Raw genomic sequence first — 56122 nt, forward strand, 5'->3', positions numbered from 1 at the left:
GCCGGCTTCAGGGAGGGAGAGCACGTGAGCGCGAGCGCCGGCCGTCCGAGCGAAGCCGACGACACATTCCCCAAGCTCCTCGCCCGCAACGCCCGCATCCGGCCCGAGCGTCCCGCCTTCCGGCAGAAGGATTTCGGCATCTGGCAGGCCTGGACCTGGCGCGAGGTGCACGAGATCGTGCGCGCTTACGCGGCGGGCCTTGCGACGCTCGGCATCGGCGAGGGGTCGAAGGTCGCGATCGTCGGCCAGAACCGGCCGCGCCTCTACTGGACGATGGCAGCCGCGCAATGGCTGCGCGCCATCCCGATCCCGGTCTATGCCGACAGCGTCGCCGACGAGATGGCCTATGTCCTCGACCATGCCGAGGTCACGCATGCCGTCGCGCAGGACCAGGAGCAGGTCGACAAGCTCCTCTCCATCCAGGACAAGGTGCCGAAGCTGACGACGATCCTCTACGACGAGGAGCGCGGGCTTCGCACCTACGACCACACCCATCTCGCCTCGATCGACAGCATCGTCGAGAAGGGCCGCGAGGCCCTGATGCGCGATCCCGCGGAAGCGGCGCGCCTCGATGCGCTCCGCGATGCCGGACGCGGCTCCGACCTCTCCATCATCCTCTACACCTCCGGCACGACGGGACGGCCGAAGGGGGTGATGCTGACCTACGACAACGTCCGCCGCGCGGGCGAGATCGGCTCGGCCTTCGACAGGCTGGAGGAGACGGACGAGATCATCGCCTATCTGCCGATCGCCTGGGTCGGCGACCACATCTTCTCCTATGCGCAGGCGATCATCGTCGGGCTCTGCGTCAATTGTCCGGAGAGCCCCGACACGATCGTCGCGGACCGGCGCGAGATCGGCACCACCTACGCCTTCGCTCCGCCCCGCGTCTTCGAGAACATGCTGACGCTGACCATGGTGCGGATGGAGGACGCCTCCGCGCTCAAGCGGCGCCTGTTCAAGTACTTCCTGAAACAGGCCGACAAGGTCGGCGAGCGCATCCTGAACGGAGAGCGCGTCGGGCTCGGGGACCGCCTGATCTATCGGCTCGGCGACGTGCTGGTCTACGGGCCGCTCCGCAACCAATACGGCCTCTCGCGCGTGAAGGTCGGCTATACGGCCGGCGAGGCGATCGGGCCGGAGATCTTCCGCTACTACCGCTCGATCGGCGTCAACCTGAAGCAGCTCTACGGGCAGACGGAGGCGGCGGTCTACGTGACCATGCAGCCGGACGGCGAGATCCGGGCCGATACGGTGGGGCGCCCGGCGCCGGAGGTCGATATCCGCATCGACGACAATGGCGAGGTGCTCTACCGCTCGCCCGGTGTCTTCGTCGGCTACTACAAGGACGAGGCGAAGACGGCCGAGACCAAGACGCCGGACGGTTTCGTCCGCTCGGGCGATGCCGGCTTCTTCGACGGCGACGGCCATCTCAAGATCATCGATCGGGCGAAGGACGTCGGCCGCATGCGCGACGGTGCGCTGTTTCCGCCGAAATACGTCGAGAACAAGCTGAAGTTCTATCCGAACATCAAGGAGGCGGTCGCCTTCGGCGATGGCCGGGACATGGTAACGGTCTTCATCAACATCGACCTCGTCGCGGTCGGCTCCTGGGCCGAGCGCAACAACGTCACCTACGCCTCCTACCAGGAGCTCGCCGCCCATCCGCGCGTCTACGCGATGGTGGCCGAGCACGTGGACGAGGTGAACCGCTCCCTCGCCGCCGAGCCCCGCATGGGCGGTGCGCAGATCGCGCGCTTCCTGATCCTCCACAAGGAGCTCGACGCCGATGACGGCGAGCTCACGCGCACGCAGAAGGTCCGCCGCGGCTTCATCGCCGAGCGCTACGCGCCGCTCATCACGGCGCTCTACGACGGCTCGCAGACGGCCGACATCCGCACCGAAGTCACCTTCGAGGACGGCCGCAAGGGCGTGATCGCCGCGACGCTCGCGGTCCAGGACATGACACGGCACCCGATCACGGCCCCGGCCGACCTGGCGAGGGCGGCGTGATGGCGAACCATGCGACGGGCGAAGGTTCGCACCTCCCAAGTTGGAGGGCTGTCGCACATGGTTTTGCGCAAAGCTCTCCATGTTCCTTCCCCCTTGCGGGGAAGGTGTTCCCGAGCGAAGCGGAGGGCCGGATGGGGGTGGTGCCGCCTACCCGACGTTGTCGCAGGGGGCACGACCCCCACCCCGGTTCGCCCCCGGAACAAGTCCGGGGACGACTCGGCCCTCCCCACAAGGGGGAGGGTAGGCGCGCGGTCGCCGACGCGGCCATATGCGATAGCCCTGCCCCAAGGGGGAGGGAAGGCGCGTGGTCTTCTCGGACGGGTGAGGCGTTGACGATGTCGTGGCGGCAAGATGGAGCGGCCACGCCCAGCAGCCGCGAGAGACGGCGCGCTGGCGCATTGCGCCGCCGCATGACCGATCCGGAGCGCAAGCTCTGGTGGCATCTGAGGCACCGCATGCCGCTGGAAGACACGCATTGGCGAAGGCAGGTCCCGATTGCCGGCTACGTCGTCGATTTCTGTTGCCTCGCGCATCGCCTCGTCCTGGAAGTGGATGGGAACCAGCATGGCTTCGACGCACAGCGCGAAGCGGACGCGATCCGGACCCGCAAGCTTGAATCCCAGGGGTTCCGCGTCCTGCGCTTCTCCAATCGGGAGGTCGTGACGACGATCGATGTCGTGCTGGACACGATCCTGGCGGCTGCGGAGCCTTTGCCATGAGAGCCCCCGACGGTCCCATCATCGTGCCGGGGGACACCATCCTCGCGGTGGAGGGCGTCTCGCTCGCCTTTGGCGGGGTGAAGGCGCTCACGGACGTGTCCTTCGACATCCGCAAGGGCGAGATCCGCGCCATCATCGGGCCGAACGGCGCGGGCAAGACCTCGATGCTGAACTGCATCAACGGCTTCTACCACCCGACGCAGGGGGCGATCACCTTCAAGGGCCTGCGCCGCGGCAAGATGCGGCCGAGCGAGGCGGCGCGTGGCGGCATCGGGCGCACTTTCCAGAACGTGGCGCTGTTCAAGGGCATGTCGACCCTCGACAACATCATGACCGGCCGCTCGCTGAAGATGACGCGGAACTTCTTCTGGCAGGCGCTGCGGTTCGGCCCGGCCATGGCGGAGGAGGTCGAGCACCGGCGCGTGGTGGAGGACATCATCGACTTCCTGGAGATCCAGGCCATCCGCAAGACTCCCGTCGGCAAGCTGCCCTACGGCCTGCAGAAGCGCGTCGAACTCGGCCGGGCCCTCGCGATGGAGCCCGAGGTTCTGCTTCTCGACGAGCCGATGGCCGGCATGAACCTCGAGGAGAAGGAGGACATGTGCCGCTTCATCCTCGACGTGAACCAGCAATTCGGCACGACGATCGCCCTCATCGAACACGACATGGGCGTCGTCATGGACCTCTCCGACCGCGTCGTCGTCCTCGAATACGGCATGAAGATCGCCGACGGCGTGCCGGCCGAGGTCAAGCGCGACGAGAAGGTCATCGCCGCCTATCTGGGGCAGCCGCATTGATGACGATCCGCGCCATGCCTCTCCCGGAGGGAGAGGTCGAGTCGGCGGCAGCCGACCGGGTGAGGGGTCGGCCCTCTCCGGATAGGCCCAACCCCTCACCCGGTCGCTGCCTCCGGCAGCGCTCGACCTCTCCCTCCGGGAGAGGCGGAGCCCCGTAGATGGACCTCCTCTACAAGATCTTCATCGACCCCTTCGTGCAGATGGGGGCGGCCCCCGATCTCCTCGTCCAGACGATCTGGGAGGGGCTCGTCGCGGGCGTGCTCTACAGCCTGATCGCGCTCGGCTTCGTGCTGATCTTCAAGGCCTCGGGCGTGTTCAACTTCGCGCAGGGGATCATGGTCGTCTTCGCGGCCCTGACCCTCGTCGGGCTGACGGAGAAGGGCGTGCCGGCCTATCTCGCACTCGTCCTCACCATCGGCGTGATGTTCCTCCTCGCGGTCGGGATCGAGCGCATCGTGCTGCGACCGCTCGTGAACCAGCCCGACATCATCCTCTTCATGGCGACCTTCGGCCTGACCTATTTCCTGATCGGGCTCGGCGAGATGATCTTCGGCGGCAGTCCGAAGCAGATGGTGACCGCCGAACTCGGCCTGCCGCGCGGAGCGGTCGACGTGAACATGCTCGGCGGCATGGTCTCCTTCCAGAAGATCGACATCGCCGCGGCCCTGCTCGCCTCGGTCGCCGTCGCCGCGCTTGCCGTGTTCTTCCAGAAGACGCGGATCGGCCGCGCCCTGCGCGCCGTCGCCGACAGCCACAAGGCGGCGCTCTCGGTCGGCATCTCGCTGAACCAGATCTGGGTCATCGTCTGGTTCACGGCCGGCATCGTCGCGCTCGCGACCGGCATCATGTGGGGCGCGCGCTCGGAGGTCTCCTTCGCGCTCGAGATCATCGCGCTGAAGGCCTTGCCCGTCCTGATCCTCGGCGGCCTCACCTCGATCCCCGGCGCCATCGTCGGCGGCCTCATCATCGGCATCGGCGAGAAGCTCGGCGAGTTCTACTGGGGTCCGCTCGTCGGTGGCGGGATCGAATCCTGGCTCGCCTATTTCATCGCGCTCGGCGTGCTGATGATCCGTCCCGAGGGGCTGTTCGGGGACAAGATCATCGAGCGGATCTGACGGACGCGGATCGGGTCCGGATGCACTCACGCCCGGCCCCGGAGCAATCGGCCGGGTCCGGGCGTGACGCGATTCTGCGGCGGCGCGACTACCAGACGCCGGTATTGGCCATCGACTTCCAGGGCTCGGCCGGCTCCTTGGCCTCGCCCTTCTGGAGAAGCTCGATCGAGATGTCGTCGGGCGAGCGGACGAAGGCCATGTAGCCGTCGCGCGGCGGGCGGTTGATGGTGACGCCCGCATCCATCAGCTTCTGGCAGGTCGCGTAGATGTCGTCGACGCGATAGGCGAGGTGGCCGAAATTGCGCCCGCCCGTATAGGTCTCCGGGTCCCAGTTATAGGTGAGCTCGAGCAGCGGGGCGCTCGTGGTCTTCGCCGTCGCGGCATCGCCCGGCGCGGCCAGGAACACGAGCGTGAAGCGCCCCTTCTCGTTCTCGGTGCGCCGCACCTCCACGAGGCCGAACTTGTTGCAGTACCAGTCGAGCGAGGCGTCGAGATCGGTCACGCGGACCATCGTGTGCAGAAATTCCATCACGCTGCCGTCCTGTTGTCAGAGCCTGTTTCACGATCCGTCCCGCGCATGGCGGGCGGCACCCGGAGCCGGGGAGTCTCCGGCGGGATCGTCGGACCGGTAGTATACCGCGGGCGGCGGCAAGGCGAGACTGGGACGGCGTTGCCGCTCCGGGCTCGGTGCGCGGAGCTTGCTGCCGGCACCGGATGGAGGGGCGGACGAAGGGCAAGATCGCCTCGTCGGTGCGCGGCCGAACGCCGGCGCCTCGGACGGAACAACCGCTCACGAGGCGCATTTTGTGGGCGTGTTTCCGATGGAGGTTCCGGTGGCCGAGAAGACCCTCGACAATCTGTTTCTCGATACGTTGAAGGACATCTACTACGCGGAGCGCAAGATCCTGAAGGCGCTGCCGAAGATGGCCCGCGGCGCGCAGTCCGAAGCCGTCAAGGCCGCTTTCGACAAGCACCGTCTCGAAACGGAGACGCATGTCGAGCGCCTGCAGCAGGTGTTTGAGATTTTGGGCAAGCGCGCTCAGGGAAAGACCTGCCCGGCGATCGACGGCATCGTCGAGGAGGGCGAGGAGATCCTCGACGAATACAAGGGCTCGGCTGCGCTGGATGCCGGGCTGATCTCCTCCGCCCAGGCGGTCGAGCATTATGAGATCACGCGCTACGGCACCTTGCGCCGGTGGGCCCAGGAACTCGGGCTGAAGGACGCCGTCAAGCTCTTCGACCAGACCCTGGCCGAAGAGCGGAAAACGGACGAGGCGTTGACCGGCCTCGCCGATGCATCCGTCAACCGGAAGGCGAAGAAGGCGGCCTGAGACGGTTTCATCGTCCCGGGGGTGCCGGAAGCGGTGCCGCCGGGCGGTCCGGACAGCCGACCCGACGAGTGCAGGTCCGCCGGCGACCGGCGCTCAGGGGCTCCAGATCCGTCGTTCTGCAGATGCGAAGCTCTTGGGGTTTTGGCATGGCGCACCAGGGCGCGCGCCGTATAAGCGGCGCGACGGGCCGACCGGTATCGGCCAGAACGGGGCGCCTGAATGACATTGCCGACCAGTTTCACCCTCACGCTGACCTGTGAGGACCGCCCGGGCATCGTCGCGGCGGTGACGACGGAACTCGCCGCGATCGGTGCCAATATCGCCGAGAGCAACCAGTTTTGGGACCGAAGCCCCAATCGGTTCTTCATGCGGATCGCCTTCACCGCGCCCGTCGACACGACGACGGATTCGGTCGCCCGGAATCTGAAATCGGTGGTCGATCGCTTCGGGATGCAGTTCGAGATCTCGGACAATGCGCGGATGCCGAGGATCGTGATCATGGTCTCGCGGTTCGACCACGCGATGCTGCATCTGCTGTACCAGATCCGCGTCGGCTGGCTGAAGGCCGAGGTCGTGGCGATCGTCTCCAATCACGACGACAGTGCGGCCGTCGCGCAGCGGGAGGGGATCGCCTACCACCACTGGCCTGTCACGAAGGACACCAAGGCCGAGCAGGAGGAGCGTCTGCTGCAGCTCGTGCGGGACAAGCAGGCCGATCTCGTGGTCCTCGCCCGCTACATGCAGGTCCTGTCCGACAACCTGTCCACGCGCCTCTATGGCAAGGTCATCAACATCCACCATTCCTTCCTGCCCTCCTTCAAGGGCGCGAAGCCCTATCATCAGGCCTTCGAGCGCGGCGTGAAGCTCATCGGCGCGACCTCGCATTACGTCACGCCCGATCTCGACGAGGGGCCGATCATCGAGCAGGAGACCGAGCGCGTCACGCATGCGATGACCGCCGAGGACTTCCTCGCGACCGGCCGGGATATCGAGAGCCGGGTCCTCGCCCGCGCGGTGAAGATGCATCTCGAGCGTCGCGTCATGCTCAACGGCCGCAAGACGATCGTGTTCTCATGAGGCGCGCGGCGGTCCGGGGGCTCTCCCGAACCGCCGTCCGTGCCCGCGCGCCGATGGCGGCGGGCGTCAGAAGCTGGGCGGCGTGCAGGCGCTGACCACTTCGCAGGGAACGGGGCCGACGCAGCGGAAGCGATGCGGGCGACGGCTCGAGAACCGGTAGGCATCGCCGGGCCCCAGGATCTTGCGCTCGTCGTCCACCGTGACCTCGAGCCGCCCGCTCAGCACGATGCCGCCCTCTTCCCCGTCATGTGAGAGCGGGACGCGGCCGGTATCCGAGCCGGGCTCGTAGCGCTCCTTGAGGATCTGCAGCGCCCGGCCGAACAGGTTGTCGCCCACCTGCCGGTAGGAGATGCGGCCCTTTCCGATCTCGACCAGTTCCTCGCTCGCGTAGAAGACCTTCTCGCCCCGCTCAGGCTGAAGCGAGAAGAAATCGCCGAGACCGATCGGGATCGCATCGAGGATCCTTTTCAGGGCGCCGACCGACGGATTGGTCTGGCCGGATTCGATCAGCGAGATCGTCGAATTCACCACGCCCGCGCGGCGCGCCAGAGCCCGCTGGGACAACCCGTGCAGCATCCGCACGTAGCGCAGACGCGCACCCACATCCTCGTTCATGCCCACGGCCCCGTTGAGGGTGTTCTGTCAGCGCAAACACTATGCGCCTCATTGAGCATTTTCAACGGCTTGAGAGAATCAAGAAAAGGACTTGTTGGCCTGTTCGAAACGGGCTTCCTGCCGGCATCAGGAGAGTCTCATGAACGCCCCGTCGCGCACCAACCGTCCCAGCCTCGAATCCTTCTGGATGCCCTTCACCGCCAACCGCCAGTTCAAGGCGGCGCCGCGGATGTTCGTGGCGGCCGAAGGCATGCACTACACGAGCGACGACGGTCGCCAGGTGATCGACGGCACGGCCGGGCTCTGGTGCGTGAATGCCGGGCACGGCCGGCGCCAGATCGTCGAGGCGGTCGAGCGCCAGCTCTCGACGCTCGACTTCGCTCCCACCTTCCAGCTGGGCCATCCGATCGCGTTCGACTTCGCCGAAAGGCTCGCGGCGATCGCCCCGGCCGGGATCGACCGCGTTTTCTTCACGGGGTCCGGCTCGGAATCGGTGGACACCGCGCTCAAGATCGCCATCGCCTATCAGCGGGCGATCGGCCAGGGCACCCGCACCCGCGTGATCGGACGCGAGCGCGGCTATCACGGCGTCGGCTTCGGCGGCATCTCGGTCGGCGGTCTCGTCAACAACCGGCGCGTCTTCCCGCTCCTGCCGGGAGCCGATCACATCCGGCACACGCATGATCTGGCGAAGAACGCCTTCGTGAAGGGCCAGCCGGAGCACGGCGCGGATCTCGCGGACGATCTCGAAAGGCTCGTCCAGCTGCACGGCGCGGAGACCATCGCGGCCGTGATCGTCGAGCCGGTCGCGGGCTCGACCGGCGTGCTCGTGCCGCCAAAGGGCTATCTCGAGCGGCTGCGCGACATCGCCACCCGGCACGGCATCCTCCTGATCTTCGACGAGGTCATCACCGGGTTCGGACGCCTCGGCGCGCCCTTCGCCACCGACTTCTTCGGCGTCAAGCCCGACCTCTTCACCACCGCCAAGGGGCTGACCAACGGCACCATCCCGATGGGGGCCGTCTTCGCCAGCCGCAAGGTGCATGACGGGCTCATGACCGGCCCCGAGAGCGCCATCGAGCTGTTCCACGGTTACACCTATTCCGGCCATCCGGTGGCCTGCGCCGCGGGGATCGCGACGCTCGACGTCTATGCGGATGAAGGGCTTCTGACGCGCGCCGCGTCGATCCAGGCCTATTGGGACGAGGCCATCCATGGCCTGAAGGGCACGAAGAACGTGATCGACATCCGCACGATCGGCCTCATCGCCGGGATCGAGCTTGAGTCCCGTCCCGGGGCGGTGGGCGCGCGCGCCTACGACGTCTTCGTGGATTGCTTCGAGCGGGGCCTGCTGATCCGCGTCACGGGCGACATCATCGCCCTGTCGCCGCCGCTGATCGCCGAGACGAGCCACATCGACGCGATGGTGTCGATCCTGTCCGACGCGCTCGCACGCGCGAACTGAGCGGAGCCTCCTCCATGCCGACCGAAATCCACCATTTCGTCTCGGGCGCGCGCGTCTCCGGCCGTTCCGACCGCACCGCTCCCTGCTTCAATCCGGCGACCGGCGAGCAATCCGGCATCGTGCCGCTTGCCTCGGCCGTCGAGGTCGGGAGCGCCGTCGCCGCCGCGAAGCAGGCCTTCCCGGCCTGGGCCGAGACGCCCCCTCTGCGCCGCGCGCGAATCCTCAACCGCTTCCTGCGCCTGTGCGAGGAGCGGACGGACCAGCTCGCCGCGGTGATCACCGCCGAACACGGCAAGGTGCTCTCGGATGCCGCCGGCGAGATCCAGCGCGGCCTCGAAGTCGTCGAATTCGCGACCGGGATCCCGCAGCTTCTCAAGGGCGAGATCACCGAGAACGTCGGCACGCGCGTCGATTCCCACTCCCTGCGCCAGCCGCTGGGCGTGGTCGCGGGCATCACGCCGTTCAACTTCCCGGCGATGGTGCCGATGTGGATGTTCCCGGTGGCGATCGCCTGCGGGAACTGCTTCATCCTGAAGCCGTCCGAGCGCGATCCCTCCGCCTCGCTCCTGATGGCCGAGTGGCTGATCGAGGCCGGGTTGCCGGCCGGCGTGTTCAACGTCGTCCACGGCGACAAGGAGGCCGTCGACGCGCTGCTGCATCATCCCGACGTGCAGGCCGTGTCCTTCGTCGGCTCGACGCCGATCGCGCGCTACATCTACGGCACGGCCGCGCTGCAGGGGAAGCGCGCCCAGGCGCTGGGCGGTGCCAAGAACCACATGATCGTCATGCCGGATGCCGATCTCGATCAGGCGGCCGACGCGCTGATGGGCGCGGCCTACGGATCGGCGGGCGAGCGCTGCATGGCGATCTCGGTCGCCGTTCCGGTCGGCGAGCAGACCGCCGAGCGCCTTCTGGAGAAGCTGGTTCCGCGGGTCAGCGCGCTCAAGGTCGGCCCGGGCACGGATCCGGAATCGGAGATGGGCCCGCTCGTCACGCGCCAGCACCGCGACAAGGTCTCCGCCTATATCGACCAGGGCGTCGCGGAGGGGGCCGAACTCGTCGTCGATGGCCGCGGCCTCTCGCTCCAGGGCTACGAGAACGGCTACTTCCTCGGCGGAACCCTGTTCGACCGCGTCACGCCCGACATGACCATCTACAAGGAGGAGATCTTCGGGCCGGTTCTCGCGATCGCCCGCGCGCCGGATTACGCGACCGCCGCACGGATGATCAACGAGCACGAATTCGGCAACGGAACCGCGATCTTCACGCGGGACGGCGACGCGGCGCGGGATTTCGCCCATGCGATTCAGGTCGGCATGGTCGGGATCAACGTTCCGATCCCGGTGCCGATGGCGTTCCACTCCTTCGGCGGCTGGAAGGCATCTTTGTTCGGCGACCATCACATGCACGGCCCGGAGGGCGTCCGGTTCTACACGCGCCTGAAGACGATCACCTCGCGCTGGCCGACGGGCATCCGCGCCGGGGCCGACTTCGTCATGCCGACGCTGGGCTGACCCTCGGGCTGACCTGGGCGAGCGCTGAGGATCCGAGCGATCCTCAGCGCGTGCTGGCCGGGAGCCGGGGCGTTCCGAGTTCCGGGTCCATCGCGAAGGCGGCGCGCACGAGCGGATCGACGGGAAGGTCCGGGTCGTCGAGCCGGGCCGCGAGGTCGAGCCGCATCCGCGGCGACCAGAACGACTTGATGTGGCCGTGCACGCCCTTCACGGCCTCCTCCTCGGGATACGATCTGAAGAAGGCCGCGATCTGGTTGGCCATCCGGGCGAGCTTCGGCGCCGCGTCGGTCATGCGACGAGGTCCCGCCGGGCGGAGGGCGGCCCTTCGACGAAGGTGGTGACGCCGTCCCGTCGGGCGATCGCGATCAGGCGCATGCCGAGGCGCTCGGCCTGATCGAGCGCGAGAGAGGTCGGCGCCGAGACAGCCACCAGCATCCCCGCGCCGAACGCTGCGCTCTTCTCGACCATTTCGAAGGAGCATCGGCTCGTGATCACGATGAAGCCGGAGGCCGGATCGATCCGGTCCCGGAGCAGGGCGCCGATCAGTTTGTCGAGCGCGTTGTGGCGCCCGACATCCTCCCGCAGCACCAGGACCTCGCCCTGCACGTCGGCCCAGGCGGCCGCGTGGACGGCACGGGTGCGGGCATTGAGGCTCTGACCGGCTTCGAGGCTCGACAAGGCCCGCCGCAGCGCGGGCAGCGCGACGCGGGGTGGCGCCCGCACGGCGAGTTCCGGGCGCCGGATCGCCGCGAGGTCCTCGATCCCGCAGAGGCCGCATCCCGAGCGGCCCGACATCGCCCGGCGTCGGGCGAGATGCTGCGAGAGACGATCCGGCGCGAGATCGATTCGGAGCCTGATCCCGCCCTCGACCTCCTCTGTCTCGATGCCGCGGACATCCGCCGCATTCTGCACGACGCCCTCGGTGAGGCAGAAGCCGAGCCCGAACTCGTCGAGATGCGTCGGCGTCGCCATCATCACGGCGAAGGGGATGTCGGCGAAGACGATCTCGACGGGCATCTCGACGGGCACGTCGATCATGCGCTCATCCGGTTCGGAGGTTCCGAAGCGGAGGGTCCTGGCGGCCACGCGCCGGGCAGGCGACCGGCTGCTATTCCGCGGCATCGAGTCGATCGGCGATGCGGGTCAGGCTGAAATCCTCCTCGTAGAACCTGGCCTGCCAGTCGGAGGGGCGGTTGGTCCGCCGGACCTGGACGGCCGTGACCTTGTATTCGGGGCAGTTCGTCGCCCAGTCCGAATAATCCGTGGTGATGACGTTGGCTCCGGTCTTGGCGTGATGGAAGGTCGTGTAGACCACGCCCGGCTGCATCCGGTCGCTGATCGCGGCCTTGAGCGAGATCGCCCCCGAGCGGCTCTCCAGCGCCACGAGATCGCCGTCGACGACGCCGCGGCTCTCGGCATCGAAGGGATGGATCTCGAGCACGTCCTCGGCGTGCCAGCGCGAGTTCTCGGTGCGCCGCGTCTGCGCGCCGACATTGTACTGGCTGAGAATGCGACCGGTCGTCAGGAGCAGGGGGAAGCGCGCGCCGGTCCTCTCGTCGGTGGGGATGAACTCGGTGATCATGAAGCGGCCGAGGCCGCGGACGAAGCGGTCCACATGCATGATCGGCGTCCCCGCCGGCGCCGCGTCGTTGCAGGGCCACTGGATCGAGCCGAGCCGCTCCAGCTTCTCGTAGCTGACACCGGCGAAGGACGGCGTGGTCGCGGCGATCTCGTCCATGATCTGCGAGGGATGGTCGTAGCGCATCGGGTATCCGAGCGCGTCCGACAGCATCATGGTGATCTGCCAGTCGGCATGGCCGGAGAGCGGGGACATCACCTTGCGCACGGGGGATATGCGCCGCTCCGCATTGGTGAAGGTGCCGTCCTTCTCGAGGAAGGAGGAGCCCGGCAGGAAGACGTGGGCGTATTTGGCGGTCTCGTTCAGGAAGAGGTCCTGAACCACGACACATTCCATCGCGAGAAGGCCCGCCGTCACGTGCTGGGTATCGGGATCGGACTGGGCCGGGTCCTCGCCCTGCACGTAGATGCCCTTGAACCGCCCCTGGACCGCCTCGTCGAGCATGTTCGGGATGCGCAGCCCCGGATCGTCCCGAAGGCCGACGCCCCAGAGCTTCTCGAAGATCTCGCGCGCGGCATCGCCCGAGACGTGGCGATAGCCCGGCAGCTCGTGCGGGAACGAGCCCATGTCGCAGGAGCCCTGGACGTTGTTCTGGCCCCGCAGCGGATTGATGCCGACGCCTCGGCGGCCGATATTGCCGGTGGCCATGGCGAGGTTCGCCATCGCCATGACGGTCGTCGAGCCCTGGCTGTGCTCGGTCACGCCGAGGCCGTAATAGATCGCCGCATTGCCGCCCGTGGCATAGAGCCGGGCGGCCGCCCTGACCTCGGCCGCCGGGACCCCCGTGACGTTCTCGCTCGTCTCCGGCGCGTTGCGGGGATCGGCGATGAAGCGCGCCCAGGCCTCGAAGGCATCGAGGTCGCAGCGCTCCCGGATATAGGCCTCGTCGACCAGCCCCTCGGTCACGACCACATGGGACAGCGCATTAAGCAAGGCGACGTTGCTGCCGGGCCTGAGCGCCAGATGGTGCTCGGCTCCGACATGCGGGGACTTCACGAGGTCGATCCGGCGCGGATCGGCGACGATGAGCCGAGCTCCCTCGCGCAGGCGCTTCTTCAGGCGCGACCCGAAGACCGGATGACCATCGGTCGGGTTCGCGCCGATCAGCAGGATGACGTCGGCCTCGCCGACAGAGGCGAAATCCTGGGTGCCCGCCGAGGTGCCGAGCGTGGCGTTCAGCCCGTAGCCGGTTGGCGAATGGCAGACGCGCGCGCAGGTATCCACGTTGTTGTTGCCGAAGGCCGCGCGGATCAGCTTCTGGACGAGATAGGTCTCCTCGTTCGTGCAGCGCGAGGAGGTGAGGCCGCCGATGGCATCGACCCCGTAGGTCGCCTGGATGCGCCTGAACTCGGAGGCCGCCCTCCCGATCGCCTCCTCCCAGCTCACCTCGCGCCAGGGATCGGTGATCCGCTCGCGGATCATCGGCTTCGTGATCCGGTCCTTGTGGGTCGCATAGCCGTAGGCGAAGCGGCCCTTGACGCAGGAATGGCCCTCGTTCGCCCGGCCGTGCTTGGAGGGGACCATCCGCACCAGTTGCTCGCCCTGCATCTCCGCCTTGAAGGCGCAGCCGACCCCGCAATAGGCGCAGGTCGTGATGACGGAATGCTCCGCCTTGCCCATCCGGATGACGGAATTCTCGTTCAGCGTCGCCGTCGGGCAGGCCTGCACGCAGGCGCCGCAGGAGACGCATTCGGAGCCGAAGAAATCGGTGCCTCCCGGCGAGACCCGCGAGGCGAAGCCGCGGCCCTCGATGGTCAGGGCGAAGGTGCCCTGAACCTCCTCGCAGGCCCGCACGCAGCGGCTGCAGACGATGCATTTCGAGGATTCGAAGGTGAAATAGGGATTCGATTCGTCGGTGGGCGCATCGCGGTGGTTCGCTCCCCCCTCGCCGTAGCGAACGTCGCGCAACCCGACGGCACCGGCCATGTCCTGCAATTCGCAATCGCCGTTGGCCGAGCAGGTCAGGCAGGTCAGCGGATGGTCGGAGATGTAGAGCTCCATCACGCCGCGCCGAAGCCTGGCGAGCTTCGGCGTCTGCGTCCGGACGACCATTCCCTCCTCGGCGGGCGTGGTGCAGGAGGCCGGCGTGCCCCGGCGTCCCTCGATCTCGACGAGGCAGAGCCGGCAGGAGCCGAAGGCTTCGAGCGAATCCGTGGCGCAGAGCTTCGGGACCTGCGTCCCCATCGTCGCGGCGGCGGCCATGACTGAGGTGCCGGCCGGAACGCTGACCTGCCGACCGTCGATCGTCAGCGCGACCTGCAACGGCGCGAGGCGGATCGGCGTTCCGGTATCCAGTTCCTGGATGAGGGCCATCGGGCGCTCCTACTCCGCAGCCATCAGGGTGGACGGCCGCCGAAAATCCTCCGGGAAATGATCGAGCGCGCTCAGCACGGGCAGCGGCGTGAGCCCGCCCATGGCGCAGAGCGAGCCGTCGGTCATGACCTCGCAAAGGTCGCGGACGAGATCGACGTTCTTCTCGGGCTCGATCCCGGCCCTGATCCTGTCGACGGTCTCGACGCCGCGGGTCGAGCCGATGCGGCAGGGCGTGCACTTGCCGCAGCTCTCCTCCGCGCAGAACTCGAAGGCGAAGCGGGCCTGGGCGGCGAGGTCGACCGTGTCGTCGAAGACCACGACGCCGCCATGGCCCAGCATCCCGCCCTTGCCGGCGAAAGCCTCGTAGTCGAGCGGCGTGTCGAGCAAGGCGTCGGGAAAATAGGCGCCGAGCGGTCCTCCGACCTGCACGGCGCGGAGCGGGCGACCCGAGCGGGTGCCGCCGCCGAACGCCTCGATCAGGTCTCGGAGCGTCGGCCCGAAGGCGAGTTCGACGAGGCCGCCGAAGCGGATGTTGCCCGCGAGCTGGAAGGCGAGCGTCCCGCGCGAGCGGCCGATCCCGAACTCGGCATAGGCCCTCGCGCCCTGGGCCAGGATCCACGGCACGCTCGCCAGCGACAGCACGTTGTTGACGATGGTCGGCTTGCCGAAGAGGCCCCGGATCGCCGGCAGCGGCGGTTTCGCCCGCACCACCCCGCGCCGGCCCTCGAGGCTCTCGAGGAGGGAGGTCTCCTCTCCGCAGATATAGGCGCCGGCGCCGAGGCGGGTCTCGATCTCGAAGGCGCGGCCCGACCCCATCACCGAGGGGCCGAGAAAACCGGCTGTCCGCGCCGCGGCTACGGCCTCGCTCATCGCGCGGAAGGCATGCGGATATTCGGACCGGATATAGACGAAGCCCTTTTCGGCTCCGACGGCGAGGCCGGCGATGGCCATGCCCTCGATCAGCGAGAAGGGATCGCCTTCCATCAGGATGCGGTCGGCGAAGGTGCCGCTGTCGCCCTCGTCGGCATTGCAGACGACGTATTTGCGATCGGCCTCGGCGGCGAGGACGGTCGCCCATTTGATCCCGGTCGGGAAGCCGGCGCCGCCCCGGCCACGGAGACCGGAGGCCGTGACCTCCTCGACGACGGCACTCCCATCCATCGCCGCCGCCCGCCGCAGACCCGCCCAGCCTCCATGCGCCTCGTAATCGGAGGGGGAGAGCGGATCGACGATGCCGCAGCGCGCGAAGGTCAGGCGCGTCTGCCGGGCCAGATACGGGATGTCCTCGGGGCGGCCGAGGTGGAGGGGATGAGCGCCTCCGGCAAGCCAGCCCGCCGCGAAAAGGCCCGGCACGTCGGACGCCAGGACCGGGCCGTAGGCGATCCGGTCATCGCCCTGTTCGACCTCGACCATCGGCTCGAGCCACAGAAGCCCGCGCGATCCCGTCCGCACGATCGCGACATCGAGCCCGCGCCGGGCGGCCTCGGCGGCCACGGCCTCGGCCACGCGATCGGCGCCGAGCGCCAATGCCTGGGCATCCTTGGGCACGAAGATCCGGATCATGCCCGCAACTCCGCGAGCCTCGCATCCAGCGTATCGGGGGTGAGATCGCAGGCCGGCTCCCCGTCGATCATCGCCGAAGGGCCGCGGGCGCAGAGCCCGAGGCAGAAGACCGGCTCGAGCGTCACCTCGCCGTCCGAGGTCGTCTCATGCCAGCCGATGCCGAGACGTCGCCGGGCGTGATCGGCGAGGGCGACGGCGCCGACCGCCTGGCACGCCTCGGAGCGGCACAGCCGGACGACATGCCGCCCGGGCTGCTCCCGTCTGAAGTCGGGGTAGAAGGTCGCGACGCCGTGCACCTCCGCGCGCGACCAGTTCAGCGCCGAAGCAACCATGGGAATGGCTTCGGCGGGCACGCAGCCGAATGCGTCGGTCAGGGCGTGCAGGATCGGGAGCGCCGCTCCTTCGCGATGCGCGTGAGCCTCGATCAGGTCTCTCGCGCGGCCGCTGTCCCAGGGCTCGTGGTCCATCCCTCGCCGCGTCCGCCGCTTCGTGTCCTGCGGACGAAGATCACTCAGTTTGGAACAATTGCAATAATGGAGCGCGATGTTGCGATAGCATAAAGCTATCGAGCGAAGGCCCGCGCCACCTCCCGGGCCGTCGCCAGCAGGGCGGCGACGAGCGGGGTCGTCGGCTCGCGATCGGCGACGATCAGACCGACGGAATGGGCGATATCGGGGTCGACGATCGGGATCGAACTCACGGTCGGCGGCAGGCCCAGGCTTTCGGCCACGACCTTCGGCAGCACGCTCGACCACTTGCCCGTCCGAACATGCGACACGAGCACGATCGTCGAGTTCGACACCAACGTCGGCGTCGTGGACAGGCCGGTATTGCGGAGCATCTGGTCGATGATCCGCCGGTTCTGCATGTCGGGCGTGAGCAGGCAGAGCGGCAGGGGCGCCACCTCCGACCACGTCACGGACGCACGTTCGCCGAGAGGGCCCCCGCTATCGGTCAGGAGGTGATAGCGCTCGTCATAGAGCGGCACCGTCCGAACCTGGCCGACCGGCTCGTTGTCGAGATAGCTCAGGCCGGCCTCGATCTCGAGATTGTCGAGGAGGTCGAGGATCTCCCTGGACGTGCGGGACAGGATCGAGAAGCGGACGGCCGGGTAGCGGGCTCGGAACGGCGTCGTCAGTTCTGCCACCATCGGCAGCGCGGTCGGGATGGCCGCGATACGGACATGCCCTTCGAGCCCGTGCCGGAGCGCGGCCAGATCCGCGCGCAGGCCCCGCACGTCGCCGAGGATGCGGCGGGCCCATTCCACCACCCGCTCGCCCTCCGGCGTGAAGCCGACGAACTTCGAACTGCGCTGGACGAGGAGGACGCCGAGCGCGTCTTCGAGCGCCTTGACGCCGTTCGAGAGGGTCGGCTGGCTCACGTTGCAGGCGGCGGCGGCCTTGCCGAAATGCCTCTCCCGGCCAAGCGCCAGGATGAACTCGAGCTGACGGATCACTCCTCCTCCTCCTGCGCACCGAGAGCATCATAGCCTGCACGCATCGGCTGGCTCCCGGTGCCGACGAAGGGCGGTGCCGTCATCCTCCCTTCGCATCCACCGATCGGTCGGGAGGGCCGATGCCGATGCTCCCGTCGAACGGCAGGCCGCTATGCCGAGGCCTGCGTCTTCAGCCAATCGAGCACGACTTCCGCGCTGCGGTCGGGCGGGAAGACGGGGTAGAAGACCCGGCTCACCCGGCCGTCATCGACGACGAGCGTCAGGCGCTTGAGGAGGGTCATGCCGCCGGCCTCGAAGGTCGGCAGGCGCGCGGCTCGGGTCAGCGCGAACGATTCGTCGGACAGGATCGGAAAGGGCAGGTGCAGCCGTTCCGCCATCTCGGATTGGTAGGCGGTCGATTGGGTCGACAGGCCGAAGACGCGTGCGACGCCGAGCGCCGAGAGTTCGGCGAAATGATCGCGGAAGCCGCAGGATTGCGGCGTGCAGCCGCGTGCGCCGGGGATCGCATCCCAGCCCGGGAGGCTCGGCTTCCCCGGCTCGGCCGTCCGCGGATAGGCGTAGACGATCGTCCGGCCGGCGAGGCGCGCCAGCGAGACCTCGGACCCGTCCGTCGCGGCGAGCGCGATATCCGGGATGGCCGAGCCCGCGAGATGCGCGGCTCCGCCGTCGTCGACCGGGACCGGCAGATCGGCCGGCAGGGTGGTGAGGTCCTGGCTCATCTGTCCTCGTCCTTCCCGTAGACGATGAATTCGAGCAGCGAGCCGTCCGGATCGCGGAAATAGAGGCTCGTGCCGTCGCCGAGCGCCCCGCTCCGGGGCACCGGCCCGAGTTCCACGGCCACGCCGTGGCGCTCGAGATGGGCCTTCGCCTCCTCGACCGAACCGTCCCAGACGAAGCAGAGATCGCTGTTGCCGGGCATCACCGGCAGCCGGGCGACCGGATCGGCGGCCTTGCCCGGACCATGGCAGTTCAGCTGGACCGTCCCGAAGCGATAGGCGAAGCCCGGCCGGGTCGGGATCGGCTCGGCGCCGAGCACGTCGCGGTAGAAGGCGGTGGAGCGCTCCCAGTCCGACACGTGGATGACGCAATGGTCGAGGCGGACGGGAGGCGGCATGGTCGGCTAGCCCTTCGCCCGCAGGAGGCGGGCCTTCTCGCGATCCCAGTCCTTCTTTTTCTCGGACTGGCGCTTGTCGTGAAGCTGCTTGCCGCGCCCGAGCCCGAGCTCGATCTTCGCCCGTCCGCGCTCGTTGAAATAGAGCTTCAGCGGGACGAGCGTGAAGCCGTCCCGCTGCGTCGAGCCGATGAACTTCGCGATCTGGCGCTTGTGCAGGAGGAGCCGGCGCGGGCGGCGCGGCTCGTGGTTGAAGCGGTTCGCCTGCAGGTATTCGGGGATGTTGGCATTGAACAGGAACAACTCGTTCCCCGACGGGCCGGCATAGGCTTCGCCGATCGTCGCCTTGTTGGCGCGCAGCGACTTCACCTCCGTCCCGGTCAGCGCGATGCCGGCCTCGACGGTGTCGACGATCTCGTAATTGTGCCGCGCCTTGCGGTTGTCGGCCACGACCTTGAGGCCGCCCGCGTTCTTGTCCTTGGCCATCGCCTAGATCCGTGAGTCACATTCATCCGCGCGGCGCGGCCTCCTCGCCTGACCCTCCCCGAAGGGGGAAGGTCGGGCGAGCCACCGACCTTCATCGCGTCGTCAGCCGTTCAGCAGCCCCGCATGGACCATCGCGGAGCGGATGGCCTTCTTCGTCGGCTCGGTGACGGGGAGCAGCGGAAGCCGAACCTCCTCGTTGCCGCGTCCGAGAAGCGACAGGCCGCATTTCGCGCCGGCGAGGCCTGGCTCGAGGAAGATCGCATCGTGCAGCGGCACCAGCCGATCCTGGATCGCGAGCGCGCCGGCATAGTCGCCCGCGAGCGACTTCGCCTGCATCTCGGCGCATTGCGCCGGCGCGACGTTCGAGACCACGGAGATGCAGCCATGCCCGCCTGCGGCGTTATAGGCGAGCGCCGTCATATCCTCGCCCGAAAGCTGGAGAAAATCAGGGCCCATGGCGTGGCGTTGCTGGGACACGCGGGCGAGATTCGCGGTCGCGTCCTTCACGCCGGCGATGTTCCCGAGTTCGTAGAGCCGGCTCATCGTGGCGACGGACATGTCGACGACCGAGCGCGGCGGGATGTTGTAGATGATGATCGGAATGCCGATGGCGTCGTTCACCGCCTTGAAATGCTGGAACATGCCCTCTTGAGTGGGCTTGTTGTAATAGGGCGTGACGACGAGCACCGCGTCGGCGCCGGCCTTCTCCGCGTGACGGGCAAGCGCGACCGCCTCGGTCGTCGCGTTCGAGCCCGCGCCCGCGATCACCGGCACGCGCCCCTTCGCCTCATCGATGCAGATCTCGACGACGCGGCCATGTTCGGCATGGTTCAGCGTCGGGCTCTCGCCCGTCGTGCCGACCGGAACGAGCCCGTTCGTGCCGCTCTGGATCTGCCAGTCGACCTGCTTTCGCAGAGCCTCCTCGTCGATCTTGCCGTCCTTGAACGGCGTCACCAGCGCCGTGAGCGAGCCCTTGAAGCGGCTGGTCGCCGACATGATTCGATCCTCCCCGCGGCGGCCGTGATGGCCCGCAGACCGACCCGGACACATAGTGCGCCCGGCCGAGCGAGGCAAACGGCGCCGTGATGCGAATCGCCCATACCTCCCTCGCCGCCATGCTCGCGGTGCTGCTGGCCGCGCCGGCGGCCCATGGCAATCCGCGGACCGCCAAGCCCAAGCCTCCGGCGCGGCCGGCCGCGCTCGCCGCCCCGGCGACCGCGCTCCCTGTGGCCGCCGCCGCCGCATCGGTGCAGGACACCGCCGGCGAGGGCAAATCCTCCCCGCAGGGCGAGCGCGACGCGCAGGAGAACGCGACCGGCGTCGAGGGCGACGGCGAGGAGAAGGCGACGGCGGCGGCTCCTCCCGCGCCGGCCGTCGAGCATCCGGACATCGCCAAGGTGCGCGACGCCGTCGCCGCCTACCGCAAGGGCGATTTCGCCGGGGGCGACGCGGTCCGCAGGCGCGTCGAGACGCCGGGGGCCGGCGCGTTCCTCGACTGGGCCGCGATCCGGCTCGGGGGCGGCGGGATCGGCTTCGACCGCGTGACGGCCTTCATCCACGCCTATCCGGACTACCCCAACAAGGCTTGGCTACGGCGCCGCAGCGAGGAGACGCTCCTCTACGAGCGCCGGCCTGCCGCCTTCGTCCGCGGGTTCTTCGCGCGCGGAGTGCCACAGACGGCATGGGGCAAGCTCGCCCTCGCCATCGCCTTCCGCGCGGACGGGCTGACGGAGGATGCCGACGATCTGGTGCGGGATGCCTGGCGCAACGACACCTTCGGCCGGGAGCTCGAGGCCCGGTTCCTGGACGCCTTCAAGGACACGCTCACGACCGCCGACCATCGTTTCCGGATGGAGCGCTTCCTGCTGCGCGAAAGCTGGGAGCCGGCGCGTCGCGCGGCCTCCTATGCGGGGGAGGGCTACGATGCCCTGGTGAAGGCGCGCATCGCGGTCGAGCAGCGCGCGCGGACCGCCGAGAAGCTGGTCGAAGCGGTCCCCGCGAACCTCAAATCCGACACGTCGTGGCTGTTCTCGCGGGTCCGGCATCTGCGCCGGGCCGAGAAGGACGCGGAGGCCGCCAAGATCCTGACCGATCTCACGCGCGATCCGGCGCAGCTCGTCAACGGCGACGCCTGGTGGGTCGAACGCCGGCTCGTCGCCCGGAAACTGATCGACGACGGCGATCCGAAAGCCGCCTACGCCATCGTCACCGGTCACGGTGCGACCTCGGCGGAGCGGCGGATCGAGGCCGAGTTCCTGAGCGGCTGGATCGCGCTGCGGCGCCTGAACGATCCCGCGGCTGCGCGCCGCCATTTCGACCGCGCGGCCGCTCTCGCGACCCAGCCCATCTCCCAGTCCCGCGCCGCCTATTGGCAGGGGCGGGCGGCGGAGGCCGCCGGCACCCGGGAGGAGGCCCGTGCCCTCTACCGCGAGGCGGCCGGCTACGGCATCACCTATTACGGCCAGCTCGCGGCGGCGAAGCTCGACCAGCCCTCCGTCGCCGTGCGCGAGCCGAGCGGCCGGGTCCCCGCGACGCCGGCCCCGTTCGTCGATGCGGTCCGGGTGGCCTATGCGGCCGGGTTCCGCGAGCTCGGCTTCCCGCTCTCCATCGAATTCGGGCGGGGCGGGAGCGATCCCGTCGAACTCGAGGCGGTGGCGGCCGTGCTGACGGCGCAGGGCGATGCGAAGGCCGTGTTGACGCTCGGCAAGCTCGCCACCCAGCGCGGCCACCCGCTCGACGAGGCCGCCTTCCCGACCTTCGGCATCCCCGCCTTCGAAGCGGTCGGCAAGACGCCGGTCGAGGCGGCCATGGTCCATGCCATCGCGCGCCAGGAGAGCATGTTCGATCCCGCGGCCGGCTCGCCGGTCGGGGCGCGCGGCTTGATGCAGCTCATGCCGGGCACCGCGCTCGCGACCGCGAAGAAGGCAGGGCTGACCTACGAGCCCGGCCGCATCCTCGACGGCGTCTACAACGCCCAGCTCGGAGCCGCTCATCTCGGCGACCTGATGGAGGATTACCGCGGCGCCTTCATCCTCGTCTTCGCCGCCTACAACGCGGGCCCGGGTAACGTGCGGAAATGGATCGCGGCCCATGGCGACCCGCGCCTGCCAGGCGTCGACCCGATCGACTGGGTCGAGCTGATCACGTTCTCGGAGACGCGGAACTACGTCCAGCGCGTGATGGAGAACCTTCAGGTCTATCGTCGGCGGCTGAACGGTCCGGTGCCGCTCACGATCGATCGCGACCTCAAGGCCGGCGGGATGCCCGGCCGCACCGCCCAGGGCGAGGAAGCACGCTCCTCGGGCCTCGCCGCCAATCCCTGACCGTCATCGGTCCCTGAATTCGACGGGAAGTAGCAGGCGCGGCGTCGGCGACGCGATATCCGGCGGCGGCCTCGGAAGGGGCTCGGCCCTGCGGACCATCCGCAGCGCCGCCTCGTCGAAGGCCGCGATTCCGGAACTCTGCGCGACGGCGAGATGGACGATCCGGCCCTCGCGATCGATCGTGATCCGGATGACGACCCGCCCTTCCGGGGCGGGCACGCCCTCGGCGCGGGCTTTCCTCCGGAGATCGGCCGGATAGATCTTGTAGCGCGCCAGAACGCGCGCGATCTGCGCCTGCCATGACGCCGAATCCCGCGCGTCGCGCCCCGCCGGACCCGACGCAGGCCTTTGAGCACCGTCGAGCGCGACGGCGCCCTGCGGTGCCGCAGCGGCCTGCGGCGCGGCGGCGAGGCCGGTCGTGACGAGGAGAGCGGCCAGGGTCCGGACGGGGCGGCGACGCGCGTGCCGCGGGCAGTTGGAACGGCACTTGCTCGCCCCGAAGGCTTCAGGCAGCCTTGCCGGCGGAGGTCCGCCATGCTCGCGTTCAGGATCGTGATCCTCGCCGCTTTCGCCGTGGCGGCGATCGCGTTTCCACGGGCGGCCATCGCGGCGGAGGAGAGTTGCCCCGGCCTCGTCGCACGACGCGGCCTGCCGATCGTCCCCGCTTCCCTTGCCGCGGACGCGGTGCAACTGACCTATATCGGCCATTCGACCTTCCTGTTCGAGACGCCGTCCGGCGTCAGGATCGCCACCGACTACAACGACTTCGTCCGGCCGCGTACCACGCCCGACGTCGTCACGATGAACCGGGCGCACTCGACCCATTACTCCGACAATCCCGAGCCCGGCATCAAGCGCATCCTCCGCGGCTGGGATCCGGCGGGCGGCCCGGCCCGGCACGACGTCCAGTTCGGCGACGTGCGCATCCGCAACGTCGTCACCAATATCCGGCAATGGGGCGGCGAGACGACGCTGCGCGACGGCAATTCGATCTTCGTCTTCGAGGCGGCCGATCTGTGCATCGCCCATCTCGGCCATCTCCACCACACGCTGACGCCCGAACATCTGAAGCAGCTCGGGCGGATCGACGTGCTGCTGGTGCCGGTCGACGGCAGCTACACGCTCGATCTCGACGGCATGATGGAGGTGATCGCCAGCATCAATCCGCGCATCGCCATTCCGATGCACTTCTTCGGGCTGTCGACCCTCGACCGGTTCCTGGCCCGGGCGGAGGGGCAGGGCTTCACCGTCGAGCGCCGGCCGACGCCGACCCTGACGCTGAGCCGCACCTCGCTGCCGCCGACGCCGCGCGTCCTCGCATTGCCCGGCCGCTGAGAGGCCAGGCCGGACGGCTGCTTGCTGGACGGCTACTTGCCGGACGGCTTGTATTCGAGGGCTTCCTTGAACACCGAGATCCAGAGTTCGCCGAGCGAGCGCACATGCTCCTCGCTGACGCCCTTGTAGAGGCTCGCCGGCAGCATGAGCTGGAGCTCGCCGTCCTTGTCCTTGGCGAGCTTGGTGTAGATCGTGTTGCGGTTGTAGTCGTTGATGAAGGTCTCGTCGACCGAGTCCTGCCGGCCGAGATAGACGGTGAAGAGCAGCGAGACGCAGCGGCCATCGTTGCAGTTCTCGAGGAAGATGAAGGTATCCGTCTCGTCGATCTGCGCCTTCACGTAGCTGCCGGCCTTGTTGGTCTCGACCGTGGTCGACTTGAAGCCGACATCCCTCATGATCCTGACCACGTCTTCGGCCGAGACGTCGGTGACGAGGCCCGAGGCCCTCGGCGCTGCCGGGGCAGGGCTCCCGCCAGAGCCTCCTCCCGAGCCTCCCCCGCCGACAGGCCGGTCGAGGCGGAGCTGGCTGGCGGCATCCGACGGGTCTCCGCCTGTCGCCGTCTGGGCGAGGGCGGGCGCCAGCCCGGCCACCAGCGCCACCATGATCCAGGCCGCACCGAGCTTCATCGCAACTCTCCGATCCGCCCAAGCACTCAGCCGTATCGCGGCCGCCGGTCAAGAGGCCTTCTTCGGGGCACGCCGGCGCCGCGCCTTGACGGCTCCGGTCCTCTCCTGACATGGGCCGGGTCCCGAGAGGCTGCCGCCTCCACGCCCGCCGAGGTCTTCATGACGCTTCCGGACGTCGTCACGACGGTTCCCTCCCTCCGCCAGCGCGTCGCGGCCTGGCGCCAGGACGGCGAGCGGGTCGCGCTCGTGCCGACGATGGGCGCGCTTCACGAAGGCCATCTCGCCCTGGCGCGACGGGGGCGGGAGGAGGCCGACCGTGTCGTGGTGTCGATCTTCGTCAATCCGAAGCAGTTCGGGCCGGCCGAGGATTTCAACAAGTATCCGCGGGCGGGCGAGCGCGACCGCATGCTCCTGTCCGGCCTCGCCGATCTCATCTGGGCTCCGACGGTCGACATCATGTATCCGGCCGGCCATGCGACGACCATCGAGGTCTCCGGCCCGAGCGCCGGGTTCGAGGGCGCGATGCGGCCCGGCCATTTCGCCGGCGTCGCGACGGTCGTCTCGAAGCTGTTCCTCCAGGTCGGCCCCGATGCCGCGATCTTCGGGGAGAAGGACTGGCAGCAGCTGCAGGTCGTGCGCCGCATGACGGCCGATCTCGATCTGCCGCTCTCCATCATCGGCCACCCGACCGTGCGGGACGAGCATGGCCTCGCCCTGTCCTCGCGCAACGCGTACCTGTCGCCCGAGCAACTCGCCGTCGCGCGCCGGCTGAACGGCATCCTGCGCGATCTCGCCGAGGACCTGCGCCGGCGCTCGGTCGCAGAGGCGCTCGAGGCCGCGCGGGCGGCCGTCGCGGCCGCCGGTCTCGGGGCGGTGGACTATCTCGCGCCGGTCGAGGCCGAGACGCTGCGGCCGCTCGAGCGCCTCGACGGCGCCGTGCCGGTCCGGCTTCTCGCCGCGGTGAGGCTCGGTTCCGTCCGGCTTCTCGACAACGTGGCCGTGCCCCTGCCGTGAGGCGGCCGGGCCTCTCGGCAGGGCGGCTGTCGGGGGTCTATTTCGCGAGCCCCATCTCCTTGAGGATGTCGCCGATCTCGGCGTTGTCGGTCTTCATGAAGGCCGCGAACTCGCCCGCATCGCCCCAGATCGGCTCGAAGCCGCGGGAGGCCATGAAGTCCTGGAACGGGCGGCCGGCATAGATCGCCTTCAGCGAGGCCTCGTAGCGGGCGGCGGCCTCCTTCGGCAGGCCCTTCGGCCCCACCATCCCGCGCCAGACGCCCTTCTTCCAATCCGAGCCCACGGCCTCCTTGAGGGTCGGCACGTCCGGATAGTTCCTGGCGCGCTTCTCCGCCATCAGGGCGATGCTCCGGATCTTGCCGGCGCGGGTGAGGGCATCGGCCTCGGGCAGGGAGCAGGACACGAAGTCGAGCCCGGCGGCGGCGAGGTCGGTGAGCGCCGTCGCGGCTCCGGTGGCGGGCACCCAGGGGACGCTCGCCGGGTTGATGCCCTGCGATTTCAGCATTCCGGCGAGGGCGAGGTGCCAGCTCCCGCCCTGTCCCGTGCCGGAGGCTTTGAGCTTGCCGGGGCTGGCCTTGATGGCGGCGATCAGGTCCTTCAGCGTCTTGTGCGGTGAATCGACCCGCACATGGATGGCCGCCGGGTCGGCATTCATCAGGGCGAGCGGCGTGAAGGCCTCGTAGGTCAGCTTCGTCAGCCCCACCCAGTGCATCATGTTGATCTCGAGGGTGATGAGACCGATCGTGTAGCCGTCCGGCGGGGCGGCGGCGATCGCCGCATGGCCGACGACTCCGCTGCCGCCCGTCCTGTTGACGACATTGACCGGGACGCCGAGGTCCTTCTCCATCTGCGAGGCGATCATGCGGGCGATCGCATCCGTTCCGCCACCCGCCGCCCAGGGGACGATCAGCGTGACGGGCCGGTCGGGGAAGGCGGCCTCGGCCGGCTTCGAGATCACACCGGGAAGGGCCGCGAGGACGGCCATGGCGAGCCAGACGACGGACCGTCGGATCATTCATCCCTCCCATGTCCGGCAGTCGTTCTCGTGCTGCCGGATTGCTTGTCGACGACTGCATTCTGACGGCTGTTTTCAGTAAGTCAAAGCAGAGGACGCAGATGTCCTCATCTTTCGACTTCGCTGTTCATGCCGGCGGGGCGGTCGGCTGTCGGCGTCGGGGGGGCGCGCTAAGGCGCCGCGGGATAATCGATGTAGCCCTTCTCGCCGCCTGCGTACCACGTGTCCGCATCGTCCGAGGCCAGCGGGATGCCGTCGGAAAAGCGGCGGGGAAGGTCCGGGTTCGCGATGAAGGGGCGTCCGAAGGAGATCGCATCGGCGAGTCCGGCATCGAGCGCGGCCTGCCCTTTGGCTTGGGTGTAGTCGGAATTCAGGATGAACGATCCCCGGAAGGCCGCCCGCATGCGGGGCGCGACGGGCGGGCGCTCGGCCTTGCCGTTGGTGCCGTCGTAATCCGGCTCGCGGACTTCCAGATAGGCGATCCCGATATGGGACAGCATGCGCGCGGCCTCCTCGAAGAGCGGCTCGGGATTGCTGTCGTTGACGCCCTGCCTCTCTTCGTTCGGCGACAGGCGGACGCCGGTCCGGTCGGGGCCGATCGTGTCCGCGACGGCTCTCACGACATTGCGCAGGAAGCGGATGCGGTTCTCGATCGAGCCGCCATATTCGTCGGTGCGGAAATTGGCGTTGTCGCGCAGGAACTGGTCGATGAGGTAGCCGTTCGCCGCGTGGATCTGGACGCCGTCGAACCCCGCATTCTGGGCGTTGCGCGTCGCTGCGCGGTATTCGCCCAGGACCAGATGGATGTCGTCGATGGTCATCGGGCGCGCCACGGAATAGGGCTGCTTGCCGTCATAGGTTCGGGCGAGGCCCGGCATCGTCGTGGCCGAGGACGACAGGGGCTGGCTGCGTCCCGGCAGGCTCGGATGGACGACGCGCCCCATGTGCCAGAGCTGGCAGACGATGAGCCCGCCCGCCTCATGCACCGCTCGCGTGATCGGCTTCCAGGCCTCGACCTGCTCGTCGTTCCAGATGCCGGGGGCATAGGGCCAGCCGAGGGCCTGCGGGCTGATGCCGGTCGCTTCCGTGATGATCAGCCCGGCCCCGGCACGCTGCCGGTAGTAGTCGATCATCATCGGGACGGGCACGTGGTCTCGCGTGGCGCGCGCCCGGGTCAGGGGCGCCATCACGATCCGGTTGCGGGCGGTGACGGCGCCGAGGCGGATGGGATCGAACAGAGAGGTCAAAGCGTGAGCCCTTCCTGAGTACGGCAGCGGCCGCTCCGGATCGGTGGCACAGGAGGGTGTCGTCGAGCAAGGCGAGCGGTGCCGCCGGAACGACGATCCGCCCGGTTCGGGTGCGGGCTCGGCCGTGCGCGCGAGCAGCCAGTCCGTTCCCCGCCGCTTGCGGCCCGCGCGGCATGTCCCATATGAGCGGGACGGAGCAACGTCTCCGCCCTCGCATCGGCGGGGTTCAAGTCCGGGACGGCCCGGCCCTTCAAGGAGGGCTGCCATGGCCTGGATTGCTTTGTTTCTCGCAGGCTTGCTCGAGATCGTCTGGGCCTTTTCGATGAAGGCGTCGGATGGGTTCACGCGTCCCGTCCCGAGCCTCGTCACCCTGGTCGCGATGATCGCGAGCTTCGTCCTGCTCGCGCTCGCCATGCGGTCGCTGCCGCTCGGCACCGCCTACACGATCTGGACGGGGATCGGCGCGGTCGGGGCTTTCGTCGTCGGCATCGCCGTCCTCGGGGAGCCGGCCGCGCCGGCCCGGCTCGCGGCCGCCGCGCTCATCGTCTCGGGGATCGTGCTGATGAAGCTCGCCGGCTGATCGGCGGGCGAGCCCTTCCCGTCAGCCCGTGATGCGCTCGACCTTGTTGACCGCCGGCTTCGCGCGCAGTTCCGACATGATGGCGTTGAGGTGCTTCAGGTCGAAGACCGAGAGGTCGACCGTCGTCTGCGTGAAGTCGGGCGTGCTCCGTTGCATCGCGACGTTCTCGATGTTGCCGTCGTGATCGGCGATGACCTGCGCGACCTGCGCCAGGCTGCCGGGCTCGTTGATCGAGTGGAGCAGGAGGCGCGCCGGAAAGCGGCGCCCCGCGCCGGCCTCGACGTCCCACCTGACGTCGATCCAGCGCTCCGGCTCGTTGTCGAAGGCGGCGAGGGCCGGGTTCTGGATCGGATAGATCGTCACGCCGACACCGGGCGTGAGGATGCCGACGATGCGGTCGCCCGGGACCGCGCCGCCTTCCGGAGCGAACTGGACGGGAAGGTCGCCGCCGATCCCGCGGATCGGCAGGGCGTCGGCGGGCGTCGCCGTGCCGTTGAGACGGGCGAGCGGCGCCTCGTGGATTTCGGGCCGGCGCTCGACATAGTCTGGATAGACCCCGCGCACGACATCGCCGGAATACATCTCGCCGCGGCCGACCGCGGCCAGCACGTCGTCGGCGCTCGCCCGCGCCAGGCGGGGCAGGGCTCCGCGCAGCTTCTCGTCCGAGAAGGCCTTGCCGGCGCGCTGGAAGGCGCGCTCGAGAATCTGGTGGCCGAGACCCGCATATTGGCGCCGCGTCGCGGCCTTCGCGGCCCGCCGGATCGCGGCCCGGGCCTTGCCGGTGACCACGAGCGATTCCCAAGCGGGAGGCGGGGTCTGGCCATCGGCGCGGACGATCTCGACCTCGTCGCCGTTGAACAGCTCGTTGAAGAGGGGCGCCATGCGCCCGTTGATCTTGGCCCCGACGGCCGTGTTGCCGACATCGGTATGGACCGCGTAGGCGAAATCGATCGCATTGGCGCCGCGCGGCAGGGCGATGACGCGGCCCTTCGGCGTGAAGCAGAAGACCTGGTCGTGGAAGAGTTCGAGCTTGGTGTGTTCGAGGAATTCTTCCGGGCTGTCGCCCTCGGCCAGGAGATCGACGGTGCGCCGCAGCCATTGATAGGCCCGGCTGTCGGCGCCGAGGGAGCCGTGCTTGTACTGGCTGTGGGCGGCGATGCCGAAATCGGCGATCTCCTCCATCTCCCGCGTGCGGATCTGCAGCTCGACGCGCTGGGAGCCTGGGCCGATCACCGTCGTGTGGATGGACTGGTAGTCGTTCTGCTTCGGATTCGAGATGTAGTCCTTGAACCGGCCCGGCACGGCTGGCCAGGAGGTGTGGACGATGCCGAGCACGCGATAGCAGGCATCGATCTCCTCGACGACGACCCGGAAGCCGTACAGGTCGGACAATTGCTCGAAGGCGACGGACTTGCGCTCCATCTTGCGCCAGATCGAGTAGGGACGCTTCCGGCGTCCGACGACCTTGGCCTCGACGCCGTTGGCGGCGAACTTCGCCTTCAAACCGTCCTCGACCTCCTCGATCAGGCGGCCGTTGCGGTCCTCGATGCTCGCGAGCCGGGTGGCGATGGTCTCGTAGGCTTCGAGGTTGATGTTGCGGAAGGCGAGATCCTCGAGTTCGTCCCGCATCTCCTGGATGCCCATGCGGCCGGCGAGCGGCGCATAGATGTCGAGCGTCTCCTGCGCGATCCGCGCGCGCTTTTCCGGCGGCATGAAGCCGAGCGTGCGCATGTTGTGGAGACGGTCCGCGAGCTTGACGAGAAGCACGCGGGTATCGGCGGCGATGGCGAGGAGCAGCTTGCGGAAGTTCTCGCCCTGCGCGGCCTGTTTCGAGACGAGATCCAGGCGCTTGATCTTGGTCAGCCCGTCCACGAGCGAGCCGATCTCCGGACCGAAGATGCGGTTGATCTCCTCGAGCGTCGCGGCCGTGTCTTCGACCGTGTCGTGGAGGACGGCGGCGACGATGGTGGCGGCGTCGAGCCGCAGATCCGTGAGGATCGCCGCGACCTCGAGCGGATGCACGACGAAGGCCTCGCCCGAGGCGCGCTTCTGCGTGCCGTGGGCCATCATCGCATAGACGTAGGCGCGGTTGAGCAGATCCTCGTCGGCCGAGGGGTCGTACCGCTTCACGCGCTCGACGAGCTCGTATTGGCGCATCATGCGGGGAACGGCCGGACTCCTCTCGGATTGGATATCTCTCGTAGCCAAACCGTTGAGATTAGAACAACAAAAAAGCCCTGGCCGGCGGCCAGGGCTGCGTCTGGTGCAGACATGCACCGAATTGGGGGCTGGGTTCAGCCCTCCTCGTCGTCCGTCGCTGCCGGCGGCACGAGGCCCTCGAGACCCCGCAGGAGGTCTTCTTCGCTCATCTTGTCGAACTGGACGTCCGTATCGTCGGACGAGGAGGCCGGGATGGCGGCGACCGTCTGACCCAGCAGCGGCACCGTCTCGGCTTCAGGCTCGTCGACCTCGACGTATTTCTGGAGCGAATGGATGAGCTGCTCCTTGAGATCGTCCGGGCCGATCGTCTCGTCTGCGATCTCGCGCAGTGCCACGACCGGGTTCTTGTCGCGGTCGCGGTCGACGGTCAGAGCGGCGCCGGAGGCGAGCAGGCGGGCCCGATGGCTCGCGAGCAGGACCAGCTCGAACCGGTTGTCGACCTTGTCGATGCAATCCTCAACGGTGACGCGCGCCATGCGGCGGCTCCTTCAAACTTAACCGGGTTCCGGGATTGCACCCGCTTTACGGCATCCTGGCATGATCGGCAAGGCGACGCCGCAGAGACGAATGACGGCGGGAGGCCGAAGCCTCCCGCCGTGTCGATACGAGACGCCCTTAGTAGCAGACGCGAACCCGCTGGACGACCCAGCCGTAATAGGGGTCCCAGGCGCGGCGGGGGCGCCAGGTGCAGCCGCCGCCGTAATAGGCGGGGGCATAGCCGTAGCCGCCATATCCGTAGGCCGGAGCGGGGCGGTAGTAGGGTGCCGCAGCCGCGCCGGCCGCGAGCGCGCCGAGCGCGACGCCGGCTCCGACGGCGCCCCAGCCCAAGCCGCGGCCGCCGCGGTAATAGCCGCCGCGATAACCGCGGTAGCCGCCGCCCCAGCCGCCGCCGCGATAACCGCCGCCCCAGCCGCCATGGTGATGGCCGCCCCAGCCGCCGCCGCGGTACTGAGCGCTGGCCGTGGCGGGTGCCAGGACCGTCGCTGCCGTCAGGGTCGCGGCGGCGATGCCGACGAGGCCCAGAGTCTTGATGGACATGATGTGCTCCCTGATGTCTGCCGCCCCGCCGGATTCCAGCATGCGCTGGTCCACCCGGCTTCGGCGGCGATCCTGTCGCCCAGATTGCGGATCATTCCCGAGGGTGACTGAACGACGCCTGACAATTTTGGTTCGCCCCGCGGCGGCTTGACGCGGGGCGTTAAGCATGCGGGTTGACGTTGGGGCAGCCGGATGCGACCTGCCGCCCGACGAAAAAGTGTCACGGAACGGGGATGGAATGCGCGCCTTGATCTTCCCGGGGCAGGGAAGCCAGACCGTGGGGATGGGCCAGGCCCTCGCCGCGGCTTTCCCTGTCGCCCAGGCCGTGTTCGACGAAGTCGATTCAGCGCTCTCTCAGAACCTCTCCGCTCTCATGTGGGAAGGGCCTTCCGACGAGCTCAATCTCACGGCCAACGCTCAGCCGGCGCTGATGGCGACGAGCCTTGCGGCGCTGCGCGTTCTGGAGAGCGAGCTCGGCCTCGATCTCGCGCGCGACGTCGCCCTGGTGGCCGGCCATTCGCTGGGCGAATATTCCGCGCTGGCCGCGGCCGGGGCGCTCTCGATTTCCGATTCAGCGCGTCTCCTGCGCCTGCGCGGCGAGTCGATGCAGAAGGCGGTCCCGGTAGGGACCGGCGCCATGGCCGCGATCCTGAAGCTCGAATACGACGCCGTCCGCGCGATCGCCGAGGAGGCCTCGGCGGGCGAGGTCTGCGACATCGCCAACGACAACGGCGCCGGTCAGGTGGTCGTGTCCGGCCACAAGGCGGCGGTCGAGCGCGCCGCGGCGCTCGCCCAGGCCAAGGGCGGTCGGGGCATGATGCTGACCGTGTCCGCGCCCTTCCATTGCCGGCTCATGGCGCCCGCCGCGGAGGCCATGCAGGCGGCCTTGAGCGAGACGACGATCAGCACGCCGGTCGTGCCGGTCGTCGCCAATGTCGAGGCTGCGGCGATCTCCGCTCCCGAGGCGATCCGCGATGCCCTCGTACGCCAGGTGACGGGCACGGTGCGCTGGCGCGAAAGCGTCGCGGCCATGGCCGCGGACGGGGTGACGGATTTCGTCGAGGTCGGGGCCGGCAAGGTCCTGACGGGTCTCGTCAAGCGGATCGCCGCCGGCGCCCGGGCAGCCCCCTTCGGCCAGCCATCCGATCTCGACGCCGTGCGTCCCCTCCTCGGAGCCTGAATCATGTTCGACCTGAGCGGGCGCACCGCCCTCGTGACGGGCGCCACCGGCGGCATCGGCGGAGCGATCGCCCGCGCGCTGCACGGCCAGGGGGCGACGGTCGCCGTGTCCGGAACCCGGCCCGAGGCGCTCGAGGCTCTCGCCTCCGAACTCGGGGAGCGCGTGCATGTCCTGGCCTGCAATCTCGCCGACAAGGATGCGGTCGAGGCCCTGGTGCCGCAGGCCGAGGAGACTTTCGGCGGCTCTCTCGACATTCTCGTCAACAACGCGGGCGTGACGCGCGACGGGCTTCTGATGCGCATGAAGGACGCCGATTGGGACGACGTGATCGCCGTCAATCTGACGGCGGCCTTCCGGCTCTCGCGTGCGGCCGTGAAGGGCATGATGAGGCGGCGGCGCGGCCGCATCGTCTCGATCGGCTCGGTCGTCGGCGCCATCGGCAATCCGGGCCAGGTGAACTACGTCTCCTCGAAGGCGGGGCTCACCGGCCTGACGAAGGCCCTCGCCGCCGAGGTCGCGACGCGGGGAATCACGGCGAATCTCGTGGCGCCCGGCTTCATCGCCTCCCCGATGACGGATTCGCTGAACGAGACCCAGAAGGGCGCGATTCTCGGCAGGGTTCCGATGGGGCGTCTCGGCGAGGGGCACGAAATTGCCGCAGCGGTGGTCTATCTAGCCTCCGACGAGGCCGCCTACGTGACGGGTCAGACGCTGCACGTGAACGGCGGAATGGCGATGCTCTGATGCCCCGGCCGACGCGTCCTCCACGGGCGTGACGGCCCCAGGGCTTGACCGGCGCCGAAAATAAGGCTTTGCACGGCCTCCTCCGGCGATCCGTTGCTTCGCCGACGGTTCCGGCATCCAGTCGCCGGGGCCCGCCGGAACCGAATTCAGGATTGTGACGGGGACTTGTGATGAGCGATACTGCCGAGCGCGTGAAGAAGATCGTCGTCGAGCATCTCGGCGTCGAGGCCGACAAGGTGACTGAGAGCGCCAACTTCATCGACGACCTTGGTGCTGACAGCCTCGACACCGTCGAGCTCGTCATGGCGTTCGAGGAAGAGTTCAACGTCGAGATCCCGGACGATGCGGCCGAGACGATCGTGACCGTCGGCGACGCCATCAAGTTCCTGGACAAGAGCGCCGCGGCGTAACGCGGGCGCAGGGATCGACCGCCTGGTCGGCTCGAAAAGGGGATGTTGATGCGGAGGGTGGTCGTTACGGGGCTCGGGATGGTGAGCCCTCTCGGCTGTGGGGTCGAGGCGACCTGGAAGCGGCTGCTGGCTGGCGAAAGCGCGGCCAAGCAGGTCGATACCTTCGAGACCTCCGATCTCGCCTGCAAGATCGCCTGTCCCATTCCCTTGGGGAATGGGGAGAATGGCACCTATAACCCGGATCAGTGGGTCGACCCCAAGGATCAGCGCAAGATCGATCCCTTCATCGTCTATGCGCTGACGGCCGCGAAACAGGCCCTCGACGACGCGGATTGGCACCCCACCAGCCATGAGGATCAATGCGCGTCAGGCGTGCTGATCGGCTCCGGGATCGGCGGGATCGGGGGCATCTACGATGCCGCCGTCATCCTCGCCGAGAAGGGGCCGCGCCGGCTCTCGCCGTTCTTCATTCCGGGACGGATCATCAATCTCGCCTCGGGGCACGTCTCGATCGCCCACGGCCTGAAAGGGCCGAACCATTCGGTCGTGACGGCGTGTTCCACGGGTGCGCATGCCGTCGGCGATGCCGCCCGGCTGATCGCGTTCGGCGACGCCGACGTGATGGTGGCCGGAGGGGCCGAATCGCCCATCAACCGCCTGTCGCTGGCCGGTTTCGCCGCCTGCCGGGCGCTCTCGACGTCTTTCAACGACGAGCCCAAGCGGGCTTCGCGTCCCTATGATCGGGACCGCGACGGCTTCGTCATGGGCGAGGGGGCGGGCATCCTCGTCCTCGAGGAATACGAACACGCCAAGGCGCGCGGCGCCAAGATCTACGCCGAGATCGTGGGCTACGGCCTGTCCGGCGACGCTTATCACATCACCGCCCCGTCCGAGGACGGCGACGGCGCCTTCCGGTGCATGACGATGGCGCTGAAGCGGGCGGGTCTCGACGCGGGCCAGATCGATTACATCAACGCCCACGGCACCTCGACCATGGCGGATACGATCGAATTGTCCGCCGTCGAACGTCTGGTCGGGAATGCCGCCGGCAAGATCGCGATGTCGTCGACGAAATCGGCCATCGGACACCTGCTCGGTGCCGCCGGCTCGGCCGAGGCGATCTTCTGCATTCTCGCCATGCGGGACGGGATGATCCCGCCGACGCTCAACCTCGACAATCCGTCGGTCGAGACCGCCATCGATCTCGTGCCTCATCAGGCCAAGGCGAAGCAGGTGGACGTCGCTCTGTCGAATTCGTTCGGGTTCGGAGGGACCAACGCCTCCCTCGTCTTCCGGCGGGCTGCTTAGCGGGGCCGTTTCGCGGCAGCCACGCCATTTCGCCATAATGCTCGGTCAGCTAGGCCGGGCGCGTGGCGGACGCGCGGCTGTTTCATCGGACGTGCCGGCTCGGGGGCGGGTCGGGACGCCTCTTCGGAATTCGGCAAGGCGATCAGATGTTCGGCAGACGACGCGCTGCATCCTCCTCCGACCCCGAGATCGTCTCGACGGCGTCTCGGAACGGACCGCGGAGCCCGAGCGAATCGCTGAAACCGGTGCCGGTGCCTCAGCCGAGGCGGGTCCGGCGCCCGCGTGGCGGCCTGCTATCCCTCATGAGCGGCCTGCTGACCGCGGCCGTGGTCGTGGCGGGCGTGGTGGTCTTCGGGCTCATTTCGGTGAGCCATGAGGTCGGCAAGCCCGGGCCGCTGGACGCCGACAAGGTCGTCCTGATCCCGCGGAATACCGGGACCTCCGAGATTTCGGCGCTGCTGACGAAGGAAGGGGTGATCGACAACCCCGTCCTGTTCGAGCTCTATTCCTACGCCAATCGCACGAAGGGGCAGCTCAAGGCGGGCGAGTTCCTGTTCAAGGCCAAGGTCAGCATGGCCCAGGCCATCGACACCCTGATCGGCGGCAAGGCGATCCTGCATTCCTTCACGGTTCCCGAGGGACTGACGAGCGAGCAGGTCGTGACCCGGCTCCGCGAGAACGAGATTCTCACCGGCGACCTGAACGCGATCCCGCCCGAAGGCTCGCTGCTTCCCGACACCTACCGCTTCGAGCGCGGCATGACGCGCCAGCAGGTCGTCAACGAGATGCAGCGGGCGAGCCGCAGGGCGCTCCAGCACGTCTGGGAGCGCCGCTCCCCGGACCTGCCGATCAAGACGCAGCAGGAACTCGTGATCCTCGCCTCGATCGTCGAGAAGGAGACGGGCCGGGGCGACGAGCGGGCCCGCGTCGCGAGCGTCTTCCTGAACCGCCTGCAGCGGCGGATGAAGCTGCAATCGGACCCGACGATCGTGTACGGCATCGTCGGCGGCAAGGGCACGCTCGGCCGCGGCATCCTGCGGTCCGAGATCGACCGGGCGACGCCCTACAACACCTATGTCATCGAGGGGCTGCCCCCGGGCCCGATCGCCAATCCCGGCCGGGCCGCCCTCGAAGCCGTCGCCAACCCGCTCAAGACGAAGGATCTCTTCTTCGTCGCCGACGGCACCGGCGGACATGCCTTCGCGGAGACCTACGACCAGCATCAGCGCAACGTCGCTCGCTGGCGCCAGATCGAGCGGGCGCGCGAGGCCGCACCGGCGGGCGAGGTCGACCGTGCAGCGCCGGCTCCGGATAACCGCACCGATTACGAGGCGGCGTCGCCGATCCGGACGGCGTCGACCGGGGATGAGCCGCTGTCGATCTCGGCGGGGCGCGCCTTCGACGCGGTCGAGGGAACATCGCTCGACCCGCTCGCCAACAAGACCTGGGATCTGACGACGCCGAAGACCGTGCCGAGCTTCGGTCCGGAGCCGGTCGCGCAGCCGGCCCCGCGGCCGGCTCGTGCGAGCCGCACGTCCCGGCGGCGTGAGCAGGAGCAGTCGCGCGCTGCCGAGCCGGGCCTGCCGCCCGGCGTGCGGATGCCCCCGCGCTGAGGTTGACGTCCCTGCCATGACGATTCGATCGATGACCGGTTTCGCGCGCGAAGCCGGGGTGACGGGTCCGTATCAATGGGCCTGGGAGATCAAGACGGTGAACGGCCGTGGCCTCGATGTGAGGTTGCGCACGCCGAATGGGTTCGACCAGGTCGGGGAGGAGGCGCGCCGCCTGATCGCCGCGTCGCTGAGCCGGGGCCAGTGCCAGCTCGGATTGACGCTGACGCGCGCCGCCGCGGCGGCGAGCGTCCGGATCAATCGTCCGCTACTCGAGGACCTGATCGCCTCGCTCGCTCGCATCGCCCGCCCGGCCGAGATCGGACCGGCGACGCTCGACGGGCTTCTGGCCGTGCGCGGCGTCGTCGAGATCGAGGAAGACGGCGGTGGCGCGGCCTTCGACGAGGCCCTCAGGACCGACCTCGTCGCCGCAGCGGGGCGTCTCGTCCCGGCGGTGCAGGAGGCCAGGGAAGTGGAGGGCGCCGCGCTCGCGGCGGTGCTCGGCGGCCAGCTCGCCGAGATGAGCGCCCTGATCGAAGCGGCCGATCGGTGCCCGGCGCGGCAGCCTGCGGCCGTGCGGGAGCGCCTCGCCGCGGCCGTCGCGAGCCTCGTCGAGGCGTCGCGCGCGCTCGATCCCGACCGGCTGCACCAGGAGGCTGCCCTTCTCGCCACCCGGGCCGATATCCGCGAGGAGCTCGACCGCCTGCGGGCCCATATCGAGGCGGCCCGCGATCTACTGGCGGCGGGCGGCGTGATCGGGCGCAAGCTGGATTTCCTGGCACAGGAATTCGGACGCGAGGCCAACACCCTCTGCTCGAAGGCGAATGACGTCTCCCTGTCGCGGATCGGGCTCGACTTGAAGGCGATCGTGGAGCAATTCCGGGAGCAGGTTCAGAACGTGGAGTGAGCGGTGGCGGACGAGGTGATGGCGGGACAGGAGGTCGACGGGGCGATCGACCGGCAGTCCGAACAGGCCGCCATGCGGCGAGGCTTCATCCTGATCCTCTCCTCACCCTCGGGCGCGGGCAAGACCAGCCTGACGAAGGCCCTCAAGGCCGACAAGGATGCCGGGCTCGAAGTCTCGGTCTCCGTGACGACCCGGCCTAAGCGCTCGAACGAGATCGCCGGCCAGGACTACGATTTCATCGCCGTCGAAGATTTCCAGCGGCTCCGGGAGCATGACGACCTGCTCGAATGGGCCGAGGTCCACGGCAATTTCTACGGCACCCCGCTCCGCCCGGTGGAGAAGCATCTCGCCGCCGGCACGGACATGATCTTCGACATCGACTACCAGGGCACGCGCCAGGTGCGGGACAAGCTCGGCCGCGACGTCGTGACGGTCTTCATCCTGCCCCCCTCCATGCGCGAGCTCCGCAGCCGCCTCGAGCGCCGGGCGCAGGACAGCAAAGAGACGATCGAGCGCCGCCTCGAGAACGCGCGCGTCGAGATCGAGCGCTGGGGCGAATACGACTACGTGATCGTCAACGAGGATCTCGACCGCTCGCTCGCCGGGATGCGCGCCATCCTCACCGCCGAGCGGCTGAGGCGCGACCGGCAGACGGGGCTTCCGGACTTCGTGGACGGCCTGCTCGCCGAGAACGCCGTCGGATAGCGGTCAGCGTGTGCCGGGTTGAGCGGCCATGATCGCCTCCAGCGCGATCGCCATGGCACAGAAGCCGGCCACCGGAACCTCCTCGGCGCGGCGCGTGCCTTCGATGCCGGCGGCTTCCAGCAGCGGGGCCGGATCGGTGCCGAGCCCCTTGAGGCTCTGGCGCAGCATCTTGCGGCGTTGACCGAAGGCGGCGCGGGTCACGCGTTCCAGCATCTGCGGGCGCGCGGGGAGGGGAGCCGGGCTCGGCTCGATCAGCACCACGGCCGAGGTGATCTTGGGCGGCGGCACGAAGGCCTGCGGCGGCACGTCGAACAGGATGCGGGAGCGGCAGCGCCAGCCGCACAGGACGCCGAGCCGCCCGTAATTGGCGGGATCGTCCGGCCCGGCGACGATCCGATCGGCGACCTCGCGCTGGAACATCAGGGTCGCGCTCGACCACGGCGGCGGCCAGTCGGGCACCGACAGCCAGGAGGCGAGAAGCGCCGTGCCGACATTGTAGGGCAGGTTCGCCGCGATCCGGGAGGGGCCGGACCCGAGGAGCGAGGCGGCGTCGATCTCCAGCGCATCCGCCTCCACGACGTCGAGGCGACCGGGATAACGAGCCTCGATCTCGGCGAGGGCCGGCAGGCAGCGCGGGTCGCGCTCGATGGCGACGACGCGCCCGGCGCCTTCCGCGAGGAGCGCGCGGGTGAGGCCGCCGGGGCCGGGCCCGACCTCCAGCACCGTATGGCCCTCCAACGGCCCGGCCGCGCGGGCGATGCGGCCGGTGAGGTTCAGATCGAAGAGAAAGTTCTGGCCGAGCGCCTTGCGGGCGGCGAGCCCGTGGCGGCTCACGACCTCCCGCAGCGGCGGCAATCCGTCGATCGTCACCGCGCTGCCGCCCTCGCCGCGAGGCGGCCGGCGAGTCCGATCGCGGCGCCGAGACTGTCGGCGCGGGCGAGGCCGCGCCCGGCGATGTCGAAGGCAGTGCCGTGATCGGGCGACGTCCGGATGAAGGGCAGGCCGAGGGTGACGTTGACGCCCTCGTCGAAGGCGATGGTCTTGATCGGGATCAGGGCCTGGTCGTGATACATGGCGAGAGCGACGTCGTAGCGCTCGCGCGCCCGCGGGTGGAACAGGGTGTCGGCCGGGTGAGGCCCACTCGCCGCGATTCCCTCGGCGCGCAGGCGCTCGATGGCGGGGGCCACGATGTCGCGGTCCTCGGTGCCCATCGCGCCGCCTTCGCCGGCATGGGGATTGAGGCCGGCGAGGGCGAGGCGCGGCGCGGCGATGCCGAACCGCGTCGCGAGGTCATGGGCCACGATGCGCGCGGTCTCGACGATCAGGTCCGCCGTCAGGAGCGCCGGCACCTCCCGCAGCGCGACGTGGATGGTGACGGGGACGACGGCGAGGCCCTCGCTCCAGATCATCATCACGGGCATCGGCGCGGGCTCGCCCGGTTCCGCCGCGAGGGCGGCGAGATACTCGGTATGGCCGGGATGCGCGAAGCCGGCCTCGTAGAGGACGTGCTTGGCGATCGGATTGGTCACGATGGCCGCCGCGCGGCCCTCGCGGACGAGCGCGACCGCGCGGTCGATGGAGAGGATGGTCGCCGCGGCCGTGGCAGGATCGGGCCTGCCTGGGGCGGCAGAGACGGGGATGCCGAGCGGCACGACGGGGAGGGCGTCCGGGAAGACGCTCGCCGCCTCTTCGGGGCTCGTCGCGCGCACCGGCACGTCGAGGCCGAGGCGGCTCGCCGCCGCCTCGTACAGGGCTGGATCCGACAGGACGAAGAAGGGTGGCCCCGCGCGGCCGTCGATCCAGGCGCGCAGGGTGATCTCCGGGCCGATCCCGGCCGGGTCCCCCTGCGTCAGGGCCAGGGGAGGCGTCGAGGTCATGGTGCGAGGGCGGCTGTCGCGTCCCTCACCGGGTCGCGATGCCGTCGGCGGTCGTCGTCGAGATGCTCTGCGAGACGTTGCTCTGGCCGAGCGTCCGCAATTCGAGCCGGACCAGGACGGTCCGGTCCGTGTCGCGCATGCCCGTCGCGGCGAGACGCGGCGAGGTCAGGTAGTTGACGCTCAGCGTCGTGCATTCGTCGCGATAGGTCAGGCCGATATTCGTCTGCGCGACCGTCCAGCGTTCGGTCCGCTTGTCGATCGCGGCGAGGCCACCCAAAGCCGTCGCATAGGTGTCGCGCAGCTCGAGATAGCGGTCGAGATCGAACAGGACCGAGCCGCCGATCGACCAGTTCGGGGTGATGTCCCAGGCGACGGCGGGGCGCAGGCCCTCGCGCCGGTACAGATAGCCCTGCTGAGGCTGGGCTTCGTAGCGGGCATAGGTGAGCGAGGCCGCAATGGGGAAGAACGGCTTGAAATTCGCGACCGCCTGGGCCTCGAAGCCGTTGACCGAGAAGTCGTCCTTGCCGAAGCGGCCGCGCGTGATCAGCGAGAAGTTCTCGCTCGGATTGACCTGGACGCGGCCCACGAAATCGGAGGCCCTGCTGTCGAGGCCCGAGCCGGCTCCAGTGTTCAGGAGGTCGGCCGCCCCGAAGGAATTGTGGCCCGCGACCTGATAGGACTGGCCGAACAGGGCGCTGCCGGTCCAGCCGGACGGGGTCGCGACGTTGTACTGGATGCCGACATTGGCGCGCACGCCGCCCTCGGCCCGATCGTAGCCGGAGAACTTGTCCCAGTCGAACAGGTTCGAATCGTCATAGACGAGGCTGTGCGCGTCCTCGTTGGCGATGCGGCGATAGCCCGTCTCGTTCGGCCGGGCGATGATCTGGCCGATGGGCTGCACGGTGTGCACGCCGTAGCGGCCGGCATCGGCGACGAACGGATAGCGGTATTCGAGGCCGACCGCCGGCATGACGCGGCCGACGAAATCGTTGCCCTGCGTGCGGATGAAGTTCGTGACAGCGTAGTTCTGATAGCCGTCGCCGTCGAAGTTGTTGAAGAACCCGTCGGCCCGCAGATAGGCGAAGGGCGTCCAGGTCTGGCCGGCATCGTCGATGAAGCGGCGGCGCCAGGAGGCCTCGGCCGAGACGCGGGCGAAGTTCCCGGCGAGGCCGTTCACGATGCAGGCGCCGCGCTGGAAGACGGCGCAGCTCTCGTAGGGGATCGCGGTGCCGTAGAGACCGGTCCCGTAGGCGGTCGGCAGGACGGACTGGAAGCCCGGCGGTGCGTAGGGGTAGGCGCGGTTGGCGATCGAGGTCGAGCTGAACTGCGTCGCGGCGCGGTTGATGTTGGCGAAGTTGAACTGGAACCGCACCTCGCCGCCGATCGGGTCGGGGCCGTTCACGCGCTTGTCGTAGTCGATGACCGGCGTGATGCCCGGCAGCTGCTTCTGCCAATCGGCGAAGGACAGCCCCTGGAAATACATCGCCCGCATGTCGAAGAACGAGCGGTCGCCCTGGCCGCGCAGGAAGGCCTGCGAGGTCGATTCGGGCAGCACGTAGTTCGTGGCGGCGAAGCTCTCGCTGCGGATCTTGTAGTTCTGCAGGAACCACTTGTCCGAGAGAAGGGCGACGTCCCAGCCGTAATGCCAGTTCTCGTTGATGTTGAACCGGCCGGTGGTCTCGATCGAGCCGCGCCAGCGCCGGTCACCCGCGCCGTAGGGGCCGGGGAGGAAGGCGTCCTCGTCCTGCTGCGCGATGCCGGCGGCGCGGATGTTGAGGCCGCCCGTGTGGAAGCGCTGCCGGTACTCCGCCTGCATCAGGAAGCCCTGACGCGAGTGGAAGGTCGGATAGAGCGTCAGGTCCTTGTCCGGCGAGATGGCCCAGAAATAGGGGATCGCCGCGCCGTAGCCGAGCGCCTTGGTGTGGATGTAGCGAGGCGCGAGGAAGCCGGATTCGCGCTTCACGGACGGGTCCGGCGTCCAGAAATAGGGCCAGAATCCGATCGGAACGCCTGCGACCTCGATTGTGGCGTTCTCGTAATAGATCCGGCGTTCCTCGTTGTTGTGGATGACGCGCGCGGCCTTCACCTGCCAGAGCGGGGGCCGTTCGGGATTGTCCCGGCAGGGCTCGCAGGCGGTGTAGGTGCCGTTCTGGAAGGTTGTCGTCTGGCCGTCCACGCGCTCGCCGCGCGGCGCCGAGAATCGCGTCACCACGGGACCCTGAGCGTCCCGCGTCTCCTGGACCGAGCGGAGGCTGTCGATGAAGCCGGTCCTGAAATCGTCAGTGAGTTCGAAGCGGTCGCCGGTCGTGACGGTGCCGTTCGCCTCGATCATCCGCACGTTCCCGGTCGCGTGGACGCGGCCGTTCGTGCGGTCGAGGGTCACGCGGTCGGCCTGGAGCGTGCGGCCGCCATAGTTCAGCTCGACATCGCCCGATGCCGCGACCGTGTTCTTGTCGCGGTTGTAGACGATCTCGCGGCCTTCGACGAGAAGGCGCGACTTGTCGCTCTGGGCGCCCGCTTTGCGGGCGATGAGGTCGTTCGCCGTCTGGGCGCGCGCAAGCGTCGTCAGGCTGACGCTGCCGAGCGCCAACGCGACCGCCGCAACGACCGTGCTTCGACGAACCCCCATCGATACTCCATGCCGGTTACGCTGGCCGAGGATCATCACCCATCCTCTTGGTACAGGAGTGCCAGCGTTCCGAGCAAGCTGCCCATGATCGCCGGAAGCCAAGCTGCCGCCCAGGACCCGACGATGCCGGCTCCGCCCAAGTCGCGCATGACTTCCGTCACGACATAGAGCACGAACCCGGCACCCACGCCACCGAGCACCATCTTGGCCACGCCACCGAAGCGGAAAAACCTCAACGAAACGGAAGCGGCCAGGAAAACCATCGCGACGAAGAGCAGCGGCCGAGCCAGCAGCACGTCGTATTGCAGACGGTAGCGGCTCGCATCGAGGCCTGCGCTCTCGGCCCGGGCGATGGTTTCGCCGAGCTTCCAGAACGACACCGATTCGGGGGGCGTGAAAGTCTGCCGCACCTGGCTCGGGTCGAGATTGGTGGCCAGGAGATAGGTCGAATAGGTCTGCGGCTCGTCGAAGGTCGTCGAGACCCGGGCGTTGTGGAACTCCCAGTAGCCCTCCCGCAGGACCCCGTCCTGCGCTTCGACCCGCTCGACGAAGCGTCCGTCCGGATCGAAGACGAAGATGGCGATGCCCGTCAGGGTGTTGGTCGCAGCGACAGCGGCCTCGGCCCGGATCACCGCCTGCCCGTCGAGGCTCTTCTGGCGGATCCACAATTCCGGCCCGAGCCCCTTCGCCTTGCGCGCGAAGATCTTGGCCTCGATCCGGCTCGCCTGCTCCTTCAGCGAGGCGGAGATCGGGTTGAAGGCGAAGATCGAGACGATTCCGAGCGCGACGGCGACGGCGAGGCCGGGCTGGAGGAACTGCCAGGCGGAGATGCCGGCCGCGCGCGCGACCACCAGTTCCAGCCGGCGCGACAGGTTGAGGAGGGTCGCCATCGAGCCGAACAGCACCGCGAAAGGCAGGACCTGCTCGGCGATGGAGGGGGTTCGGTACAGCGAGAGCTGCGCCATCACGAGCGGGGTCGCCCCCGCGGCGTCGCCGGCGCGCCGAAGCAGCTCGATGAAATCGAGCGTGAAGACGAGGCCGAACACCGTCGCGAAGACGAGCATGATCGTCCGGAGGAATCGGGCCGAGATGTAGAGGCCGAGGGTCCTGCCGATCAGCATGGCTCAGGCCCCGCGCAGCCGCGGCGGGAGGAGGGCCGCCGGCACGAGGGAGAGGAGGCCGCGCAGAACGCGCTCGACCGCGAGCGAGAGGCGCGAGCCGCTCGTGATCATCAGGGTCGAGATCAGGATCGTGAGCAGGGGAAGGCCCCATACCGCGAAGGCGGCGGCGGGGCTGCGGACCACCGCGCTCGACGCGGCGAACAGCGCGATGCGCAGGGCCGCCACGGCGACGACGGCGCCTCCGACCGCCATGCCGCGTCCCTGGCGCGTGGTCTTGGCCCGGCCCAGGGCCGCGAAGGCGATGAACACCACGGCGAGCGGGAACAGCCAGGCGCTCAGGCGGTCATGCAGCTCCGCGCGGAAGCGGCCGCGCTGCATGTTGTAATAGATGTCGGACGTGTCCGGCATCAGGAGGTCGCCCGTCGAGCGCTCGCGCGGCTTGTAGACGATCTCGCTCGCCTCCTGGTTCAGGGCGGCGAGGTCGATCGCATAGCGCTTGAAGGCGACGATCGAGGAATCGGCGGCATCCGCGCGCTGGCGGTGGACGCTGCCGTTCTCGAGCACGAGATAGCTCTGCCCTCTCTCCTCGACCGTCTGGCCGCGCTCGGCGAGATAGACCACGGTCCGGCCTTCGTCGCGCCGGTCCTGCATGAAGATGCCGAGGAGGGCGGGGCCCGAGCGCTCCCGGTAATGGAAGGTGACGCCGTTATCGAGCGTCGTGAACTGGCCTTCCTGGGCGATGTTGGCCACGAAATCCGCGCGGATGCGCGAGATCAGGTCGCGCAGCTCCTGGAACGAGGCGGGGATGAGGTAGATGGTCAGCATCCCGACCATCGCGGCGACGATCAGCCCCAGGGAGAGGAAGGGCCGCATCAGGCGAATCGGCGACATGCCGGCCGCGCTCATCACGATGAGCTCCGAATCCCCGTTCAGCCGGTTCAGCGCGTAGATCGCCGCGACGAAGAGCGCGACCGGCGCGATCACGGCGATGAGGGTCGGCAGCGTCAGGCTCGTCACCGACAGGAAGACGAGCAGGGTCTGGCCCTGGGCGGTGATCACGTCGAGCTGGCGGAGGGCCGAGGTCAGCCAGATCACGCCCGTCAGCGCCACGAGGCAGCCGATGAAGGCCCCTGCCGCAATGCGGAATATGTAGCGCTCGACGAGGGACATGGCGATCAGTGCCGAGGGCTAGCTCGGCAGGAGGCTCCCGGCAATGACGCCGCCGCCACACCTGTCGGTCTCGACTTCGTCGGAAACGAGGCCGCGGGCGAGTGTGACGCAGACGCGACAATGCTTTGGCCTGCGGCGGTGCCGATGGCCATTGGCGGAGCGCACGCCCGGTGCTCTATGGCACCTGACGATTCCACAGAGACCGCCAGGAGCCTCGCTTGGACAGGATCACCATCGCTTTTCGGCCCGTGGGCGCTGCCGCCGAAGGGGATCTCGTCGTCTTCGTCCGGGACGATCTCGTGCCGGTCGGCGGCGGCCAGCCGGCGGCGCTGGCGGAGCTGATCCGGCGCGCTGCCGCCGCGGAGCGGTTCAAGGGCAAGGCCAAGGCGGTCATGACGGTGCCGGCGCCGGCCGGACTCGACGGCATCGCCAGCCTTCACGTCGTCGGGCTCGGCGCGAAGGACGGGGCGGGGCCGGACTGGCGCCTTATCGGCGGCGCGATCGCCGGTCGGGTCTCCGGCCGCGAGGCGACCGTCCTCGCCGATCTCGGCGAGGGGGCGGACGCGCTGGCGGCCGTGGCGGAGATGGTGCTGGGCGCGCGGCTGCGCTCCTATCGCTGGGACCGGTTCAAGTCGAAGAAGCCGGATGCGGACGAGGCGGCCTCCCCGACGCGCCTCACCTTCGCCGTGGCCGATGCGGCCGGCGCCGAGCGCGCCGATGCGGCGGGCCTCGCCCTTGCCGAGGGCATCAACCTCGCCCGCGACCTCGTGCACGAGCCGCCGAACGTTCTCTTCCCCGAGGAATTCGCGCGGCGGGCTCAGGCGCTCGACGCGGTCGGCGTCGAGGTCGAGGTTCTCGGCGAGGAGGACCTGCGCACGATCGGGATGCGTGCCCTCGTCGCGGTCGGCGACGGCTCGGCGCACGACAGCTGTGTGGCCCTGATGCAGTGGAAGGGCGGGGCGCCCGACGAGCCGCCGATCTGCTTCGTCGGCAAGGGCGTCTGCTTCGATTCCGGCGGCATCTCGATCAAGCCCTCCGGCGGCATGGAGGACATGAAGGGCGACATGGCGGGCGCGGCGACCGTCGTCGGCCTCATGCACGCCCTCGCCGCCCGCAAGGCGAAGGTCAACGTGATCGGCGCCATCGGCCTCACCGAGAACATGCCCGACGGCAAGGCCCAGCGCCCCGGCGACATCATCACGACCCTCTCCGGCCAGACCGTCGAGATGGTCAATTCGGACGCCGAGGGCCGGCTCGTCCTCGGCGACGTGCTCTGGTACGTCCAGGATCGCTACAAGCCGAAGATGATCGTCGATCTCGCGACGCTGACCGGCGCGATCCTGGTCGCTCTGGCCCAGGAATATGCCGGCCTCTTCTCGAACAGCGACGAACTGGCGGACCGGCTGATCGCCGCGGGCCGGAAATCCGGCGAGCTCGTCTGGCGGATGCCGCTCGCGCCCGCCTACGACAAGCTGATCGATTCGAAATTCGCCGACATGAAGAACACCGGCGGACGGCATGGCGGCTCGATCACGGCGGCGCAGTTCCTCCAGCGCTACGTCCGGGACGGCCTGCCCTGGGCCCATCTCGACATCGCCGGCACCGGCATGAATGCGCCGCAGACCGACATCAACAAGACCTGGAGCGCGGGCTGGGGCGTCAGGCTGCTGGAACAGCTCGTGCGGGACAATTACGAGGAGGCGTGAAGGCGCTCCGCGCGCCTTCTCCCGCAAGGGGCGAAGGAACACGCGGACCCGTCGAGCCCTGCCGATGGATGGGTCGCGGCAGGTCTCAGCTGTGTGTTCCTCCCGGCAGCCCCCTCACGCTCGCCCGCACCAGGGTCTCGATCATGGCGGGCACGTCGTCCTGGCCGACGGGGCCGAGGCCCCCGACCTCGCCGAGATAGACCATGCCGTGGACGCTGGACCACAGGGCCTTGGCGACGAGGGGGATGCGGCCCGGCGGCAGGCCGTCGAGATCGACCAGAACCGATTCGATCACCGCGAACAGCGCCGCGATCTCGGCGGCGATGGCGGGAGGCGCGGCGATGGTCGTGCGGTCGAACATCGCCGCCCAGGCTTCGCGGTTCGCCCGCGCGAAACCGAGATAGGCCTCCGCAAGACAGAGCAGGCGGTCGGTGACGGAGCCGGAGCGCCCGGAACGGAGCGCGTCGACGAGATGGTGCCGGAGCGCCCGCATCGTCACGGCATTGGCTTCGAGCTTCAGCGTCTCGAGATTGGCGAAGGCGCCGTAGACCGAGCCGACCGCCGCGCCGGCCCGCTCGGCCACCGCGCGGGCCGTTAGCGCGGCCGATCCTCCCTCGCGAAGGAGATCGACGGCCGCCGCGATCATCCCGGCGCGATCCGCCTCCCGGGCCGCGCCTTCCTTGCGGGGGCGTCCTCTAGCTTTTTTATGAACATCGATCATTTTATATCTTGCGCAGGCTTCGCGGCCACGGTATCGGTTTGCGTAACGTTGTTCAAATAACTCCTTCGCCGCCGCCTCTCGGGGTGGACCCGGCATCGGGGATATCGTCTATGGTCGCCGGAATGCCTCGCGAGATCGTCCTGCGCCCCGCCGGCCACCTCTGATCCGTCGTCTGCGCTTCGGCGCATCAGCCCTTTCCCCCGCGCTCCGGGAGGCCAGCTTGGCCCAGACCTCCTTCCACCTCCTCCGCAGCCGCCGCTTCGCTCCCCTCTTCTGGACGCAGGCCCTTGGCGGCTTCAACGACAACCTCTTCAAACAGGCGATGGCCCTGTTCGTGGCCTACCGGGCGGGGGCATCGTCCGCGCTCGATCCGGCCTCGCTCACGGCGCTCGCGGGGGCGACCTTCGTCGCGCCCTTCATCTTCCTGTCGGCCTTCGCGGGGACGCTCGCCGACACGATGGACAAGGGCGTGCTGGCGCGCCGGCTCAAGGTCCTCGAGATCGTCATCATGGTCGGTGCGGCGTTCGCGCTGATCTCCGGCAGCCTGATCGGCCTCTTCGCCGTGCTCTTCCTGCTCGGCTGCCAGGCGGCCCTGTTCGGGCCGGTGAAATACGCGCTGCTCCCGGCCCATCTGAAGCCGCAGGAACTGGTCGACGGGAACGCGCTCGTCGAGGGCGCGACCTTCATCGCGATCCTGCTGGGCAGCATCCTCGGCGGCGCGCTGATTGGCAGCGAATCCGGCGCCTTCTGGGTCTCGATCGGGCTGCTCGCCATGGCGGCGATCGGCCTCGCATCCTCGCAGTTCATCCCGGCCGCGCCGCCCGTCGCCGATCCGAACGCCATGGGCGCGACCTCGAGCCTCGGCATCCTGCGGGAGGCGCGGGCGAACCGAACGGCGTGGCTGTCGATCCTCGGCATCTCCTGGTTCTGGGTCGTCGGCGCGACGCTGCTCTCCTTCGTCCCGCCGCTCGCCCGCGATCTTCTCGGGGGCGGGGAGGCCGTGGCGAGCGTCCTGCTCGGCGTCTTCTCGGTCGGCATCGCGATCGGCTCGCTTCTCTGCGCGCGCAGCCTCAAGGGCGAGATCTCGCCCCGGCCCGTGCCTTTCGCCGCGCTCGCGATGTCGGCCCTCCTCGTCGTCTTCGCGCTGGTGATGACGGCCCTGCCGACGCCGCCATCCCTCGGCCGGCACGTCGCCGAGGTGGTCATGGCGCCGGGGGCGATCTTCGTCGCCGGCACCCTCTTCGCCCTCGCCGTGGCGGCGGGCTTCTATGCCGTGCCGCTCTTCGCGATCCTCCAGCATTCGGCCCCCGAGGACGCGAAGGCGCGCATGATCGGCGCCAACAACATCGTCAACTCGCTGATGATGGTGGCGGGCGCGATCGTCGTCGCGGTCCTGTCCTCGGCCCTGAAGTTCTCGCTGCCGACCCTCGCCCTGATCCTCGCCGCCCTGAACCTCGTGGCGGCCCTGATCATGGTGCGGCTCCTGTCGCGGATCGTGCTGAAGGCGGTCGTCAAGTCGATCCTCTCCTTCGTCTACGATGTCGAGGTGCGCGGCGAGGAGAACGTCGCCAAGGCCGGCGCGCGCCGGATCGTCGTCGCCAACCACCAGTCCTTCCTCGACGGCCTCGTGGTCGCGGCCTTCATGCCGGGCGACCCGGTCTTCGCCGTCGACACCACCATCGCCAAGAAGTGGTGGTCGCGCCCGCTCCTCGCGCTCGTCGATTACGCCGCGCTCGATCCGACCAACCCGATGGCGCTGAAATCGCTCGCGCGCGAGGTCGAGCAGGGCCGCATGCTGGTCATCTTCCCCGAGGGGCGGCTCACCGTCACGGGCTCGCTGATGAAGGTCTATGACGGGCCCGGCCTCGTCGCCGACCGGACCGGCGCCGACCTGATCCCGGTGCGGATCGACGGGGTCCAGCACACGATGTTCACGCGCCTCGCGGGCCGCGTCGCGCGCAAGATGGCGCCGAAGATCACGCTGACCGTGATGCCGCCCTGCCGGCTCGACGTCGATCCCGCGATCAAGGGGCGCGCCCGCCGCAAGATCGCGGGCCAGCGCCTCTACGACGTGATGTCGGAGACGCTGTTCCGGTCCTCGAACATCGACCGGACGCTGTTCCGCTCGCTCCTCGACGCCGCCGCGCTGAACGGGCGCAGCCGGCCGATCATCGAGGATATCGACTTCAACCCCCTCGGCTACGGCCGGCTGATCGCCGGTGCCTATGTGCTCGGGGCGAAGCTCCGGCGCTTCGCCTCGGAGGGCGAGGCGGTCGGCATCCTGCTGCCGAACTCGGTCGGGGCGATCGTCACCTTCTTCGCTCTTCAATCGACGAAGCGCGTGCCGGCCATGCTGAACGTCTCGACGGGTGCTGCCGGCATGGCGGCCGCCTGCCGCATCGCCAAGGTGGCGACGGTGCTCTCGTCGCGGCGCTTCGTGGAGAAGGCGAAGCTCCAGGCCGTCGCGGCCGAACTGGAGAAGAGGGTCCGGATCGTCTATCTGGAGGATATCCGCGAGACCGTGGGGCCGCTCGACAAGATCGCCGGGCTCGCGAAATCCTATCTCCCCTTCCTCGCCTACGAGGATGCCCATCCGGACAGCGCCGCGGTCGTCCTCTTCACCTCGGGCTCCGAAGGCTCGCCGAAGGGCGTCGTCCTCACCCACCGGAACCTCCAGGCGAACCGCTATCAGGTCGGCGCCCGCATCGCCTTCAACACGCGCGATGTCGTCTTCAACGCGCTGCCGATGTTCCATTCCTTCGGCCTGACGATCGGCACGCTGCTGCCGATCCTCGCGGGCATCAAGACCTTCCTCTACCCCTCGCCGCTCCACTACCGGATCGTGCCGGAGCTGATCTACCAGACCAACGCCACCGTCTTCTTCGCCACCGACACCTTCCTGCGCGGCTATGCCCGGATGGCGAACCCCTACGACTTCCATTCCGTCCGCATCGTCGGAGCGGGCGCCGAGCGGGTCTCGGACGAGACGCGCAAGACGTGGTCGGAGCGGTTCGGCGTGCGCATCCTCGAAGGCTACGGCGCGACCGAGACGGGGCCCGTCATCGCCTTCAACACGCCGATGCATTTCAAGGCCGGGACGGTCGGGCGGCCGATGCCGGGCCTCGAGGTGCGGATCGAGCCCGTGACCGGCATCGAGGGCGCGGGGCGGCTGCTCGTGAAGGGGCCGAACGTGATGGCGGGCTATTTCCGCGACACCGCGCCCGGCGTGATCGAGCCCGTCACGGATGGCTGGTACGATACCGGCGACATCGTCGCGATCGACGAGGACGGCTTCGTCGCGATCAAGGGGCGCGCCAAGCGCTTCGCCAAGATCGCGGGCGAGATGGTCTCGCTCGGCGCGGTCGAGGATCTCGCCGCGAAGGTCTCGCCCGGCCACCGCCACGCCGCCGTCGCTCGACCGGACGCGCGCAAGGGCGAGGCTGTCGTGCTCCTCAGCGAGGACCCCGCCCTTACACGCGAGGCCATCGCCAAGGCGGCGTCCGCGGCCGGGGTGCCCGAGATCATGCTGCCGCGCGAGGTGATCGCCGGTGCCGCGATCCCGGTCCTCGGAACGGGCAAGACGGACTACGTCACCCTTGCGGCTCAGGCTCAGGCGAAGGCGGCGGCCTGAGCGCCGCCTGCTGGCGGATGGGCCCCTTGCCGAATTTGGCCCCTGGCCCATCTGATTCGTGGTAGAAGCTGGCCATGGCAAACGCGTACGCCTTCGATACTCTCGGCTATGCGCGTGCTCTTGAAGAGGCGGGCGTGGAGCGCAGGCAGTCTGAAGCGCATGCGACTGCGGCGCGAAGCTTCATTCTGGCCGAGGTGGCAACGAAGAGAGACATCGACAGTCTGCGCACCGAGCTCAACCAGAAGATCGAGAACTCGCGGCTCACGACGATCATCGCGATCGGCGGGTTCAACGCCGCCCTCCTCGCAGCCGCGAGCGTCATCTTCAAGATGATGTCGCAGTAAACCATAGCTTGTGCCGGCCGAGGGTTGATCCCCTCTCTGACCGCCGGCGTCATACCGCACGGTCAGGCGCGCACCTGACGAGAGCATCCCAGCCCGCCATGGCTGCGCGCGCAACGCCTTCCAATTCGATCCTCGTCGCTCCGTCGCGCGCCTGGAGCGAGAGGCCTCCCTGGACGGCCGCATAGAAGCGGGCGATCGCTCCGGTATCGATGCCGGCCGGCAACTCGCCTTCGGAGACCGCCCGGTCCAGCCGCCCTCGCAGGCGGGTCAGGCTCTCGGCCCGCATGGACGCGACGAGACGCCCAAGGTCCTCGCATCCCTCGCCGCCCACCGCGGAGAGCGTCACCATGCAGCCGCAAGGGGCCTCGCTGGATCCCGCCAGTCCGGCGGCGGAGTCGAGAAGAAACGCCTCGATCGCCTCCCGCGCCGTCGCGGCCTCGCCGAAGCGGGACCAGATGCGGTGGCCATTCTGCGCCTCGTAGAACTCGAGCGCCTCCCGATAGAGGCCTCCCTTCGAGCCGAACGCCGCGTAAAGGCTCGGCGAGCCGATGCCCATCGCCTGGGTCAGATCGGAGAGCGAGGTCGCCGAGAAGCCCTTTCGCCAGAACAGCGTCATCGCTGCGGCGAGCGCGGCATCGCGGTCGAAGCCTCGCGGGCGTCCCCGCCGCCGGACCGAGGCCGCGGTGTGGTCGGACACATTCTGCATCGAACGATCTATAAATCGCTTGAGGCGGCGGGCAACCGTTCTAAGATTGTGTATCGATCAACACAGAATGGAGTGCGGACGTGTCGGATTTGAGCGGAAAGCGGGCGCTGGTCACCGGCGCCTCACGTGGCATCGGCGCGGCGATCGCCCTCGATCTCGCCAAGGCGGGAACGGACGTGGCGATCACCTACGAGAAATCGGCCGACCGGGCGGCGGAGGTGGTGCGCGGCATCGAAGCCCTCGGGCGGCGCGGCTTCGCCCTTCAGGCGGACAGCGCCGACGCAGCGGCAGTGAAGCGCTCCGTCGACGAGGCGGCGGCGAAGCTCGGCGGTCTCGATATCCTGGTCAACAATGCCGGCATCGTGCGGGGAGGTCCGCTGGCGGAGACGACCCTCGCGGATATCGACGCGCTCATTGCGGTGAATATCCGCTCGGTGGTTCTCGCGTCCCAGGCCGCCCTGGCCCATCTGCCGGATGGCGGACGGATCGTCTCCATCGGCTCGTCGCTCTCCAAGCGCGTGCCCTTTGGCGGAGTGACCGTCTATTCCATGACGAAATCGGCCCTGCTCTCGTTCACGCAGGGCCTGGCGCGCGAACTCGGAGGACGCGCCATCACGGTGAACCTTGTCCTGCCGGGTTCGACCGATACCGACATGAACCCCGCCAACGGCGAAGCCGCGGCGACGCAGTTGGCGCTCAATGCCCTCGGCCGATACGGACGGCCGGAGGATATCGCGGCCGCCGTCTCCTTCCTCGCCGGATCCGGCGCGCGCCAGATCACGGGCACGAGCATCACGGTCGACGGCGGCGCCAACGCCTGAGCGGCCGCCCAGGGCCGACCGTCAGCATCCCCGGCAGATGCCTGTCCGGATGCGGCGGTCGATCTCCTGGCTTTTCCGGTCGAGATCGGGCCGGGTGCCGCTGCCTTCGCCGAGGGGAGCGCCGGGGGGCTTTCGCCGGCCGGTCTCGGCGATGGAGCCGGTGCGGTCGGCGGCACCGGCTGTCGCGGGTGGGGCATCGCCGACTGGCGGAATTCCTCCGCCCCGGATCACGGTGTCGGGATTCGACGCGGGCTGGGCCAGAGCCGCCCCGGACAGGATCCAGCCGGCCAATCCGAGCGAGGCAATGATGCGTTTCATGCGCTTCCTCCGTATCCCAAGGATAAAAGGTCTCAAGCGGGCTGCGGTTCCCGCGAATCCGGCCTCGGCTTGACCCTTGCGGCGCGATCGGAGAGAACACGCCGCAACACGTCGAACGGTGTTGCCCGGCCGAGAGCCGGGTTTTTTGTGTCCGATCGACCGTCGAGGTGATCCGTGGCGAATGTGGTGGTTGTCGGCGCCCAATGGGGCGACGAGGGCAAAGGCAAGATCGTCGACTGGCTGTGCGAACAGGCCGACGTGGTGGTGCGCTTCCAGGGCGGGCACAATGCCGGCCATACGCTCGTGATCGACGGGACGACGTACAAGCTCTCCCTGCTTCCCTCGGGCGTAGTGCGTCCGGGCAAGCTCGCGGTCATCGGCAACGGCGTCGTCGTCGATCCCTGGCATCTCGTCCAGGAAATCGATTCGCTTCGCGGACAGGGCGTCGAGATCTCGCCGGAGACGCTGAAGCTCGCCGACAACGCGACCCTGATCCTGCCCCTGCACCGCGAGTTGGACCATTTCCGCGAGACGGCGAATGCCGGGCTGAAGATCGGCACCACGAAGCGCGGCATCGGCCCCGCTTACGAGGACAAGGTCGGCCGCCGCGCGATCCGCGTCGTCGATCTCGGCAACGAAGCCGTTCTCAAGACGAAGATCGAGCGCCTCCTCGCTCACCACAACGCGCTGCGCCGCGGGCTCGGCATCGAGGAAGTGGATGGCGAGGCGCTGCTGGCCGAGCTGGTCGCGCTGGCGCCGAAGGTGCTGCCCTATGTCGAGCGCGTCTGGTCGCTTCTCGACGACGTCCGGCGGTCCGGCAAGCGCATCCTGTTCGAGGGTGCGCAGGGCGCGCTGCTCGACGTCGACCACGGCACCTATCCCTTCGTCACCTCGTCGAACATCGTTGCGGCGCAGGCCGCGACGGGATCCGGCATGGGTCCGAAGGCGCTCGGCACCGTCCTCGGCATCGCCAAGGCCTATACGACCCGCGTCGGTGAGGGGCCGTTCCCGACCGAGCTCACCGACGAGATCGGCGAACTTCTCGGCTCGCGCGGCCGCGAATTCGGCGTCGTGACGGGCCGCAAGCGCCGCTGCGGCTGGTTCGATGCGGTGCTCGTCCGCCAGACGGTCAAGACCTGCGGCATCGACGGCATCGCCCTGACGAAGCTCGACGTGCTCGACGGGTTCGAGCAGCTCAAGGTCTGCACCGCCTATCGGCTCGACGGCGAGGTGATCGACCACCTGCCCGCGTGCCAGGCCGCGCAGGCCCGGGTCGAGCCGATCTACGAGGAGATCGAGGGCTGGCGGGAGACCACGGCGGGGGCTCGCTCCTGGGCCTCGCTTCCCGCCCAGGCGGTCAAATATGTCCGCAGGATCGAGGAATTGATCGGAGCCCAGGTGACGGTCCTATCGACCTCGCCGGAGCGGAACGATACGATCCTCGTTCGGAATCCTTTCGAAGACTGACGGGACACAGGGCCGACCGACCGGACGATGGCCGATTATTATCCCCTGCTGGCGCGAGCCCTCGATGGCCTGTCGGACAATACGCCCGACACGCGCGCGCTCGTCTTCGACCGGGCCAGGGCCGCTCTGACGAGCCAGCTGCGGGCCGTGCAACCGCCGCTGGCGGACGAGGAGCTCGCCCGCGAGATCGCGTCGCTCGACGAGGCCATCTCGCGTGCCGAGCGCGCCTATTCCGCCTCCGAACGGAGCGCGGCGGCGCCTCTTCCGCCCGAGCCGCCGGAACCGGCGGTCGAGCCCGTGCGGCCGCGGGTTGGCGGAACGCCGATCCGGAGCCCGCGGCGCGGACGCTCGCTTCTCACCGCCTTCGGTCTCGTGGCCGTGATCGTTCCGCTCGCTGTCGCCGCGTGGCTGTGGCGCGACAAGCCGGCAGCCCCGTCGGAGGTGGCGACGAGCCGTCCCGTCGAGACGCAGCCGGCGCCGGCGCCGAGCGAGCCCAAATTTCCCGAACGCGTCGGCGGAGAGCCGGCGCCCGAGAGCGGCGGGGCGGCCAAGCCGACGCAGGCTCCCCCGGCGAGCAAGCCCCCGGCCGCAGCAGCGCCGGCCGCCGAAGTGCCGGTGGCGCAGAAGGCCGCGCTGGTCGAGGAAAACACCCAGGACCCGCAGCAGCCGAAGGTGACGTCGGGCCGCGCGCTCTGGCGCCTCGACGCGTTCAATCCGGGGCAGGGCCAGCCGCTCGAGACGGCCGTCAGGGCGACGGTCGAGATCCCGGATGCCGGGCTCGTCCTGCATCTCACCCTGCGCAAGAATCTCGACAAGTCGCTGCCGGCCTCGCACACGATGGAGCTGGCCTTCACGACGAGCCCGGCGGGCGACACGAACAAGATGGTCCGCGACGTCAATCCGCCTCTGTTCCGGGCGGACGACTCGGCGCGCGGCCTGCCGGTCGCGGCCCTCTCGGTCCCTGTGAAGGAGAACCTGTTCCTGATCGGGCTGTCGGATCTGCGCGGCGACCTCGAGCGCAACGCGGAACTGATCCGCAACCGCAACTGGATCGAGGTGCCGCTGCGCTTCGCGTCCGGCACGCGCGCGACCCTCGTCTTCGAGAAGGGCGTCGGCGGCAATCGCGTGATCGAAG

General features: G+C 68.9%; 53 protein-coding genes (1 of these 53 only partly in view). 26 read left to right on the forward strand and 27 right to left on the reverse strand.

Annotated features, from left to right (window positions below):
• The first annotated feature begins 24 nt into the window (after positions 1–24).
• The 4 genes from EV668_RS18285 (at position 25) to EV668_RS18300 (ending at position 4644) form a co-directional block, all read left to right on the forward strand.
• Entirely contained in the window at positions 25–2013 is a 1989-nt protein-coding gene (locus EV668_RS18285; protein WP_208111577.1) for an AMP-binding protein, read from the forward strand.
• Between the two features lie 410 nt (positions 2014–2423).
• Complete coding sequence (locus tag EV668_RS18290; RefSeq protein WP_245513299.1) at positions 2424–2732, forward strand: endonuclease domain-containing protein; 309 nt, start codon at positions 2424–2426, stop codon at positions 2730–2732.
• Positions 2729–3529 (forward strand): ABC transporter ATP-binding protein, encoded by an 801-nt coding sequence (locus EV668_RS18295; RefSeq protein WP_133772737.1) that lies wholly within the window; start codon positions 2729–2731, stop codon positions 3527–3529. Before EV668_RS18290 ends, EV668_RS18295 begins: the two co-directional genes overlap by 4 nt.
• Positions 3530–3687: 158 nt before the next feature.
• Entirely contained in the window at positions 3688–4644 is a 957-nt protein-coding gene (locus tag EV668_RS18300; RefSeq protein ID WP_133772738.1) for a branched-chain amino acid ABC transporter permease, read from the forward strand.
• Positions 4645–4732: 88 nt separating this feature from the next.
• Here the strand turns inward: EV668_RS18300 and EV668_RS18305 are convergent, their stop codons facing one another.
• On the reverse strand, positions 4733–5173 hold the full coding sequence (locus EV668_RS18305; RefSeq protein ID WP_133772740.1) for a VOC family protein: 441 nt from the start codon (positions 5171–5173) through the stop codon (positions 4733–4735).
• A 292-nt stretch (positions 5174–5465) separates the two neighbouring features.
• Between EV668_RS18305 and EV668_RS18310 the strand changes: the two genes are divergently transcribed.
• Both EV668_RS18310 and purU read left to right on the forward strand, forming a co-directional pair.
• Complete coding sequence (locus tag EV668_RS18310; RefSeq protein WP_133772742.1) at positions 5466–5975, forward strand: YciE/YciF ferroxidase family protein; 510 nt, start codon at positions 5466–5468, stop codon at positions 5973–5975.
• 219 nt (positions 5976–6194) lie between these two features.
• Complete coding sequence (gene purU / locus EV668_RS18315; protein ID WP_166652540.1) at positions 6195–7052, forward strand: formyltetrahydrofolate deformylase; 858 nt, start codon at positions 6195–6197, stop codon at positions 7050–7052.
• A 66-nt stretch (positions 7053–7118) separates the two neighbouring features.
• On the opposite strand, the gene EV668_RS18320 is transcribed toward purU, so the two are convergent.
• On the reverse strand, positions 7119–7667 hold the full coding sequence (locus tag EV668_RS18320) for a cupin domain-containing protein (RefSeq protein WP_133772744.1): 549 nt from the start codon (positions 7665–7667) through the stop codon (positions 7119–7121).
• Positions 7668–7806: 139 nt separating this feature from the next.
• Here EV668_RS18320 and aptA point away from each other — a divergent pair, with 139 nt between their 5' ends.
• A complete protein-coding gene (aptA, locus tag EV668_RS18325; protein WP_133772746.1) occupies positions 7807–9132 on the forward strand; it encodes an omega-aminotransferase AptA in 1326 nt (441 codons plus the stop codon).
• Between the two features lie 14 nt (positions 9133–9146).
• On the forward strand, positions 9147–10646 hold the full coding sequence (locus EV668_RS18330; protein WP_133772748.1) for a CoA-acylating methylmalonate-semialdehyde dehydrogenase: 1500 nt from the start codon (positions 9147–9149) through the stop codon (positions 10644–10646).
• 43 nt (positions 10647–10689) lie between these two features.
• Here EV668_RS18330 and EV668_RS18335 read toward each other — a convergent pair whose 3' ends face one another.
• The 10 genes from EV668_RS18335 to dapA form a co-directional block, all read right to left on the reverse strand.
• Positions 10690–10938 (reverse strand): formate dehydrogenase subunit delta, encoded by a 249-nt coding sequence (locus EV668_RS18335; protein WP_133772750.1) that lies wholly within the window; start codon positions 10936–10938, stop codon positions 10690–10692.
• A complete protein-coding gene (gene fdhD / locus EV668_RS18340; RefSeq protein WP_245513300.1) occupies positions 10935–11684 on the reverse strand; it encodes a formate dehydrogenase accessory sulfurtransferase FdhD in 750 nt (249 codons plus the stop codon). Before fdhD ends, EV668_RS18335 begins: the two co-directional genes overlap by 4 nt.
• Positions 11685–11754: 70 nt before the next feature.
• Entirely contained in the window at positions 11755–14598 is a 2844-nt protein-coding gene (fdhF, locus tag EV668_RS18345; protein ID WP_133772754.1) for a formate dehydrogenase subunit alpha, read from the reverse strand.
• A gap of 9 nt (positions 14599–14607) precedes the next feature.
• Positions 14608–16161, reverse strand: a complete 1554-nt coding sequence (locus EV668_RS18350; protein ID WP_133772756.1) for a formate dehydrogenase beta subunit — start codon at positions 16159–16161, stop codon at positions 14608–14610.
• Positions 16158–16628: a formate dehydrogenase subunit gamma gene (locus tag EV668_RS18355; protein WP_133772758.1), complete on the reverse strand. Its 471-nt coding sequence runs from the start codon at positions 16626–16628 to the stop codon at positions 16158–16160. Before EV668_RS18355 ends, EV668_RS18350 begins: the two co-directional genes overlap by 4 nt.
• A gap of 95 nt (positions 16629–16723) precedes the next feature.
• Positions 16724–17617 carry a LysR family transcriptional regulator gene (locus tag EV668_RS18360; protein WP_133772760.1) on the reverse strand — a complete coding sequence of 298 codons (894 nt, stop codon included), beginning with the start codon at positions 17615–17617 and terminating at the stop codon, positions 16724–16726.
• A gap of 149 nt (positions 17618–17766) precedes the next feature.
• Complete coding sequence (locus tag EV668_RS18365) at positions 17767–18336, reverse strand: peroxiredoxin (RefSeq protein WP_133772762.1); 570 nt, start codon at positions 18334–18336, stop codon at positions 17767–17769.
• Positions 18333–18731, reverse strand: coding sequence for a VOC family protein (locus tag EV668_RS18370; protein ID WP_133772763.1), 399 nt, complete (start codon positions 18729–18731; stop codon positions 18333–18335). The genes EV668_RS18365 and EV668_RS18370 overlap by 4 nt, the downstream gene beginning before the upstream one ends.
• A gap of 6 nt (positions 18732–18737) precedes the next feature.
• Positions 18738–19214 carry an SsrA-binding protein SmpB gene (smpB, locus tag EV668_RS18375; protein ID WP_133772765.1) on the reverse strand — a complete coding sequence of 159 codons (477 nt, stop codon included), beginning with the start codon at positions 19212–19214 and terminating at the stop codon, positions 18738–18740.
• A 102-nt stretch (positions 19215–19316) separates the two neighbouring features.
• Positions 19317–20210: a 4-hydroxy-tetrahydrodipicolinate synthase gene (dapA, locus tag EV668_RS18380; protein ID WP_133772767.1), complete on the reverse strand. Its 894-nt coding sequence runs from the start codon at positions 20208–20210 to the stop codon at positions 19317–19319.
• Between the two features lie 89 nt (positions 20211–20299).
• Between dapA and EV668_RS18385 the strand changes: the two genes are divergently transcribed.
• The gene (locus EV668_RS18385) at positions 20300–22537 is read left to right on the forward strand and encodes a lytic transglycosylase domain-containing protein (protein ID WP_133772769.1); all 2238 of its coding nucleotides are present in this window, start codon (positions 20300–20302) and stop codon (positions 22535–22537) included.
• Positions 22538–22540: 3 nt separating this feature from the next.
• On the opposite strand, the gene EV668_RS25775 is transcribed toward EV668_RS18385, so the two are convergent.
• Positions 22541–22756: an energy transducer TonB family protein gene (locus tag EV668_RS25775; RefSeq protein ID WP_166652541.1), complete on the reverse strand. Its 216-nt coding sequence runs from the start codon at positions 22754–22756 to the stop codon at positions 22541–22543.
• On the opposite strand from EV668_RS25775, the gene EV668_RS24895 reads away from it, so the two are divergent.
• Entirely contained in the window at positions 22691–22840 is a 150-nt protein-coding gene (locus EV668_RS24895) for a hypothetical protein (protein ID WP_166652518.1), read from the forward strand. The genes EV668_RS25775 and EV668_RS24895 overlap by 66 nt on opposite strands.
• A 231-nt stretch (positions 22841–23071) precedes the next feature.
• Entirely contained in the window at positions 23072–23872 is an 801-nt protein-coding gene (locus tag EV668_RS18395; protein ID WP_133772773.1) for an MBL fold metallo-hydrolase, read from the forward strand.
• Between the two features lie 32 nt (positions 23873–23904).
• Here the strand turns inward: EV668_RS18395 and EV668_RS18400 are convergent, their stop codons facing one another.
• Positions 23905–24498 carry a YbjN domain-containing protein gene (locus EV668_RS18400; protein ID WP_133772775.1) on the reverse strand — a complete coding sequence of 198 codons (594 nt, stop codon included), beginning with the start codon at positions 24496–24498 and terminating at the stop codon, positions 23905–23907.
• Between the two features lie 159 nt (positions 24499–24657).
• Between EV668_RS18400 and panC the strand changes: the two genes are divergently transcribed.
• Positions 24658–25512 carry a pantoate--beta-alanine ligase gene (panC, locus tag EV668_RS18405; protein ID WP_133772777.1) on the forward strand — a complete coding sequence of 285 codons (855 nt, stop codon included), beginning with the start codon at positions 24658–24660 and terminating at the stop codon, positions 25510–25512.
• Between the two features lie 37 nt (positions 25513–25549).
• Here the strand turns inward: panC and EV668_RS18410 are convergent, their stop codons facing one another.
• Together EV668_RS18410 and EV668_RS18415 are read right to left on the reverse strand one after the other, a co-directional pair.
• On the reverse strand, positions 25550–26527 hold the full coding sequence (locus EV668_RS18410; RefSeq protein WP_133772779.1) for a Bug family tripartite tricarboxylate transporter substrate binding protein: 978 nt from the start codon (positions 26525–26527) through the stop codon (positions 25550–25552).
• Positions 26528–26697: 170 nt separating this feature from the next.
• Positions 26698–27774: an alkene reductase gene (locus tag EV668_RS18415; RefSeq protein WP_133772782.1), complete on the reverse strand. Its 1077-nt coding sequence runs from the start codon at positions 27772–27774 to the stop codon at positions 26698–26700.
• Positions 27775–28039: 265 nt separating this feature from the next.
• On the opposite strand from EV668_RS18415, the gene sugE reads away from it, so the two are divergent.
• Positions 28040–28354 (forward strand): quaternary ammonium compound efflux SMR transporter SugE, encoded by a 315-nt coding sequence (gene sugE, locus EV668_RS18420; protein WP_133772784.1) that lies wholly within the window; start codon positions 28040–28042, stop codon positions 28352–28354.
• Positions 28355–28375: 21 nt separating this feature from the next.
• On the opposite strand, the gene EV668_RS18425 is transcribed toward sugE, so the two are convergent.
• The 3 genes from EV668_RS18425 to EV668_RS18435 all read right to left on the reverse strand — a co-directional run bounded on the left by EV668_RS18425 (position 28376) and on the right by EV668_RS18435 (position 31612).
• Positions 28376–30514 (reverse strand): RelA/SpoT family protein, encoded by a 2139-nt coding sequence (locus EV668_RS18425; RefSeq protein ID WP_133772787.1) that lies wholly within the window; start codon positions 30512–30514, stop codon positions 28376–28378.
• 134 nt (positions 30515–30648) lie between these two features.
• The gene (gene rpoZ, locus EV668_RS18430; protein ID WP_133772789.1) at positions 30649–31050 is read right to left on the reverse strand and encodes a DNA-directed RNA polymerase subunit omega; all 402 of its coding nucleotides are present in this window, start codon (positions 31048–31050) and stop codon (positions 30649–30651) included.
• 139 nt (positions 31051–31189) lie between these two features.
• The gene (locus EV668_RS18435; RefSeq protein WP_133772791.1) at positions 31190–31612 is read right to left on the reverse strand and encodes a hypothetical protein; all 423 of its coding nucleotides are present in this window, start codon (positions 31610–31612) and stop codon (positions 31190–31192) included.
• Between the two features lie 238 nt (positions 31613–31850).
• Between EV668_RS18435 and fabD the strand changes: the two genes are divergently transcribed.
• From fabD to gmk, 7 genes are all read left to right on the forward strand, one after another.
• The gene (gene fabD / locus EV668_RS18440) at positions 31851–32792 is read left to right on the forward strand and encodes an ACP S-malonyltransferase (RefSeq protein WP_133772793.1); all 942 of its coding nucleotides are present in this window, start codon (positions 31851–31853) and stop codon (positions 32790–32792) included.
• Between the two features lie 3 nt (positions 32793–32795).
• On the forward strand, positions 32796–33536 hold the full coding sequence (gene fabG / locus EV668_RS18445; protein WP_133772795.1) for a 3-oxoacyl-[acyl-carrier-protein] reductase: 741 nt from the start codon (positions 32796–32798) through the stop codon (positions 33534–33536).
• Between the two features lie 170 nt (positions 33537–33706).
• A complete protein-coding gene (locus EV668_RS18450; protein ID WP_133772797.1) occupies positions 33707–33946 on the forward strand; it encodes an acyl carrier protein in 240 nt (79 codons plus the stop codon).
• 48 nt (positions 33947–33994) lie between these two features.
• Positions 33995–35254, forward strand: coding sequence for a beta-ketoacyl-ACP synthase II (gene fabF / locus EV668_RS18455; protein WP_133773006.1), 1260 nt, complete (start codon positions 33995–33997; stop codon positions 35252–35254).
• A gap of 146 nt (positions 35255–35400) precedes the next feature.
• Positions 35401–36867: an endolytic transglycosylase MltG gene (mltG, locus tag EV668_RS18460; RefSeq protein ID WP_133772799.1), complete on the forward strand. Its 1467-nt coding sequence runs from the start codon at positions 35401–35403 to the stop codon at positions 36865–36867.
• A 16-nt stretch (positions 36868–36883) separates the two neighbouring features.
• A complete protein-coding gene (locus tag EV668_RS18465) occupies positions 36884–37771 on the forward strand; it encodes a YicC/YloC family endoribonuclease (RefSeq protein ID WP_133772801.1) in 888 nt (295 codons plus the stop codon).
• Between the two features lie 72 nt (positions 37772–37843).
• Positions 37844–38476 (forward strand): guanylate kinase, encoded by a 633-nt coding sequence (gmk, locus tag EV668_RS18470; protein ID WP_133773008.1) that lies wholly within the window; start codon positions 37844–37846, stop codon positions 38474–38476.
• Between the two features lie 3 nt (positions 38477–38479).
• Here the strand turns inward: gmk and rsmA are convergent, their stop codons facing one another.
• The 5 genes from rsmA to lptF are packed head-to-tail and all read right to left on the reverse strand — an operon-like array spanning position 38480 to position 45273.
• Positions 38480–39346: a 16S rRNA (adenine(1518)-N(6)/adenine(1519)-N(6))-dimethyltransferase RsmA gene (gene rsmA / locus EV668_RS18475; protein ID WP_133772803.1), complete on the reverse strand. Its 867-nt coding sequence runs from the start codon at positions 39344–39346 to the stop codon at positions 38480–38482.
• Positions 39343–40353: a 4-hydroxythreonine-4-phosphate dehydrogenase PdxA gene (pdxA, locus tag EV668_RS18480; protein WP_133772805.1), complete on the reverse strand. Its 1011-nt coding sequence runs from the start codon at positions 40351–40353 to the stop codon at positions 39343–39345. The genes rsmA and pdxA overlap by 4 nt, the downstream gene beginning before the upstream one ends.
• A 25-nt stretch (positions 40354–40378) precedes the next feature.
• Positions 40379–42982, reverse strand: coding sequence for an LPS-assembly protein LptD (locus tag EV668_RS18485; RefSeq protein ID WP_133772806.1), 2604 nt, complete (start codon positions 42980–42982; stop codon positions 40379–40381).
• Positions 42983–43017: 35 nt separating this feature from the next.
• Positions 43018–44103: an LPS export ABC transporter permease LptG gene (gene lptG, locus EV668_RS18490; protein WP_133772808.1), complete on the reverse strand. Its 1086-nt coding sequence runs from the start codon at positions 44101–44103 to the stop codon at positions 43018–43020.
• A gap of 3 nt (positions 44104–44106) precedes the next feature.
• Complete coding sequence (gene lptF / locus EV668_RS18495) at positions 44107–45273, reverse strand: LPS export ABC transporter permease LptF (protein WP_133772810.1); 1167 nt, start codon at positions 45271–45273, stop codon at positions 44107–44109.
• A 218-nt stretch (positions 45274–45491) separates the two neighbouring features.
• Here lptF and EV668_RS18500 point away from each other — a divergent pair, with 218 nt between their 5' ends.
• Positions 45492–46979: a leucyl aminopeptidase gene (locus tag EV668_RS18500; protein WP_133772812.1), complete on the forward strand. Its 1488-nt coding sequence runs from the start codon at positions 45492–45494 to the stop codon at positions 46977–46979.
• Positions 46980–47064: 85 nt separating this feature from the next.
• Here the strand turns inward: EV668_RS18500 and EV668_RS18505 are convergent, their stop codons facing one another.
• The gene (locus EV668_RS18505; protein ID WP_245513301.1) at positions 47065–47625 is read right to left on the reverse strand and encodes a TetR/AcrR family transcriptional regulator; all 561 of its coding nucleotides are present in this window, start codon (positions 47623–47625) and stop codon (positions 47065–47067) included.
• Between the two features lie 295 nt (positions 47626–47920).
• Between EV668_RS18505 and EV668_RS18510 the strand changes: the two genes are divergently transcribed.
• Both EV668_RS18510 and EV668_RS18515 read left to right on the forward strand, forming a co-directional pair.
• Positions 47921–51331, forward strand: a complete 3411-nt coding sequence (locus EV668_RS18510) for an acyl-[ACP]--phospholipid O-acyltransferase (RefSeq protein WP_133772816.1) — start codon at positions 47921–47923, stop codon at positions 51329–51331.
• 74 nt (positions 51332–51405) lie between these two features.
• A complete protein-coding gene (locus tag EV668_RS18515) occupies positions 51406–51675 on the forward strand; it encodes a hypothetical protein (protein WP_133772818.1) in 270 nt (89 codons plus the stop codon).
• A 49-nt stretch (positions 51676–51724) separates the two neighbouring features.
• Here EV668_RS18515 and EV668_RS18520 read toward each other — a convergent pair whose 3' ends face one another.
• Entirely contained in the window at positions 51725–52381 is a 657-nt protein-coding gene (locus tag EV668_RS18520) for a TetR/AcrR family transcriptional regulator (RefSeq protein WP_133772819.1), read from the reverse strand.
• Positions 52382–52461: 80 nt separating this feature from the next.
• Between EV668_RS18520 and EV668_RS18525 the strand changes: the two genes are divergently transcribed.
• Positions 52462–53202: an SDR family NAD(P)-dependent oxidoreductase gene (locus tag EV668_RS18525; RefSeq protein ID WP_133772821.1), complete on the forward strand. Its 741-nt coding sequence runs from the start codon at positions 52462–52464 to the stop codon at positions 53200–53202.
• Between the two features lie 21 nt (positions 53203–53223).
• Here the strand turns inward: EV668_RS18525 and EV668_RS18530 are convergent, their stop codons facing one another.
• Positions 53224–53520, reverse strand: coding sequence for a hypothetical protein (locus EV668_RS18530; RefSeq protein WP_133772823.1), 297 nt, complete (start codon positions 53518–53520; stop codon positions 53224–53226).
• 174 nt (positions 53521–53694) lie between these two features.
• Between EV668_RS18530 and EV668_RS18535 the strand changes: the two genes are divergently transcribed.
• On the forward strand, positions 53695–54987 hold the full coding sequence (locus EV668_RS18535) for an adenylosuccinate synthase (protein ID WP_133772825.1): 1293 nt from the start codon (positions 53695–53697) through the stop codon (positions 54985–54987).
• Between the two features lie 27 nt (positions 54988–55014).
• A protein-coding gene (locus EV668_RS18540) for a histidine kinase (protein WP_133772827.1) crosses the window boundary here: on the forward strand, positions 55015–56122 show its 5' portion. 29 nt of this gene lie beyond the right edge of the window; 1108 of the gene's 1137 nt are visible here — the first part of the coding sequence; its start codon is at positions 55015–55017; its stop codon lies off the right edge, out of view.

The organism is Enterovirga rhinocerotis (genome assembly GCF_004363955.1).
GTDB lineage: Bacteria > Pseudomonadota > Alphaproteobacteria > Rhizobiales > Beijerinckiaceae > Enterovirga > Enterovirga rhinocerotis.

What these genes read in the sequence shown, in the direction of transcription:
- sugE (WP_133772784.1), top strand. Translation starts at nt 28,040, where the DNA reads ATGGCCTGGATTGCTTTGTTTCTCGCAGGCTTGCTCGAGATCGTCTGG.
- EV668_RS18530 (WP_133772823.1), bottom strand. Translation starts at nt 53,520, where the DNA reads ATGAAACGCATCATTGCCTCGCTCGGATTGGCCGGCTGGATCCTGTCC.
- pdxA (WP_133772805.1), bottom strand. Translation starts at nt 40,353, where the DNA reads ATGACCTCGACGCCTCCCCTGGCCCTGACGCAGGGGGACCCGGCCGGG.
- EV668_RS18350 (WP_133772756.1), bottom strand. Translation starts at nt 16,161, where the DNA reads ATGATCCGGATCTTCGTGCCCAAGGATGCCCAGGCATTGGCGCTCGGC.
- EV668_RS18305 (WP_133772740.1), bottom strand. Translation starts at nt 5,173, where the DNA reads ATGGAATTTCTGCACACGATGGTCCGCGTGACCGATCTCGACGCCTCG.
- mltG (WP_133772799.1), top strand. Translation starts at nt 35,401, where the DNA reads ATGTTCGGCAGACGACGCGCTGCATCCTCCTCCGACCCCGAGATCGTC.
- EV668_RS18290 (WP_245513299.1), top strand. Translation starts at nt 2,424, where the DNA reads ATGACCGATCCGGAGCGCAAGCTCTGGTGGCATCTGAGGCACCGCATG.
- EV668_RS18465 (WP_133772801.1), top strand. Translation starts at nt 36,884, where the DNA reads ATGACGATTCGATCGATGACCGGTTTCGCGCGCGAAGCCGGGGTGACG.
- EV668_RS18400 (WP_133772775.1), bottom strand. Translation starts at nt 24,498, where the DNA reads ATGAAGCTCGGTGCGGCCTGGATCATGGTGGCGCTGGTGGCCGGGCTG.
- fabD (WP_133772793.1), top strand. Translation starts at nt 31,851, where the DNA reads ATGCGCGCCTTGATCTTCCCGGGGCAGGGAAGCCAGACCGTGGGGATG.
- fdhF (WP_133772754.1), bottom strand. Translation starts at nt 14,598, where the DNA reads ATGGCCCTCATCCAGGAACTGGATACCGGAACGCCGATCCGCCTCGCG.
- lptG (WP_133772808.1), bottom strand. Translation starts at nt 44,103, where the DNA reads ATGCTGATCGGCAGGACCCTCGGCCTCTACATCTCGGCCCGATTCCTC.
- EV668_RS18485 (WP_133772806.1), bottom strand. Translation starts at nt 42,982, where the DNA reads ATGGGGGTTCGTCGAAGCACGGTCGTTGCGGCGGTCGCGTTGGCGCTC.
- aptA (WP_133772746.1), top strand. Translation starts at nt 7,807, where the DNA reads ATGAACGCCCCGTCGCGCACCAACCGTCCCAGCCTCGAATCCTTCTGG.
- fabG (WP_133772795.1), top strand. Translation starts at nt 32,796, where the DNA reads ATGTTCGACCTGAGCGGGCGCACCGCCCTCGTGACGGGCGCCACCGGC.
- EV668_RS18450 (WP_133772797.1), top strand. Translation starts at nt 33,707, where the DNA reads ATGAGCGATACTGCCGAGCGCGTGAAGAAGATCGTCGTCGAGCATCTC.
- EV668_RS18320 (WP_133772744.1), bottom strand. Translation starts at nt 7,667, where the DNA reads ATGAACGAGGATGTGGGTGCGCGTCTGCGCTACGTGCGGATGCTGCAC.
- EV668_RS18300 (WP_133772738.1), top strand. Translation starts at nt 3,688, where the DNA reads ATGGACCTCCTCTACAAGATCTTCATCGACCCCTTCGTGCAGATGGGG.
- EV668_RS18310 (WP_133772742.1), top strand. Translation starts at nt 5,466, where the DNA reads ATGGAGGTTCCGGTGGCCGAGAAGACCCTCGACAATCTGTTTCTCGAT.
- EV668_RS18365 (WP_133772762.1), bottom strand. Translation starts at nt 18,336, where the DNA reads ATGAGCCAGGACCTCACCACCCTGCCGGCCGATCTGCCGGTCCCGGTC.
- EV668_RS18335 (WP_133772750.1), bottom strand. Translation starts at nt 10,938, where the DNA reads ATGACCGACGCGGCGCCGAAGCTCGCCCGGATGGCCAACCAGATCGCG.
- fabF (WP_133773006.1), top strand. Translation starts at nt 33,995, where the DNA reads ATGCGGAGGGTGGTCGTTACGGGGCTCGGGATGGTGAGCCCTCTCGGC.
- EV668_RS24895 (WP_166652518.1), top strand. Translation starts at nt 22,691, where the DNA reads ATGGACGATCCGGCCCTCGCGATCGATCGTGATCCGGATGACGACCCG.
- dapA (WP_133772767.1), bottom strand. Translation starts at nt 20,210, where the DNA reads ATGTCGGCGACCAGCCGCTTCAAGGGCTCGCTCACGGCGCTGGTGACG.
- EV668_RS18435 (WP_133772791.1), bottom strand. Translation starts at nt 31,612, where the DNA reads ATGTCCATCAAGACTCTGGGCCTCGTCGGCATCGCCGCCGCGACCCTG.
- EV668_RS18385 (WP_133772769.1), top strand. Translation starts at nt 20,300, where the DNA reads ATGCGAATCGCCCATACCTCCCTCGCCGCCATGCTCGCGGTGCTGCTG.
- purU (WP_166652540.1), top strand. Translation starts at nt 6,195, where the DNA reads ATGACATTGCCGACCAGTTTCACCCTCACGCTGACCTGTGAGGACCGC.
- EV668_RS18395 (WP_133772773.1), top strand. Translation starts at nt 23,072, where the DNA reads ATGCTCGCGTTCAGGATCGTGATCCTCGCCGCTTTCGCCGTGGCGGCG.
- fdhD (WP_245513300.1), bottom strand. Translation starts at nt 11,684, where the DNA reads ATGATCGACGTGCCCGTCGAGATGCCCGTCGAGATCGTCTTCGCCGAC.
- EV668_RS18370 (WP_133772763.1), bottom strand. Translation starts at nt 18,731, where the DNA reads ATGCCGCCTCCCGTCCGCCTCGACCATTGCGTCATCCACGTGTCGGAC.
- EV668_RS18425 (WP_133772787.1), bottom strand. Translation starts at nt 30,514, where the DNA reads ATGATGCGCCAATACGAGCTCGTCGAGCGCGTGAAGCGGTACGACCCC.
- EV668_RS18355 (WP_133772758.1), bottom strand. Translation starts at nt 16,628, where the DNA reads ATGGACCACGAGCCCTGGGACAGCGGCCGCGCGAGAGACCTGATCGAG.
- gmk (WP_133773008.1), top strand. Translation starts at nt 37,844, where the DNA reads ATGCGGCGAGGCTTCATCCTGATCCTCTCCTCACCCTCGGGCGCGGGC.
- EV668_RS18295 (WP_133772737.1), top strand. Translation starts at nt 2,729, where the DNA reads ATGAGAGCCCCCGACGGTCCCATCATCGTGCCGGGGGACACCATCCTC.
- lptF (WP_133772810.1), bottom strand. Translation starts at nt 45,273, where the DNA reads ATGTCCCTCGTCGAGCGCTACATATTCCGCATTGCGGCAGGGGCCTTC.
- rpoZ (WP_133772789.1), bottom strand. Translation starts at nt 31,050, where the DNA reads ATGGCGCGCGTCACCGTTGAGGATTGCATCGACAAGGTCGACAACCGG.
- EV668_RS18515 (WP_133772818.1), top strand. Translation starts at nt 51,406, where the DNA reads ATGGCAAACGCGTACGCCTTCGATACTCTCGGCTATGCGCGTGCTCTT.
- smpB (WP_133772765.1), bottom strand. Translation starts at nt 19,214, where the DNA reads ATGGCCAAGGACAAGAACGCGGGCGGCCTCAAGGTCGTGGCCGACAAC.
- EV668_RS18505 (WP_245513301.1), bottom strand. Translation starts at nt 47,625, where the DNA reads ATGATCGCGGCGGCCGTCGATCTCCTTCGCGAGGGAGGATCGGCCGCG.
- panC (WP_133772777.1), top strand. Translation starts at nt 24,658, where the DNA reads ATGACGCTTCCGGACGTCGTCACGACGGTTCCCTCCCTCCGCCAGCGC.
- EV668_RS18330 (WP_133772748.1), top strand. Translation starts at nt 9,147, where the DNA reads ATGCCGACCGAAATCCACCATTTCGTCTCGGGCGCGCGCGTCTCCGGC.
- EV668_RS18410 (WP_133772779.1), bottom strand. Translation starts at nt 26,527, where the DNA reads ATGATCCGACGGTCCGTCGTCTGGCTCGCCATGGCCGTCCTCGCGGCC.
- EV668_RS18520 (WP_133772819.1), bottom strand. Translation starts at nt 52,381, where the DNA reads ATGCAGAATGTGTCCGACCACACCGCGGCCTCGGTCCGGCGGCGGGGA.